The sequence below is a fragment of the Delftia sp. Cs1-4 genome, from assembly GCF_000214395.1.
Taxonomy (GTDB): Bacteria; Pseudomonadota; Gammaproteobacteria; order Burkholderiales; family Burkholderiaceae_C; genus Comamonas; species Comamonas acidovorans.
Map to the genome: position 1 here is coordinate 6,096,148 of NC_015563.1, position 56,472 is coordinate 6,152,619.

General features: G+C 69.9%; 46 protein-coding genes (2 of these 46 cut by a window edge). 26 read left to right on the forward strand and 20 right to left on the reverse strand.

What is annotated here, in order from left to right:
- The 3 genes in view from DELCS14_RS26740 to DELCS14_RS26750 are tightly spaced (at most 26 nt apart) and all read left to right on the forward strand, a layout consistent with a single transcriptional unit that may run on beyond the window.
- Window positions 1–1,989, forward strand: partial view of a TonB-dependent receptor gene (locus DELCS14_RS26740; RefSeq protein WP_013804391.1) — the 3' portion only. 6 nt of this gene lie to the left of the window's left edge; only the last 1,989 of its 1,995 coding nucleotides appear in the window; its start codon lies off the left edge, out of view; its stop codon occupies window positions 1,987–1,989.
- Window positions 1,990–2,015: 26 nt separating this feature from the next.
- Complete coding sequence (locus DELCS14_RS26745) at window positions 2,016–3,107, forward strand: methyltransferase domain-containing protein (protein ID WP_013804392.1); 1,092 nt, start codon at window positions 2,016–2,018, stop codon at window positions 3,105–3,107.
- Window positions 3,104–4,345, forward strand: a complete 1,242-nt coding sequence (locus DELCS14_RS26750; RefSeq protein WP_013804393.1) for an MFS transporter — start codon at window positions 3,104–3,106, stop codon at window positions 4,343–4,345. The genes DELCS14_RS26745 and DELCS14_RS26750 overlap by 4 nt, the downstream gene beginning before the upstream one ends.
- A 4-nt stretch (window positions 4,346–4,349) precedes the next feature.
- Here DELCS14_RS26750 and DELCS14_RS26755 read toward each other — a convergent pair whose 3' ends face one another.
- Window positions 4,350–5,021, reverse strand: coding sequence for a response regulator (locus DELCS14_RS26755; protein WP_012203037.1), 672 nt, complete (start codon window positions 5,019–5,021; stop codon window positions 4,350–4,352).
- Window positions 5,022–5,049: 28 nt separating this feature from the next.
- Window positions 5,050–6,948: a type IV pili methyl-accepting chemotaxis transducer N-terminal domain-containing protein gene (locus DELCS14_RS26760; RefSeq protein WP_013804394.1), complete on the reverse strand. Its 1,899-nt coding sequence runs from the start codon at window positions 6,946–6,948 to the stop codon at window positions 5,050–5,052.
- A 161-nt stretch (window positions 6,949–7,109) separates the two neighbouring features.
- On the opposite strand from DELCS14_RS26760, the gene DELCS14_RS26765 reads away from it, so the two are divergent.
- Window positions 7,110–7,985, forward strand: a complete 876-nt coding sequence (locus DELCS14_RS26765) for a ChaN family lipoprotein (RefSeq protein WP_013804395.1) — start codon at window positions 7,110–7,112, stop codon at window positions 7,983–7,985.
- Window positions 7,986–8,036: 51 nt separating this feature from the next.
- Here DELCS14_RS26765 and DELCS14_RS26770 read toward each other — a convergent pair whose 3' ends face one another.
- Window positions 8,037–8,294 (reverse strand): DUF3297 family protein, encoded by a 258-nt coding sequence (locus DELCS14_RS26770; protein WP_013804396.1) that lies wholly within the window; start codon window positions 8,292–8,294, stop codon window positions 8,037–8,039.
- Between the two features lie 121 nt (window positions 8,295–8,415).
- Here DELCS14_RS26770 and DELCS14_RS26775 point away from each other — a divergent pair, with 121 nt between their 5' ends.
- Window positions 8,416–9,720: a DUF445 domain-containing protein gene (locus DELCS14_RS26775; RefSeq protein WP_013804397.1), complete on the forward strand. Its 1,305-nt coding sequence runs from the start codon at window positions 8,416–8,418 to the stop codon at window positions 9,718–9,720.
- A gap of 166 nt (window positions 9,721–9,886) precedes the next feature.
- Here DELCS14_RS26775 and DELCS14_RS30915 read toward each other — a convergent pair whose 3' ends face one another.
- Window positions 9,887–10,054: a hypothetical protein gene (locus DELCS14_RS30915; protein WP_156517036.1), complete on the reverse strand. Its 168-nt coding sequence runs from the start codon at window positions 10,052–10,054 to the stop codon at window positions 9,887–9,889.
- Between DELCS14_RS30915 and DELCS14_RS26780 the strand changes: the two genes are divergently transcribed.
- Together DELCS14_RS26780 and DELCS14_RS26785 are read left to right on the forward strand one after the other, a co-directional pair.
- On the forward strand, window positions 10,053–12,080 hold the full coding sequence (locus DELCS14_RS26780; protein WP_013804398.1) for a ligand-gated channel protein: 2,028 nt from the start codon (window positions 10,053–10,055) through the stop codon (window positions 12,078–12,080). The two genes, DELCS14_RS30915 and DELCS14_RS26780, sit on opposite strands and share 2 nt — an antisense overlap.
- Window positions 12,081–12,201: 121 nt before the next feature.
- Complete coding sequence (locus DELCS14_RS26785) at window positions 12,202–13,146, forward strand: ABC transporter substrate-binding protein (RefSeq protein ID WP_013804399.1); 945 nt, start codon at window positions 12,202–12,204, stop codon at window positions 13,144–13,146.
- Here the strand turns inward: DELCS14_RS26785 and DELCS14_RS26790 are convergent.
- Both DELCS14_RS26790 and DELCS14_RS26795 read right to left on the reverse strand, forming a co-directional pair.
- Window positions 13,122–14,123, reverse strand: coding sequence for an arsenic resistance protein (locus DELCS14_RS26790; protein WP_013804400.1), 1,002 nt, complete (start codon window positions 14,121–14,123; stop codon window positions 13,122–13,124). The genes DELCS14_RS26785 and DELCS14_RS26790 overlap by 25 nt on opposite strands.
- A 114-nt stretch (window positions 14,124–14,237) precedes the next feature.
- On the reverse strand, window positions 14,238–15,920 hold the full coding sequence (locus DELCS14_RS26795) for a sigma-54-dependent Fis family transcriptional regulator (RefSeq protein ID WP_043796938.1): 1,683 nt from the start codon (window positions 15,918–15,920) through the stop codon (window positions 14,238–14,240).
- Between the two features lie 222 nt (window positions 15,921–16,142).
- On the opposite strand from DELCS14_RS26795, the gene DELCS14_RS26800 reads away from it, so the two are divergent.
- From DELCS14_RS26800 to DELCS14_RS26825, 6 genes are read left to right on the forward strand one after another with little or no spacing between them, the layout of a single operon-like run.
- A complete protein-coding gene (locus tag DELCS14_RS26800; protein WP_013804402.1) occupies window positions 16,143–17,690 on the forward strand; it encodes a carboxyl transferase domain-containing protein in 1,548 nt (515 codons plus the stop codon).
- Between the two features lie 28 nt (window positions 17,691–17,718).
- Complete coding sequence (locus DELCS14_RS26805) at window positions 17,719–18,738, forward strand: tripartite tricarboxylate transporter substrate binding protein (RefSeq protein ID WP_013804403.1); 1,020 nt, start codon at window positions 17,719–17,721, stop codon at window positions 18,736–18,738.
- A 10-nt stretch (window positions 18,739–18,748) separates the two neighbouring features.
- Window positions 18,749–20,866 (forward strand): acetate--CoA ligase family protein, encoded by a 2,118-nt coding sequence (locus DELCS14_RS26810; protein ID WP_013804404.1) that lies wholly within the window; start codon window positions 18,749–18,751, stop codon window positions 20,864–20,866.
- Window positions 20,863–22,224, forward strand: a complete 1,362-nt coding sequence (locus tag DELCS14_RS26815; RefSeq protein WP_013804405.1) for a biotin carboxylase N-terminal domain-containing protein — start codon at window positions 20,863–20,865, stop codon at window positions 22,222–22,224. Before DELCS14_RS26810 ends, DELCS14_RS26815 begins: the two co-directional genes overlap by 4 nt.
- Before the next feature lie 11 nt (window positions 22,225–22,235).
- Window positions 22,236–22,460, forward strand: coding sequence for an acetyl-CoA carboxylase biotin carboxyl carrier protein subunit (locus DELCS14_RS26820; protein WP_012203026.1), 225 nt, complete (start codon window positions 22,236–22,238; stop codon window positions 22,458–22,460).
- Window positions 22,457–22,894, forward strand: coding sequence for a PaaI family thioesterase (locus tag DELCS14_RS26825; RefSeq protein WP_013804406.1), 438 nt, complete (start codon window positions 22,457–22,459; stop codon window positions 22,892–22,894). Before DELCS14_RS26820 ends, DELCS14_RS26825 begins: the two co-directional genes overlap by 4 nt.
- A 6-nt stretch (window positions 22,895–22,900) precedes the next feature.
- On the opposite strand, the gene DELCS14_RS26830 is transcribed toward DELCS14_RS26825, so the two are convergent.
- Genes DELCS14_RS26830 through DELCS14_RS26840 form a run of 3 tightly spaced genes read right to left on the reverse strand, consistent with a single transcriptional unit; the run spans window position 22,901 to window position 25,445 of the window.
- Window positions 22,901–23,329 (reverse strand): hypothetical protein, encoded by a 429-nt coding sequence (locus DELCS14_RS26830; RefSeq protein ID WP_013804407.1) that lies wholly within the window; start codon window positions 23,327–23,329, stop codon window positions 22,901–22,903.
- A 35-nt stretch (window positions 23,330–23,364) separates the two neighbouring features.
- Entirely contained in the window at window positions 23,365–24,759 is a 1,395-nt protein-coding gene (locus tag DELCS14_RS26835) for a heavy metal sensor histidine kinase (protein ID WP_013804408.1), read from the reverse strand.
- A complete protein-coding gene (locus DELCS14_RS26840) occupies window positions 24,756–25,445 on the reverse strand; it encodes a heavy metal response regulator transcription factor (protein WP_169807217.1) in 690 nt (229 codons plus the stop codon). Before DELCS14_RS26840 ends, DELCS14_RS26835 begins: the two co-directional genes overlap by 4 nt.
- A gap of 164 nt (window positions 25,446–25,609) precedes the next feature.
- On the opposite strand from DELCS14_RS26840, the gene DELCS14_RS26845 reads away from it, so the two are divergent.
- The 7 genes from DELCS14_RS26845 (at window position 25,610) to DELCS14_RS26875 (ending at window position 35,176) form a co-directional block, all read left to right on the forward strand.
- Window positions 25,610–26,014 carry a hypothetical protein gene (locus DELCS14_RS26845; protein WP_043780713.1) on the forward strand — a complete coding sequence of 135 codons (405 nt, stop codon included), beginning with the start codon at window positions 25,610–25,612 and terminating at the stop codon, window positions 26,012–26,014.
- A 167-nt stretch (window positions 26,015–26,181) separates the two neighbouring features.
- Window positions 26,182–27,516 carry a TolC family protein gene (locus tag DELCS14_RS26850; RefSeq protein ID WP_013804410.1) on the forward strand — a complete coding sequence of 445 codons (1,335 nt, stop codon included), beginning with the start codon at window positions 26,182–26,184 and terminating at the stop codon, window positions 27,514–27,516.
- 30 nt (window positions 27,517–27,546) lie between these two features.
- Entirely contained in the window at window positions 27,547–28,932 is a 1,386-nt protein-coding gene (locus DELCS14_RS26855; protein ID WP_013804411.1) for an efflux RND transporter periplasmic adaptor subunit, read from the forward strand.
- A gap of 23 nt (window positions 28,933–28,955) precedes the next feature.
- Entirely contained in the window at window positions 28,956–32,129 is a 3,174-nt protein-coding gene (locus DELCS14_RS26860) for a CusA/CzcA family heavy metal efflux RND transporter (RefSeq protein ID WP_013804412.1), read from the forward strand.
- Window positions 32,130–32,357: 228 nt separating this feature from the next.
- Window positions 32,358–33,890, forward strand: a complete 1,533-nt coding sequence (locus DELCS14_RS26865) for a cytosine permease (RefSeq protein ID WP_013804413.1) — start codon at window positions 32,358–32,360, stop codon at window positions 33,888–33,890.
- Window positions 33,887–34,639 (forward strand): carbon-nitrogen hydrolase family protein, encoded by a 753-nt coding sequence (locus DELCS14_RS26870; RefSeq protein ID WP_013804414.1) that lies wholly within the window; start codon window positions 33,887–33,889, stop codon window positions 34,637–34,639. Before DELCS14_RS26865 ends, DELCS14_RS26870 begins: the two co-directional genes overlap by 4 nt.
- A 186-nt stretch (window positions 34,640–34,825) precedes the next feature.
- The gene (locus DELCS14_RS26875) at window positions 34,826–35,176 is read left to right on the forward strand and encodes a DUF4148 domain-containing protein (protein ID WP_012203017.1); all 351 of its coding nucleotides are present in this window, start codon (window positions 34,826–34,828) and stop codon (window positions 35,174–35,176) included.
- A 62-nt stretch (window positions 35,177–35,238) separates the two neighbouring features.
- Here DELCS14_RS26875 and DELCS14_RS26880 read toward each other — a convergent pair whose 3' ends face one another.
- Complete coding sequence (locus DELCS14_RS26880; RefSeq protein WP_013804415.1) at window positions 35,239–35,661, reverse strand: hypothetical protein; 423 nt, start codon at window positions 35,659–35,661, stop codon at window positions 35,239–35,241.
- Between the two features lie 118 nt (window positions 35,662–35,779).
- Between DELCS14_RS26880 and DELCS14_RS26885 the strand changes: the two genes are divergently transcribed.
- Complete coding sequence (locus tag DELCS14_RS26885) at window positions 35,780–36,802, forward strand: hypothetical protein (RefSeq protein ID WP_013804416.1); 1,023 nt, start codon at window positions 35,780–35,782, stop codon at window positions 36,800–36,802.
- A 90-nt stretch (window positions 36,803–36,892) separates the two neighbouring features.
- On the opposite strand, the gene DELCS14_RS26890 is transcribed toward DELCS14_RS26885, so the two are convergent.
- From DELCS14_RS26890 to purU, 3 genes are all read right to left on the reverse strand, one after another.
- The gene (locus DELCS14_RS26890; protein WP_013804417.1) at window positions 36,893–38,404 is read right to left on the reverse strand and encodes an FAD-linked oxidase C-terminal domain-containing protein; all 1,512 of its coding nucleotides are present in this window, start codon (window positions 38,402–38,404) and stop codon (window positions 36,893–36,895) included.
- Between the two features lie 142 nt (window positions 38,405–38,546).
- Window positions 38,547–39,470, reverse strand: coding sequence for a LysR substrate-binding domain-containing protein (locus tag DELCS14_RS26895; RefSeq protein ID WP_012203013.1), 924 nt, complete (start codon window positions 39,468–39,470; stop codon window positions 38,547–38,549).
- 19 nt (window positions 39,471–39,489) lie between these two features.
- Entirely contained in the window at window positions 39,490–40,338 is an 849-nt protein-coding gene (purU, locus tag DELCS14_RS26900; protein ID WP_013804418.1) for a formyltetrahydrofolate deformylase, read from the reverse strand.
- 73 nt (window positions 40,339–40,411) lie between these two features.
- On the opposite strand from purU, the gene DELCS14_RS26905 reads away from it, so the two are divergent.
- Entirely contained in the window at window positions 40,412–42,367 is a 1,956-nt protein-coding gene (locus DELCS14_RS26905) for an EAL domain-containing protein (protein ID WP_013804419.1), read from the forward strand.
- 79 nt (window positions 42,368–42,446) lie between these two features.
- Here DELCS14_RS26905 and hmpA read toward each other — a convergent pair whose 3' ends face one another.
- A complete protein-coding gene (hmpA, locus tag DELCS14_RS26910) occupies window positions 42,447–43,673 on the reverse strand; it encodes an NO-inducible flavohemoprotein (protein ID WP_013804420.1) in 1,227 nt (408 codons plus the stop codon).
- A gap of 120 nt (window positions 43,674–43,793) precedes the next feature.
- Between hmpA and norR the strand changes: the two genes are divergently transcribed.
- Window positions 43,794–45,377, forward strand: a complete 1,584-nt coding sequence (norR, locus tag DELCS14_RS26915) for a nitric oxide reductase transcriptional regulator NorR (RefSeq protein ID WP_013804421.1) — start codon at window positions 43,794–43,796, stop codon at window positions 45,375–45,377.
- On the opposite strand, the gene DELCS14_RS26920 is transcribed toward norR, so the two are convergent.
- From DELCS14_RS26920 to DELCS14_RS26940, 5 genes are all read right to left on the reverse strand, one after another.
- Window positions 45,361–46,281, reverse strand: a complete 921-nt coding sequence (locus DELCS14_RS26920) for a DMT family transporter (protein WP_013804422.1) — start codon at window positions 46,279–46,281, stop codon at window positions 45,361–45,363. The two genes, norR and DELCS14_RS26920, sit on opposite strands and share 17 nt — an antisense overlap.
- 88 nt (window positions 46,282–46,369) lie before the next feature.
- Window positions 46,370–46,789 (reverse strand): FKBP-type peptidyl-prolyl cis-trans isomerase, encoded by a 420-nt coding sequence (locus DELCS14_RS26925; protein ID WP_013804423.1) that lies wholly within the window; start codon window positions 46,787–46,789, stop codon window positions 46,370–46,372.
- Between the two features lie 33 nt (window positions 46,790–46,822).
- Window positions 46,823–47,965: an aminotransferase class V-fold PLP-dependent enzyme gene (locus tag DELCS14_RS26930; RefSeq protein ID WP_013804424.1), complete on the reverse strand. Its 1,143-nt coding sequence runs from the start codon at window positions 47,963–47,965 to the stop codon at window positions 46,823–46,825.
- A gap of 100 nt (window positions 47,966–48,065) precedes the next feature.
- A complete protein-coding gene (locus DELCS14_RS26935; protein ID WP_013804425.1) occupies window positions 48,066–51,359 on the reverse strand; it encodes a carboxyl transferase domain-containing protein in 3,294 nt (1,097 codons plus the stop codon).
- A gap of 146 nt (window positions 51,360–51,505) precedes the next feature.
- Window positions 51,506–53,104 carry an AMP-binding protein gene (locus tag DELCS14_RS26940; protein WP_013804426.1) on the reverse strand — a complete coding sequence of 533 codons (1,599 nt, stop codon included), beginning with the start codon at window positions 53,102–53,104 and terminating at the stop codon, window positions 51,506–51,508.
- Between the two features lie 159 nt (window positions 53,105–53,263).
- Here DELCS14_RS26940 and DELCS14_RS26945 point away from each other — a divergent pair, with 159 nt between their 5' ends.
- Both DELCS14_RS26945 and DELCS14_RS26950 read left to right on the forward strand, forming a co-directional pair.
- The gene (locus tag DELCS14_RS26945) at window positions 53,264–53,986 is read left to right on the forward strand and encodes a TetR/AcrR family transcriptional regulator (RefSeq protein ID WP_013804427.1); all 723 of its coding nucleotides are present in this window, start codon (window positions 53,264–53,266) and stop codon (window positions 53,984–53,986) included.
- Between the two features lie 26 nt (window positions 53,987–54,012).
- The gene (locus tag DELCS14_RS26950; protein WP_013804428.1) at window positions 54,013–55,281 is read left to right on the forward strand and encodes a branched-chain amino acid ABC transporter substrate-binding protein; all 1,269 of its coding nucleotides are present in this window, start codon (window positions 54,013–54,015) and stop codon (window positions 55,279–55,281) included.
- A 38-nt stretch (window positions 55,282–55,319) separates the two neighbouring features.
- Here the strand turns inward: DELCS14_RS26950 and DELCS14_RS26955 are convergent, their stop codons facing one another.
- Window positions 55,320–56,045, reverse strand: coding sequence for a YggS family pyridoxal phosphate-dependent enzyme (locus DELCS14_RS26955; RefSeq protein ID WP_013804429.1), 726 nt, complete (start codon window positions 56,043–56,045; stop codon window positions 55,320–55,322).
- Between the two features lie 37 nt (window positions 56,046–56,082).
- On the opposite strand from DELCS14_RS26955, the gene DELCS14_RS26960 reads away from it, so the two are divergent.
- Window positions 56,083–56,472: the beginning of a type IV pilus twitching motility protein PilT gene (locus DELCS14_RS26960; protein WP_012202999.1), read on the forward strand. It continues 654 nt past the right edge of the window; 390 of the gene's 1,044 nt are visible here — the first part of the coding sequence; it begins with the start codon at window positions 56,083–56,085; its stop codon lies beyond the right edge, outside the window.

The following is a 56,472-nucleotide window of genomic DNA, read 5'->3' on the forward strand; positions in this document are numbered from 1 at the left end:
TTCCCCCTTCGCTGGCCGGCCGCGCTGGCCCTGGCCCCCTTCACGGTGGCGGCCCAGGGCCAGGCGCCCGAAGCCACCCTGCCCGAGATCACGGTCACGGTGAACAAGCAGGCCGAGAGCCTGGACGCCGTGCCCGCCAGCGTCTCCGTCTTCGACGGCGCGGCGCTGGAGGCGGCCGGCGTGCGCGGGCTGGACGCGCTGTCCGCCCAGGTGCCGGGCTTTGTGTTCCAGGCCTTCGGCCAGTCGGGCGTGCAGCCGCCCGTGATGCGCGGGCTGACGGCCAACTTCGTGTCGTTCTCCTCGTCCACGCTGCTGCTGGTCGATGGCGTGCCCACGCTGATGGCCCAGGGCTTCGAGCACAACCTGCAGGGCGTGGACCGCGTGGAGGTGCTGCGCGGCCCGCAATCGACCTTGTACGGCCGCAATGCCGAAGCGGGCGTGGTCAGCATCGTCACGCGCCAGCCCGGCGACACGCCCTATGCATCGATCAGCGCCGAGGCCGGCAACCACGGCCAGCGCGCGGGCAGCTTCGAGCTGGGCCGCGCCCTGGTGCCGGGCCAGCTCCACATCGGCCTGTCGGGCGAGTGGCGCGCGCAGGACGGTTTCATACGCCAGCAGGCGACGGGAGCGCGCGTGGACGACCGCGAGCGCGCCAGCGGCCGCCTGGCCCTGCGCTGGACGCCCACGGCCGAGACCGAGGCCACGCTGCGCTACGCCCAGCAGCGCTGGGAGGACGGCGCCGCGCAATGGGGCAGCATTGCCGCGCCGCGCGCCACGGTGAACTCGGGCACGGACAGCTGGAACCGCTCGCGCGGGCAGACACTGTCGCTCGATGTCTCGCACCGCTTTGCCTCGGGGCTGCGGCTGCGCTCCATCACCGCGCGCAACGTCTTCGACGACCGCGTGCTGCAGGACACGGACTTCCAGAGCGCCGACCTGCTCCATGTACGGCGCGACTACCGCCTGGCCACGACCTCGCAGGAACTGCGCCTGGAGGGCGAGGCCGCAGGCCTGTGGAACGCGCGCTGGCTGGCCGGCCTGTACCTGGACCGCGACGACCATGACCTGCGTTACGAGCAAAAGCTGCCCGCCGCGCTGATGCGGCCCACGGCCGGACTCAAGGGCAGCACGGCGGCGCTGTTCACGCACTGGACCGTCCCGCTGTCCGAGCGCTGGACGCTGGCGGCCGGCGCGCGCGTGGAGCGCAACCGCGTGGAACTGGCCCCCGTGGGCGCGGCGGCGCGCAGCGACGACTGGTCGCGCTTGAGCCCCAAGCTCTCGCTGCAATACCAGTGGTCGCCCCAGGACCAGATCTACACCAGCCTCAGCGAGGGTTACCGCGCGGGTGGCTTCAACGTGTTCTCTCCGGCCATGGGCTATGCGGCCTACGAGCCAGAGACCGTGCGCGCCTGGGAGATCGGCGCCAAGGGCCGGCTGCTGGGGCAGCGCCTGCGCTATGCGGCCTCGGTCTACACCCAGCAGGTGCGCGACATGCAAGTGCAGCAGATGGGCCTGCCGGGCGTGGTCTACATCACCAATGCGGCGCGGGCGCGCTCCACGGGTGCGGACTTCGAGCTGGACTATGTGTTCGGCGGCGGCTGGCAGCTGCAGACCGCCCTGGGCCTGAACCGCACGCGCTTCGGCAGCTTCCGCGACGGCGCCGCCGTCTACGACGGCCACCGCAACCCGTTTGCGCCCGACATGACGGCCCATGTGGCGCTGCGGTACGACGCGCCCGGCCGCTGGTGGGCGCAGGCCGCCGTGCAGGGCACGGGCAAGGTCTACCTGGACGCCGCCAACGCCTACCGCCGCCCCGGCTACGGGCTGCTCAACCTGTCGGCCGGCTATGCCCAGGGGTCCTGGGAAATCGCCGCCTACCTGCGCAATGCCGCCAACCGCCGCTACGACGCCGTGGGCTACCTGAATGGTCAGGTCGTGGTCTACAGCCCGCCGCGCGAGTTCGGCGTGCGGCTGACCTGGCGCATGTGACTCCCTTTCGTGAAAAGGACCTTCCGATGAATACACCCCGCTGTGAATCCCCTACCCACGCCCCCTCTCACGCCCTGCAACCGCTGTGGGATCTGGCCGCCGCCCAGGTGCAGGCCGAGGCCCTGGTGCTGGCCCTCGAATCGGGGGCGCTGGACCGGCTGGCCACGCCCCAGACGCCGGCCGAGCTGGCCCAGGCCCAGGGCTGGAACGAGGCCAATACCTCCCATTGGCTGGAATTGCTGTGGAGCATGGGCCTCCTGCGGCGCGGCCAGCACGAGCCCGTGAGCTATCTGTTGGCCACCGATGCGCTGCGCTACCTGCACAGCGCATCGCCCGAGTCCTGCGGCGCGGCCTGGCTGTTCCGCCTGCGCTCGCTGCGCCACTCCGCCACGCTGCTGCGCGGCCTGGTCGAGCACGGCCCTGCCGGGGACGGCTCGGCCTGCAGCGCCCCCTTGACCACGGGCAATGCCGAAGGCTGGGCCGCCGCCGCACGCGCCCAGATCGGCCAGGAGCAGCGCGCCGTCAGCGTGCCTGCCGCGCTGCAGGTGCTGGACCAGGTGCCCGAGGTCGCTGCCGGTGCGGGTGCGGGTGCAGGTGCCCCGCGCCGCATGCTGGACCTGGGCGGCGGCCCCGGCTGGATCGCGCTGGCCCTGCTGCGCCAGCAGCCCGCGCTGCAGGCCAGCGTCTTCGACTGGCCCGAGGCCGTGGCCGTGGCGGCGGACAATGCTCGCCAGTCCCGCCTGTCCGACCGCTTCACCGCCCTGGGCGGCAACCTGGCCACGGACGGCATAGGCAGCGGCTACGACCTGGTCTGGTGCTCGTCCGTGCTGCACTTCGTGCCCGATGCGGCAGCCGTGGTGGCCAAGGTGTTCGACGCGCTGGCGCCCGGCGGCGTCTTCGTCTGCGCCCATGCCGAGGTGGATGAGACGCCCGAAGCCGCCCTGCGCACCCTGCCCTACTACCTGCCCATGCGCCTGCTGGGCCGCAGCCTGACCCGGCGCGGCGAGCTGCAGACGCTGCTGGCGCAGGCGGGTTTCGAGCGCATCGAACGCATCGAGTCGCGCGAGTTTCCGATGGCGCCGCTGGCCGTGCTCGTGGCGCGCAAGGCAGCACAATGAGCACCGCCCGCCCTCGCCCGGTCTGGCTGCTCCAGGCGCTTTTTGGCTGGCTGCACCTGGCGCTCACCGCCCCCAGCGTCTACCTCTGGCTGGGCCTGCCCCTGGTCATGCGCCAGCATGGCTGGTCGGGCACGGCCATCGGCCTGTTCCAGCTGGCGGGGCTGCCCGCGCTCATCAAGTTCGCGCTGGCCGCGCCCGTGGAAGCGCGCAGCGCGAACGGCCAGCCGCGCTACCGCGCCTGGGCGCTGGCCCTGTGCCTGGCTTATGCGGCCGTGCTGCTGGCCCTGGGCTGGCAGCAGTTGCTGGCCGAGCGCCTGTGGCTGTTCGGCCTGGCCTTCGCGGCCGCGCTGGCCGCCACCTGGGCCGACATTCCCGTCAGCGCCCTGGCCATCCGCCTGCTGCCCGCGTCCGAGCGCATGCGCGCCGGGGGCGTGCGCGCAGCGGCGCTGTCGCTGGGCGCCATCGTGGGCGGCGGGATGATGCTGCTCATGCAGGCGAAATGGGGCTGGCGCGCGCCCTTCCTCTGCCTGGCCGGCGCGCTGGCGCTGGGCGCCCTGCTGCTGGCCTGGGTGGTGCGCCATGAGCCCGGGGATGCGCCCTCGCCTGTGCTGCTGCCTGCGCCCAAAGCTGGACTGGCCGCCATGGTCCGCGGCTATGGCGCCCAGCCCGGCGCCTGGCGCTGGACCCTGGTGCTGGTCAGCTACTTCCCCTTCATCGGCGCGGCCTGGTTCTACCTCAAGCCGCTGATGCTGGACCACGGCTTCGCGCCCGCCCAGGCCGCCCTGCTGGCCGGCATGGGCGGCGGCGTGGTGGCTGCGCTGGCGGGCGCGGCCTCGCCCCTGCTCACGCGCCGCCTGGGCACCCGGCGCGCCCTGCCCCTGTATGCGGGCTGCAACGTGGCGGCGCTGGCACTGCTGGCGGCCGTCATCGCAGCCGGCGCCCCGCCCCCGGGCCTGGTCGCGGCCGTGGCCTGCGTGGCAGCGGCCATGGGCGCCTCCTCGGCCTGCGTCTTCGGACTGATGATGCAATTCGCCCGCCCGCGCTGGCAGGCCTTCGACTACGGCCTGCAGGCCAGCCTGTTCGCCGCCAGCCGCATGCTGGTGCCGCTGGCGGCCGGCGTGGCGCTGGACGCCATGGGCGCGGCAGCCATGCTCACCGGGCTGACCGTGGCGGCCGCGCTGGCGTGGGTGTGGGCGCTGCGGTGTGCGGGGGATGGTTGGGCTTCAGCCACAGCGTAGGCCGCTAATCCCGCTGCCGCTCCGACGCATACACCGCCGCCTGCACGCGCGAGCTCAGGCCGAGCTTGCGCAGGATGTGTTGCACATGGATCTTGACCGTGGTCTCGGCAATGTCCAGCGTGCGGGCGATTTCCTTGTTGCTGGCGCCCCGGGCGATCTGGACCAGCACCTCTTCCTCGCGCGGGGACAGCGGCGAGGCCGGGGCCTCGTCCGGCTCGGGCGCCTGGGGCTCGGGCGCGCCCTGGGACTGGAAGGCGGCCACCAGCTTGCCCATCATCTCGGGGCTGACCACGGGCTCGCCGCGCGCGGCGCGGCGCAGGGCCTCGGACAGCAGGTCGCCGTCGATGGTCTTGAGCAGATAGCCCTGGGCACCGTTGCGCAGCGCGGCCGCCAGGTCCTGGCCGTCCTCGCTCACGGTGAGCATGACGACGCGGCTGCCGGGCGATGCGGCCCGCAGGCCCGCGATGGCATCGACGCCCAGCACGCCGGGCAGGTGGTTGTCCAGCAGGATGACCTGGGGCGCCAGCGCGGGCACCAGGCGCAGGGCCTCGCCCGCGTCGCCGGCCTCGCCGACCACGCGCAGGCCCGCATCCTGGGCGATGAGGGCGATCAGGCCGCGGCGGAACAGCGTGTGGTCGTCGATGACGAAGACGGAGATGGGGCTGGAGAAGGACATGGGGCGGTCTTTTTCTTGCGGGAGCGTGTCACGCGTTCGAGGGGAGGGCCTGCGCTGGCGCGCCGGCCGAGGCCGACGGCGGCAGCTCGATGAGCACGCGCGTGCCCTCGCCGGGGCGGGAGTGGACATGGACCAGCGCCTGCGCCAGCAGGGCGCGCTCGCGCATGATGCCCAGGCCCACATGCAGCGAGTCCGGCGCAACGTCGGCGGGGACGAAGCCGCAGCCGTCGTCGCAGACTTCGAAGCGCCAGGGGTGGCGCCCCACGCGCAGCTCCACATGCCTGGCACCCGCGTGCTTGCGCACGTTGGACAGCGCCTCCTGCACCATGTGCAGCACCTGGATCTGCACGTCGGGCGCCAGCGGCAGGCCCTGGCCCGACATGCTCAGCGAGGTGGCAATGCCCGTCTGGTGCTCGAACTTGGACAGCGTGGCGCGCAGCGCGGCCTCGATGTCCTCGGCGCTGGTGCGCGTGCGGAAATGCACCAGCAGCTCGCGCACGTCGGCATAGCATTCGCGCACGCCCACTTCCAGCTCGCCCAGGCTGCGGTCGCGCGCCTCGTCGCGGCCCTTGGCCACGGCGTCGCGCAGCAGCTGGGTCTGTATCTTGAGAAAGGCCAGCGACTGGGCAATGGAGTCATGCAGCTCGCGCGCGATCAGGCCGCGCTCCTCGGCCACGGCGGCCTCACGCTCCAGCGCCGTGGCGCGCAGGCTTTCCATGGCGCTGGCCAGGTGGCGCGCCATGGCGGACAGCAGGTCGCGCATGTCGTCCGTGAGCACCACGGTGGAGCGAAAGAACAGGTTGACCTCGCCCAGCAGGCGCTGCTGCAGTTGCACGGGGATGCTGACCACGGTCTGGAAGCCGGCCTCGCGGCAGTGGGGCAGCTGCAGGTCGCTGGCCGGCGTGATGGGGATCACGCGCAGCCGCGCCTGCTCGCGCGGCTGGCCGCACAGGCAGGCGCCCGTGTGCAGGCAGTGCTCCTGCACCGACATGGACTGGGGGAGGCCGTCGCCGGCCAGCAGCACGTAGCGCTCGTTGGCCTCGTCGGACCAGCGCACCGTGGCCGCATCGGCCTGGGCCGCCAGGCGGACCTGGCGCACAAAGCCTTCGGCCAGGGACTGCAGGCTGGCGGCCTCCGACGCCTGCACGCTGACCGCGTACAGCGCCTGCAGCTGCTGGTGCTGCACGTTGAGGCTGGCGGTCTTCTCGCGCACCTTGTCCTCCAGCTCGGCGTGAGAGCTTTGCAGCGACTGGGCCATCAGGTTGAAGCCGGCCGCCAGCTGGCCGAACTCGTCGTCCACCTCCACGCTCATGCGCGTGTCCAGGTGTCCGCGGCGCATGCGCTCCAGCGCCGAGCGCAGCTGGCCCACGGGATGCAGCACCAGCCAGTAGCTGGTGGCCATGAAACTCACGGCCGCGATGATGGCCAGCGCCATCAGACACATCTGAAACAGGTGCAGGATGGCCGTCCAGCGCGAGAGCCGGTCCTCGATGGCTTCGACGAATCCGTCCACCTCGCGCACGAAGGCGTCGGCGCTGCCCATGATGGCCTGCGCATCGACATGGTCCTCGGCCTGCCACTGCGTGCGCAGCGCACTCCAGTCGCCGCGTATGCGCTCGTAGCGCGCGCTGACCGCATCGCTCCAGGGCACGAACAGCGGCCGCGACATGTCGCCGCTGCGCAGCAGGTCCAGGCTGGCGTCGAACTGCCGTGCGCGCTCCTGCCACTGCGCTGGCGCCTCGTTCTGGCGCGCCATGGCCATGCGCACCATGCTCATGCGCAGCCGCCCGGCCTCGTTCACCGCCGCCGCACCGCCTTCCAGCTGCCAGGCCACCCACAGCGTGAAACCGATCGATGCCACAGCCGCGAGCAGGCAGGCTGCGCCCATGAGCAGCAGCTTGGTCGAAAGCGAGGGCTTGCCATGCATGGTTGCACTGTAGTCACGGCGCATTTGCGCGTCTTGACCTGAATCAAGCGCCACCCGTTTGCGCCGTGCCCCCGCCCCGATTCCTAGGATCCTTTCAACTGCCCCCAATGCCCACAGGGCCTATGGCGTCCCCGGGCGAGGCCAGTGTTTAGCATGGGGCCATGCAAGCCCGCTCCATCCCCCGCCCCTTCATCCGCACCCCGCGCCTTGCCGGCCTGGCTGCGGCCGCATTGCTGGCGGCAGCCCTTGCCGGCTGCGCCAGCTCCTCCGCCCCGGCGCGGGACTGGACGCAGCAGCTGCAGCGCTGGTCAGACGCGCCCATCGTGCTGCTGGGCGAGCAGCACGATGCGGTCGCCCACCAGGCCTGGCAGCAGGCCACGGTGGAGCAGTTGGCAAAACAGGAGCGCCTGGCCGCGCTGGTGATCGAGATGGCGCCGCGCACGGGCTCCACGGCCAGCCTGGCACGCGATGCCTCCGAGGACGCGGTGCAGCAGGCCCTGCAATGGCAGGACGCGGCCTGGCCCTGGCCGCGCTACCGCGGCGTGGTCATGGCCGCCGTGCGCGCGGGCGCGCCCGTGCTCGGGGGCAACCTGCCGCGCGCCGACATGAAGCAGGCCATGCGCAACGAGAACCTGGACACCCACCTGCCGCCCGAGGGCTGGCAGCGCCAGCTCGACGCCATCCGCGAAGGCCACTGCGGCCTGCTGCCCGACACCCAGCTGGCGCCCATGGCCCGCATCCAGCTGGCCCGCGATGCCAGCATGGCCGAGGTGGCCAGGGCCGCAGTCAAGCCCGGCAAGACCGTGCTGCTGGTGGCCGGGCGCGGCCACGTGCTGCGCGGCGTGGGCATTCCCACCTGGCTGCCCGAGGCCGCAGGCGCCAAGGTGGCCGTGGCGCAGGCGGGGGAGACATCGGTGGCGCAGGCCTCGGATGTGGATTGGCTGCAGAAGACGGATGCCCTGCCCGCCAAGGACCACTGCGCCGAGCTGCGGGAGAAGTTCAGGAATCCGCCGGCGCCGCGGGCCGATGCGGGCTGAAGCCCGCTGATTCCTGAAGAGGTTGCGGCCGGCCTTGCGACCGGCCGGAAATCAGCGGTAGAAAGCTTCCACGGCGCCCTTGAGCTTGATCAGCAGGGGCTTTCCCTTGCGGTCCACCGTCTTGCCGGCCGGCACCTTGATCCATCCCTCGCTCACGCAGTATTCCTCCACATCGAAGCGCTCGTTGCCGTTGAAGCGGATGCCGATGTCGTGCTCGAACACGGCGGCCACATGGTGCGGGCTGCGCGGGTCGATGGACAGGTGGTCGGGCAGTGCGGGGCGATCGGCGGGTGCGTTGGCGTCGGTCATGGTCTTGTTCTCGCAAGAGGGTTCTGAAGAAAGCCGGTATTGTCCGCGCAATTCGCAGGCAGGCGCTGGCTGACAGGCTTTGGCGGCAGGCATCGTCATGCGGATGGCGGACGGGCGTCGTATGCTGCGCTCCATGCTGTCGCCAGAGCAACGTCAAACACTGAAGTCGGCCAAGCGCCTGCCGCTGGCGCTGCTGCTGTTCGTGGCGCTGGGCTTCGTGGCCTCGTCCGTGGCGGCGGGGCACTGGCAGCAGGTGCCGCTGTGGCTGGCCTGCATCAAGGCCGTGACCGAGGCCTCGCTGGTCGGCGCGCTGGCCGACTGGTTTGCGGTGTCGGCGCTGTTCCGGCGCATTCCCCTGCCCCTGGTCGGGCGCCATACGGCCATCATCCCGCGCAACAAGGACCGCATCGGCGAGAACCTGGCGAACTTCGTGCGCGACAAGTTCCTGGACGGCCCTTCGCTGGTGGCGCTGATCGAGCGCCATGATCCCGCCCGCGTGCTGGCCGGCTGGCTGACCACGCCGGCCAACAGCACCCTGCTGGGGCGGCAGGTGGCGCGGCTGGCGCTGGCGGCGCTGGAGATGGTGCAGGACCGGCAGGTGGAGCGCTTTCTGACACAGGCGTTCAAGGCCTTGCTGGCCCAGGTGGACCTGCCCCGCGCGGCGGCGGATCTGTTGTCGGGCCTGACCAAGGACGGCCGCCACCAGGCCGTGCTGGACGATGTGCTGGCCCGCGTCAGCGGCGTGCTGCGCGAGGCCGAGACCCATGTGCTGATCGCCCAGACCATCGTGCTGTGGCTCAAGCGCGAGCATCCGCTCAAGGAAAAGATGCTGCCCACGGACTGGCTCAGCGACAAGGGCGCCAGCGCCATTGCGGGCGCACTCGACAGCCTGCTGCAGGACATTGCCAGCAACCCCGAGCACCACATGCGCAAGGCCTTCGACGCCTCCGTGGACCGGCTGGTCACGCGGCTGCAGTCCGACCCCGCCATGTCAGAGCGCGCCGAGCGGCTGCGCCACTACCTGCTGCACGACGAAAAGCTGGCCGGCTACCTGCGAGCGCTGTGGCTGGGCCTGCGCGCCAAGCTGCAGGCGGACCTGGCCAACGAGCATTCGCAGGTGGCGCGCAAGACCGCTGCCATGGGCCGCTGGCTGGGCCAGTCGCTGGCGCACGACGAGGCGCTGCGCAGCTCCATGAACGAGCGCCTCAAGCGCTGGGCCCAGGCGCTGGCGCCCGATGTCTCGCAGTTCCTGGCCCAGCACATCGCCGATACCGTGCGGCGCTGGGATGCGCGCGAGCTGTCCGAGCTGATCGAGCTGCACATCGGCAAGGATCTGCAGTACATCCGCATCAACGGCACCGTGGTCGGCGGTGCCGTGGGGCTGGTGCTGTTCCTGGTCTCCAATGCGGGGCGGATGTGGTCCTGATCTTCGTATCAGGATGTTGCCTGCGGGCCACATCGGGCCAACTTTACAAAGCTGCCGTGTTCGCCGGAACGCCCTGAATCGGGCCGGGCGCTGCACGCGCCCGGGCGCTGGCGGCCCTGCATGTCATTGATGAACAAGGCAACATTCAGCATCCTGAATGAGTTGCTCACAGATCGGCCCGCTTGTAAAGAAAAACAGCAGCTGCGCTGCCGTCGGCCAGGCCGTTGTCGACGGGAAAATAAAATAAGAACGATTCGCACTCATCAAAAACAACAGAGCGGATGCGCACCCCGGTCGTTCGACCGTCCGTGATTCTTCTTGCGAGCTTTCCCATGCACAACTGCACAGCCCCCGCGGCGGGCCGTGGCTTTGCCCTGTCCGCCCTTTGCACCTCCCTGCGTGCTTCGTTTCCCTCCACCGTCGTTCCCCTGCGCCGCACCGCGCTGGGCGCCTGCCTGGGCCTGCTGGCCTCGGGCAGCGCGCTGGCCCAGGCAGCAGGCGGGGCCACGCTGGAAACCCTGGTCGTGACGGCCAGCGGCTTCGAGCAGGAGATCAGCCAGGCGCCGGCCTCGATCTCGGTGATCACGCGCCAGGAACTGGAGCAGGGCGCCTACCGCAACCTGCACGATGCCCTGCGCGATGTGCCCGGCGTGATCCTCACGCCCTCGGACAATAACTCCAACGACATCTCGTTGCGCGGCATGGGCGCCAACTACACCCTGATCCTGGTGGACGGCAAGCGCATGAGCACGCGCGAGACCCAGACCAACGGCAGCACCGGCACGGACCAGAGCTGGATTCCGCCGCTGGAGGCCATCGAGCGCATCGAGGTGGTGCGCGGCCCCATGTCCTCGCTGTACGGCTCGGACGCCATGGGCGGCGTGATCAACGTCATCACGCGCAAGGTGGCGAAGAACTGGCATGGCTCGGTGCGCGCCGACGCCACGCTGCAGGAGCGCTCCACCTCGGGCGATGCCTACCAGACCAACTTCTACCTGTCAGGTCCGATCAAGACCGACCTGCTGGGCCTGAGCCTGTACGGCAACTACGGCAAGCGCGACCAGGACCGCATCTACCAGGGCTACAACAAGAGCGACAACCGTTCGCTGAACCTGCGCCTGGCGCTGACCCCCAGCAAGGACCACGACCTGATCGCCGAGATCGGCACTTCGCGCCAGCACTTCGTTTCGTCGCCTGGCATGACCCTGCTGCCCACCGATGCGCCCAGCGACCGCAAGTTCGAGCGCGAGAACTACTCGCTGCAGCACAAGGGCCGCTGGGGCTGGGCTTCCTCCGACACCTATCTGCAGCGCGAGGAAACGCGCAACCTGTCGCGCGACATGACCATCAGGAACACGGTGTTCAACAGCAGCTGGGTAGCGCCGCTGGGCCGCCAGCACCTGCTGACCACGGGCGTGTACTACAACCAGCAGGACCTGCGCGACACGACGACCAATACGCTGCCGGGCTCGGCGCGCACCACGGCCGATCGCACGCAGTACGCCTGGTTCGCCGAGGACGAGTGGCGCCTGCGCGAGAACTTCGCCCTGACCGGCGGCCTGCGCTACGACCACGACAGCAAGGGCGGATCGCAATGGAGCCCGCGCCTGTATGGCGTGTGGAACCTCGACGCGCAATGGACCGTCAAGGGCGGCGTGTCCACCGGCTTTCGCGCGCCCTCGTTGCGCCAGACCCTGGGCGACTGGGGCCAGTCCAGCCGCGGCGGCAACATCTACGGCAACCCCGACCTGAAGCCCGAAACCTCGCTGAGCAAGGAACTGGGCGTGCTCTACAACAACGGCGCCGGCCTGTCGGCAGGCCTGACGGTGTTCGACAACGAGTTCAACGACAAGATCACGCGCATCGCCTGTCCCGAGTGCGGGCCGGCCAATTCCTCGGGCAACACGCCCACCACCAACGTCAATATCGACAAGGCCATCACGCGCGGCATCGAAGCCACGTTCAAGGCCCCGCTGGCGCGCACGCTGGACCTGAGCAGCAGCTACACCTTCACCAAGTCCGAGCAAAAGAGCGGCGAGTTCGCGGGGCAGCCGCTGAGCCAGCTGCCGCGCCACATGCTCAACCTGGCGCTGAACTGGAAGCCTTCGCAGCAATGGGCGGGCTGGGCCAAGCTGTCCTACCGGGGCAAGGAAAGCCAGCCCACGGGCGGCCGTTCGGCGCGCACCTGGGTGGCTGGCAGCTATGCCATGTTCGACATGGGCGGCTCCTACAACTACAGCAAGGACGTGACCTTCTACGCAGGCATCTACAACCTGTTCGACAAGGACGTGTACTACGAGGACTACGCCACGGTGCAGGACGGCCGGCGCTACTGGATCGGCATGAACGTGAAGTTCTAGGCATCCCGGCCGCAAGGGCGGCCGCTGCCCGTGGCCTGCGAATCGGGCCGCGCCGCTTCCCGGCGCGGCACCCGCCTCCGGAGGCCGGAACTCCTTTCATTTTTTCCTGGGATTCTTTGCCATGACCTTCGATATCACGCGCCGCGCGGCGGCGCTGGCCTTGCCGGCCTTGTTCCTGGGGACTGCGGTGGCGGCCCCGCTGTCCGTGCGGCATGCCGGGGGAATGACCAGCCTGCCCGGCGCACCCCGGCGCGCGGTGGTTTATGACCTGGGGGCGCTGGATGCACTGCATGCGCTGGGCGTGCCCGCGTCGGCGGTCGCAGGCGTGCCCCGGGCGCAGCTGCCCCGGTATCTGGACAGCTTCGCGCAGCGGCCTGCGGCGGGCGGGCTGTTCGAGCCCGACTACGAGGCGCTGAGCCGGCTGGCGCCCGACCTGATCATCGTGGGCGGGCGCTCGGCCGGCAAGGCCGAGGTGCTGGGACGCATCGCGCCCACGCTGGACCTGAGCGTCAGCGGCAAGCACATGCTGGCCGATATCGAACGCAACATCGCCACGCTGGCGCTGCTGTTCGGCCGCCAGGCGCAGGGCCGTGCGCTGGTGCAGCGCATCCAGGCCGAGCTGCAGGGCCTGCGTGCCCAGGCCTCGCAGGCCGCGCCGGGCCTGCTGCTGATGGCCGTGAACGACAAGCTCCTGCCGCAGGCGCCGGGATCGCGCTTCGGCTTTCTGTTCGATGTGTTCGGCGCGCGCTCGGCGCTATCGGCTGCGCAACTGCCAGCCCGCGGCACCGCCTACGGCTTCGATGATGTGGCGCGGCTGGACCCCGAGTGGATCTACGTCATCGACCGCAACACGGCCACGGGCCAAGCGGCAGACGGCGGCGAGATCATGGCTTCGCGCAAGGTGTTCGACAACGCGCGGATCCACGCCACGGCGGCCGGCCGCAAGGGGCAGGTCGTCTTCCTCGATCCCAAGGGCTGGTACCTGATGGGCAGCGCCGGGCCGACGGCGCTGCTGGACAACATGGCGCAGCTGCGCCAGGCCTATGGCGCGGCGTCATCGCGTTGACCGCGGGCCAGGGCCGGCTCCCGGTCCCGGCCCCACAGCGCAATCACGCGCACATAGGCCAGTTCGGCCAGCAGCTCCACCAGCGTCTGCGTGACGATGACGGCCGGCAGCACGGGAATGGCGCCGGGCACGGCCAGGGCCAGCGGCAACACGACCAGCGAATTGCGCGTGCCCGCGCTGAACGCGACGGCGCGGCCCGAGGCTGCCGGTAGCCGGAAGGCGCGCGCCACCAGCCAGCCCAGTGCGGGCGCCGCCACCGCAAAGGCCGCGTAGACGGGCACCATGCTCCAGGCCGCGTGCGTGGCCGGGCCCAGCTGGGGCAGCACGGAGGCGATCACCACGAACAGCACCAGCGCCGTGGCCGGCACGGGCAGCAGGCCCAGCCATGCCGAGACGCTGGCGCCGCGCCGGCTGCGGGCCGCCCACAGCTGCGTGGCAGCGGCCAGGGCCAGCGGCACGGCGATCAGCCACACGAACGCATGCAGGAAAGGCCCCGCCTGCACCAGCCGTGCCGCATCGTCTCCCAGGAACAGGCCCAGGTAGCCGGGCAGGGCCAGCATCTGCGCGATCAGCAGGGCCGGCGTGGCTGCCAGCAGCAGGCGCGCGTCGGCACGTCCCAGGTGGGAGAAGGTGACCACGTAGTCGATGCAGGGCGCCAGCAGCACCAGCAGCGCGCCCAGGCGCAGCAGGGGGTCGGCGGGCAGGAACTGCAGCAGGGCCCAGACCAGCATCGGCACCACGATGAAGTTGGCCACCATCAGCGCCGCCAGGAAGCGCACCTGGCCGAAGGCGCGCCGCAGCTCGGCCACGGGCACCTGCAAGAAGGTCACATAGAGCATCAGCGCCAGCGCGGGGTTGATGGCACGCTCCAGCACGCCCGTGCCGGGCAGCGCCCAGGCGGCGGCCGCGGCCAGGGCCACGGCGGCGAAGTAGATGGGGATCTGGCGCTGTTCGAGCGCGTCTCGGGTGTCTTGCATTCGGGGCGCCGGGTGCGGCAGGTGCGGCAGGGGCGGCAATGGGTACGGGGTGCCTAGTATGGCAACGGTGCGGCCAGCCGCTGTCTCGAATTCCCTGCCCTCGGCCCGACAGGCTCAGCCGGGCGATGCCGCGCCCAGCACCTTGTAGAGGTAGGAGCGCGAGATGCCCAGCTCCTGCGCGGCCAGCTTCTTGTTGCCGCCGCAGCGTGCGATGGCGTCGAGGATGGCGTTGCGCTCCTGGTCCTTGAGCGGGGCCACGGCGCCGGTGGAGGGCATGTCTGCCTCGGCAACGGGCGAAGGTCGTGCGCCGGCCAGCGGGTCCTCGTGGCGCGCGAAGTTGTCCACGCCCAGCAGGTGGCCGTCGCAGAATACCAGGGCCTCTTCCACGCGCTGGCGCAGCTGGCGCACATTGCCGGGCCAGGCCTGGCGGGCCAGGTAGGGCATGACACCGGGCGCGATGCGCGGCAGCGCAATGCCGTTGCGCTCGCAGAACGACTGGGCAAAGCGCTGAACCAGGGCCGGGATGTCCTCCAGGCGCTGGCGCAGGGCGGGCACATGCAGCACCACGCCGCTGAGGCGGTAGAACAGGTCCAGCCGGAAGCGGCCGCTGTCGATGAGGCCGCGCAGGTCGCGGTGCGTGGCGGCCACGATGCGGAAGTTCACCTGCCGGCCGCTGTGCGCGCCCAGGCGCTGCACCTGGCGGTCCTCCAGCACGCGCAGCAGCTTGACCTGGATCTCCATGGGAATGTCGGCCACTTCGTCGAGGAAGAGCGTGCCGCCCTCGGCCTGCTCCAGCTTGCCGGGCTGGCCCTGCCTGCGCCCGCCCGTGAAGGCGCCGGCCTCGTAGCCGAACAGCTCGGACTCGATCAGCGTGGCCGGCAGGGCCGCGAGGTTGAGGCTGACCAGGGGCGCGTCGGCATCGCGCCCGCGCGCATGCAGGGCCTGGGCCACCAGCTCCTTGCCGCTGCCGCTCTCGCCCAGGATGAGCACGGGCACGTCCAGCCGCGCCACGGCGTCGATCTCGCGTGCCAGCCTTTGCATGGGGGCGCTGGCGCCCACCATCTGCGCCGTGGGCGTGCCGCCGCGCAGCTGGCTCAGTTCGCGCTTGTAGTGCTGCACCTCGTCATGCAGCTGGTTCAGGCGCTGCTGCATGCGGTTGAGTGCCTCCACGCCGCTGAAGCTGACCTGGCCCACGGCGCCCACCACGGCGCCGCCCTCGTAGACCGGCATGCGGTTGACGATGCGGCTCACGCCCGGCCCCAGCTGCTGCAGGTCGCCGATCTCGGCCCGGCCGCTGCGCACCACGTGGGGCAGGCGCGAGTTGGGGATCACGTCCTCGGCGCGCCGGCCTGCGGCCGTGCCGGGCGCCAGGCCGAAGAACTTCTCGTGCACGGGGCTGATGTAGCGCATCAGCCCTTCATGGTCGGCCACCGTGATCGCCTGGTACGGGTTGGTCAGGAACATGTTGAGGATGGCGAAGGCGAAGGGCACGCTGGCCACCATGTCGAACAGCGCCGCCGCCTCGTCGGCCGGGCGCAGCAGGGCGACCTCGCCCTCGGCATCGGCCAGCACCACGGCCACATGGCGGGCCACCGTGCCGCGCGGGCCCGGTGTTTCCACGTGCAGCAACTGGCCATGGCCGATGGGGTTGTGCCCGTCGCCGTGCGCGCGGGCCAGGGCCTCGGTGACGGCTGCATGCAGCAGCGGCTCCTGCGCCAGGCCCAGCCGCGCCACGGGCTCGGGCGAGTCGCGTCGCCACACGAGAACGCCGAATCGGTGGTCGGGGGAGCTGGGCATGGGCATGGCGGGCAGTGGCTGGGGTGAACGCACTCTAGCGGCGCGCAGGCCACGGGTCTGTCCCCGTGGTGTCTCCATTAAAGACAGTGCCCAACCCGTGTCTTCGAGGTTGTCCTTGATGTGGACACGTGAAGGTCGGCTGTGGAAAAAATCCTTTGAATTCAACGCACTGCGTTTTGGCACGCCTTGTGCATCTGTGCTGGCACAAGGAGACACGACGACATGAGCTGGCAACCCGAAGTGGACGAGATCGCATACCGCCGCGCACTGGCGGCCAAACTGGGCGGAGAGGACAAGGTGGCGCGGCACAAGGCCGCGGGCAAGCTCACGGTGCGCGAGCGCATCGATGCCTGCACGGACGCGCAGTCCTTCGTGGAGGTGGGCTCGCTCACCGGCTCGGGCCAGTACGACGGCCTGGGCAGGCTGACGGACTTCACGCCCTCCAACCTCATCATGGGCCGGGCGCGCGTGGGCGGGCGGCCCGTGGTCGTGGTGGGCGACGATTTCACGGTGCGCGGCGGCGCCAACGACGGCGCCGTGGGCGACAAGCTGATCTTTGCCGAGAAGATGGCGCACGACCTGCGCCTGCCCATGGTGCGCCTGGTGGACGGCACGGGCGGCGGCGGCTCGGTGCGCAACATCGAGACCAAGGGCTACACCAGCGTGCCCACCATGAAGGTCTGGAGCCAGGTGGTGCAGAACCTGTCCACCGTGCCCGTGGTCTCGCTGGCCCTGGGCTCGGTGGCCGGCATGGGCGCGGCGCGCGTGGCCTCCAGCCACTACTCGGTGATGGTCAAGGAGACCGCCCAGCTGTTCAATGCCGGCCCGCCCGTGGTGGCGCGCATCGGCCAGAACGTGACCAAGAACGAGCTGGGCGGCAGCCAGGTGCACACGCGCAACGGCGTGGTCGATGACGAGGTAGCCACCGAGCAGGAGGCCTTCGAGCGCGTGCGCCGCTTCCTGTCCTACCTGCCATCGTCGGTGTACGAGCTGCCTGCGCGCACCGCGCCGCAGGACGATCCGCGGCGGCGCGACGAATGGCTGCTGTCGGCCATTCCGCGTGATGGCCGCAAGGTCTACAAGATCCGGCCCATCGTCGAATGCCTGGTCGATGAGGGCTCCTTCCTGGAGACGGGCCGCCACTGGGGCCGGGCCATCGTCACGGGGCTGGCGCGCATCGATGGCTGGCCCGTGGCCGTGGTGGCCAGCGACCCGTACTTCTACGGCGGCGGCTGGGATGGCCCTTCGGCCGAGAAGTTCACGCGCTTCGTGGACATGGCCCAGACCTTCCACCTGCCCGTGGTCAACCTGGTGGACATCGCGGGCTTCCAGATCGGCGTGGAGGCCGAGAAGGCCGGCGTCATGCGCTACGGCGTGCGCGCCCTGGCCGCCGTCTACCAGGCCACCGTGCCCTGGTGCAGCATCATCATCCGCCGCGCCTACGGCGTGGCGGCGGCCGGCCACCAGCACATGGGCCGCTTCAACTTCCGCTATGCCTGGCCCTCGGCCAACTGGGGCTCGCTGCCCATCGAGGGCGGGCTGGAGGTGGCCTACAAGGCCGAGATCGAAGGCGCCGACGACCCCGTGCAAAAGCGCGCCGAGATCGAGCAGCGCGTGCGCAGCCTGACCTCGCCCTTCCGCACGGCCGAGGCCTTCGGCATCGACGAGGTGATCGATCCGCGCGACACGCGCGCCCTGCTCAGCGAATTCGTGGAACTGGCCGCGCCGCTGCGCGAGGCCGGAGCGCCGCAGTTCGGCCTGCGGCCCTGAACGCATAAAAACCCAAGGAGACAAAGCAATGGCAACCAGACAACCGCGCGCGCCCTCGCGCCGCACCGCCCTGGCCCTGTGCCTGGCGCCGTGCCTGACCATCTGCGCCGCGACGGCGGCCCAGGCCCAGACCCCCCAGGAGGACAAGTGGCCCACGCGCCCCGTGCGCATCGTGGTCGGCTTTCCTGCAGGCTCGTTCACCGACACCATTGCACGTGCGCTGTCCGAGCCGCTGAGCAAGTCGCTGGGCCAGCCCGTGGTGGTGGAGAACAAGCCCGGCGCCAACGGCGCCATCGGCGTGGGCGAGGTGGCGCGCGCCGCGCCCGACGGCTACACCCTGCTGGTCACCAACTCCAGCAGCATCACCATCAACCCCCAGATCTACAAGAAGATCACCTACCGCGCCAAGGACTTCGCGCCCATCACCATGGTGCTGGATGCGCCCTTCATCCTCACCGTCAACCCCGAGTGGGCGCAGAAGCACCAGATACGCTCGGCCAAGGATGTGATCGCCTTCGCCAAGGGCCATCCCGACAAGCTCAGCTACGGCTCTGCCGGCCCCGGCAACATCGCCCACCTGGCCTATGCGGCCTGGAGCAACCGCACGGGCGTGAAGACCACGCATGTGCCCTACAAGAGCGCATCGCAGGCGCAGATGGCCGTGCTCAGCGGCGAGCTGGACACGCAGTTCGACACCTGGAGCGCGCTGCCACACATCGCCAGCGGCAAGCTCGTGGCGCTGGCCGTCACCGCGCCCCGGCGCATGCAGCAGCTGCCCGAGGTGCCCACCATGGCCGAGGCCGGCTATGCCGATTTCGACGTCACCTTCTGGGCCGGCCTGCTGGCGCCTGCGGGCACGCCGCCGGCCATCGTCAACCGGCTCTATGAGGCCTCCAGGGGCGTGCTGCAGGACGCACGCATCCGCGCCGTGCTCAGCAGCCAGGGCGAGCCCGTGATGATGCCGCCCGCGCCGTTCGGCCAGCGCATCGCCAAGGAGGTCTCGGATTGGGGGCAAGTGATCCAGCGCGAAGCCTTGTCTTTGGATTGATGAGGTACGCATGTCTCTGTTGCAAGCACTGAACCCCCGCTCCGTCGCCATCCTTGGCGCCTCCGACAACCCCATCAAGGCCGGTGGCCGGCCCATCGACTACCTGCGGCGCCATGGTTTCGCAGGCCGCATCCTGCCCGTCAATCCCAAGCGCGCCGAGGTCCAGGGCCTGGCAGCCTACCCCTCGCTGCGCGCGCTGCCCGCGGCGCCCGACTCCGTGGTCATCAGCCTGCCCGGCGAGGACGTGGCCGCCGCCATCGACGACTGCGTGGCCGTGGGCGCGCGCCTGGCTGTGATCTATTCGTCCGGCTTTGCCGAACTGGGCGAGGAGGGTCGCCGGCAGCAGGCCGACCTGGTGGCGCGGGCGCGCAGGGCGCCAGGCGGCGGGCTGCGCCTGTTCGGCCCCAATTGCCAGGGCGTGGCCAACTTCGCCACGGGCGCCATCCTCAACTTCTCGACCATGATCAACGAGAACGCGCCGGCCGACGGCCCCGTGGCCATCGTCAGCCAGAGCGGTGCGGGCGCGGCCATTCTCTACGGCGGCCTGCGCCGCGCGGGCATCGGCGTGCGCTACATGCTGTCCACGGGCAACGAGGCCGATGTCTGCGCAGCCGAGGCCGTGCGCGCCGTGGTCGAGGACGAAGGCATCCGCCTGGTCGTGCTCTACATCGAGACGCTGCGGCAAAGCGCCTGGCTGGCCGAGGCCGCGCGCCTGGCCCATGCGCGCGGCGTCACCATCCTGGCCGTGAAGGCCGGCCGCACGCGCGCAGGCCAGGCCACGGCCAGCTCGCACACGGGCGCGCTGGCGGCCGAGGACGCGCTGGCCGATGCCTTCCTGCGCCAGCACGGCATACCGCGCCTGGCCGACTTCCGCGAGCTGATCGACTACGCGCCGCTGTTCCTGTCCCAGCCTGCGCCGCGCGGTCGCCGCGTGGTCAGCATCAGCAATTCGGGCGCCACCTGCGTGCTGTCGGCCGACGCGGCCGAAGAATACGGACTGGCCCTGGAGCCGTTCGATGCCGCCACGCTGGACGGCCTGTCCCAGGCCCTGCCGTCCTATGTCACGGCGCGCAATCCCATCGACATGACCACGGCCCTGCTGGGCAGGCCGCAGACCTTTGGCGACACGCTGCGGGCCTTGTCGGGCAGCGGTGCGGCGGACCTCGTTCACGTGGGCTTCCCTATCGGCGGCGAGGGCTATGACTTTGCCGACTTCGCGGGCCAGGCCAGCCGCTTTGCGCGCGACACCGGCGTGCCCATTGCGGTCAGCGTCAACCAGGACTGGGTGGCCCAGGCCTTCCAGGGCCAGGGCGTGCCCACCTTCTGGAGCGAACGCGCCGCCATGCGCGGCCTGGCGCTGCTGGCCGAGCAGGCCGGTGGCAGGCAGGCACAGGTGCCGTCTGCCGAGGCATCGGTGCCGGTGCCGGCCTCCCGCTCCATCACGCTGGTTACGCTGGACGAGCCTTCCAGCCTGTCCGAACTCGCCCGCGCCGGCCTGCCGGTGATGCGCCATCTGGTCTGCAGGAACGAGGACGAGGTGCGCGCCGCCATCGAGTCCCTGCCACGGCCCCTGGTGGCCAAGGGCGTGTCCGCCGATCTCTCGCACAAGTCCGAGCATGGCCTGGTGCGGCTGAACATCCGCGAGGCGGAGCAGGCGCTGCAGGCCTTTGGCGACTTCGCCGCCACGCTGGCCCGCCTGGGCGCGGCCGATGGCGGCCTGCTGCTGGGAGCCCAGCACAAGGCCGACTTCGAGCTGGCGCTGGGTGCCCATGTCGATGCCGAGTTCGGCGTGGTGGTCATGGTCGGCCAGGGCGGCGTGCTGGTGGAGGCGCTCAGGGACGTGCAGTTCCTCGTGGCCCCCTTCAGTGCGCGGCAGGCGCAGGATGCCCTTGCGCGCCTGTCCATCGCCCCGGCCTTTGCGGCCGTGCGCGGCATGCCGGCCGTGGAGCTGGACGCCGTGGCCGCCATGATGGTGCGGCTGGGCGACTGGATGCTGGCCCAGGGCGGGCGCGTGCAGTCGGTCGATGCCAATCCCGTGCTCGTGGCGCGCGGCGCGCAGGCGCCGGTCATCGTCGATGCGGTGGTGGCCGTGGCCGCCGCGCCAGCGGTCTCCTCGGAGGCGGCATGAGCGGCGCCCCGCACCCCATCCGCCGCGTGCTGGTCGCCAACCGGGGCGCCGTGGCCGCGCGCGTGATCCGCACGCTGCGGCGCATGGGCCTTGAATCCGTGGCCGTGTACTCCGAGGCCGATGCCGGCCTGCCCTATGTGCGCGCTGCCGACCAGTCCGTGTGCATAGGCCCTGCGCCCGCCGCGCAAAGCTATCTGGACCAGGCGCGGCTGCTGCAAGTGGCGCGCGAGACGGGGGCCGATGCCGTGCACCCGGGCTACGGTTTTCTCTCCGAGAACGCGGACTTCGCCGAGGCCGTGCAGCGCCAGGGCCTGTGCTTCATCGGCCCCTCGCCGCACTGGATACGCACGCTGGGCCACAAGACCCAGGCGCGGGCCTTCATGGCCGCCCAGGGCATGCCGCAGGCGGCCAGCTCGGCCGTGCTGCACAGCCTGCAGGAGGCGCAGGCGGAGGCGGCGCGCATCGGCTTTCCCGTGCTGGTCAAGCCCGCAGGCGGGGGAGGCGGCATCGGCATGCTGCCCGCGCACGATGCACCGCAGCTGGAGGCCGCCTGGTCCAAGGCCAGCGGCATTGCCGCCAAGTACTTCGGCACGGCCGAGCTGTACCTGGAAAAGCTGATCGAGGCGCCGCGCCACATCGAGTTCCAGGTGCTGGCCGACCGCCATGGCGAGGTGCGCGTGCTGTTCGAGCGCGACTGCTCGGTGCAGCGCCGCCACCAGAAGGTGGTGGAGGAGGCCCGCCCCGCAGGCATTCCCGCGCAGGCCCTGGCCGACATGCGGCAACTGCTGGCCGGCCTGCTGGCGCGCACGGGCTATGACGTGATCGGCACCGTGGAGATGCTCTACACGCCGCAGCACGGCTTTGTCTTCCTGGAGATGAACACGCGGCTGCAGGTCGAGCATGCGGTGACCGAGGGGATCACGGGCATCGACATCGTCGAGGCCCAGATCCGCCTGGCCGCCGGCGAGCGCATGCGGGAGGTGCTGCCCGCCGAACCCGTGGCCCGCGGCCATGCCATCGAGGCGCGCATCTATGCCGAAGACCCCGTGCGCTTCCTGCCCTCGCCGGGGCGCCTGGACCGCTTCGAGATGCCCCAGGGCGAAGGCCTGCGCGTGGAGACCGGCTATGCCCAGGGCTGCAGCGTCACGCCCTTCTACGACCCCATGGTCGCCAAGCTCGTGGCCCATGGCAGCGACCGCGCCCAGGCCATCGCACGGCTGCGCCAGGCACTGGCGCAGACCCGCATCGAGGGCGTGAAGACCAATATCCCCTTCATCGAACGCATCCTGGGCCACGCCGATTTCCTGGACCTGCGCATCGACACCGGCATCGCCCAGCGCGTGCTGGCCCACCTTTGAAAGCCCTACCCATGACCACCACCCCGAACATGATCACAAGCCCCATCGCCGGCCTAGTGGCCGCTGTGGAAGCCGCCGAAGGCGGCACCGTCGCCCTGGGCGACACCCTCATCATCGTGGAGTCCATGAAGATGGAGATTCCCGTGGAAAGCGAGGTGGCAGGCGTCGTGCGCCGCATGCTCGTGGCCGTGGGCGAGCCGGTGGCCGAAGGCCAGGCGATTGCGGAGATCGGATGAACGCCGTTGGAATCTCCACCGCCCCGGACCTGGAGGCCGCCGCGCTGGCGCGCGGCTACTTCGGCATCGACGTGCCCTTCATGTCCCATATCGGCCTGGAGCCCGTGAGCCTGGCGCCCGGCCTGGCGCGCACGCGGCTGCCCATGCATCCGCACCTGGCCAACAGCCGGGGGCATGGCCATGGCGGCGCGCTGATGAGCGCGCTGGACTTCACGCTGAGCGCGGCCGCGCGCTCGTCCAACCCGCTGGGGCTGGGCGTGGTGACCATCGAGATGAGCACGCACTTCCTCGCCTCGGCCACCACCGACCTGCTGATTGAGGCCCGCGTGCTGCGCGCAGGCGCGCGCACCGTGTTCTGCGAGGGCAATGTGCTGGACAGCGCGGGCCAGGCCGTGTGCACGGCGCGGGCCGTGTTCAAGCTGATCGCGCTGTAGCCTGGTTCAGGCGCCGTCGCCTTCGGGCGCCGGCGGCAGCAGGTGCTGGCCGATCTGCTGCCAGGCCTTGGCCGCGTCATGCTGGCCGCCGAACATGTGGCAGCTGGCGGCCGTCATGGCCAGGCGGCCGTTTTCGGGTTCCAGGTCGAACGCCAGCTCGCATTGCGCGGCGGCGTTGCGCCACATCACCACGGCGTCTGGCGATTCTTCCTTTTGCAGCGCATGGGCTTCTGCCATCCAGGCCTGGGCCAGGCGAAACGCGCCCTCGGCCTGGTCGGGGTCGGCCTTGTGGGCCAGGTAGAACTGCTTGCCGGCCTGCTGCCACAGCGCCCTGGCCTGGGCGAAATCCTGGGTGGCGGCCCGCTGTGCCTGGGCCACCAGGGCATTGCCTTCGGCCAGCAGCGTTGCGTAGGAGGAGGGGGCGTCTTGCGTCATGGGGCGCCATTGTGCCGCCGCTCCGGTGCCTGTGTTCAGGCCGGGGAATCGCGTGGCGGGCTCGGGCTGTCGGGCAGTTCCAGGCCGATGCGCGTGAAGCCGCCTTCGGACTCGGCAAAGCAGCGCCCGCCGTGCATGCGCGCGATGGCGGCCACGATGGCCAGGCCCAGGCCATGGTTGCGGTCGGCCTGGCTGCGCGCGGCGTCGGCCCGGTAGAAGCGGTCGAACAGGCGCGGCAGGTCGGCGGGGGCTATGGTCGGGCCCCGGTTGAGCACCGCCAGCGCCACGTCACCGGCGCCACCGTGGTGGGCACAGGGCCGTGCGCCTATCTGCACGGTGATGGTGGAGCCGCGCTGTGCATAGCGTGTGGCATTGCCCAGCAGGTTGGACAGCGCCCGGCGCAGCAGCCGCGCATCGACCTCGGCGGCCGCGTCGCCCTGGACGACGACCTGCAGTTCGGCCTCCTGCAGCGCGGCCTCGTGAAAGTCGATGACCTCATGGGCCAACGCGGCCAGGCTGGCCCAGGGCGCCAGGCGCGCGCCCTGGCCCCGGTCGGCCTGCGAGAGAAACAGCATGTCGGCCACGATGCCGGCCATGCGTCGCAGGTCCTCCAGGTTGGAAGCCAGCACCTCGCGCAGCTCGGCCTCGCTGCGCGGCTTGCGCAGGGCCAGCTCGCAGCTGCTGATCAGCGTGGTCAGCGGCGTGTTCAGTTCATGGGCCACGTCGGCGTTGAAGGCCTCCATCTGCCGGTAGGCCACGGCCAGCCGTTCCAGCAGGGCGTTGAATTGCGCGATCAGCGGGCGCAACTCCTGCGGCTGTCCGCTGTCGTCCAGGCGCCGCTGCAGGTCCTGGGCCGACAGCTGGCGCGTCTGCTCGGTCAGTTCGCGCAGCGGCGCCAGGCCCAGGCGCACCAGCCAGATGCCGGTCAGCGACACCAGGAGCGCGCCGCCCACGGCGGCCAGGGCCAGCGTCCAGGCCAGCAGGGACAGTTGCCGGTCATCGTCGGCGCGGTCCAGGGTGAGCTGGGCCTGTGCATGCTGGCCACTGTCGGCCAGCACCACCTCGAAGCTGCGCTGCAGCGTGCGGCCCGGCGTCTTGGGAATGCGCAGGCGCTCGTAGATCACGCGGCCCTGCAGGTCGGTGATGCGCAGCGACATCTCGTCCAGGCCCGTGAGAAAGTCGTCCAGCATGTGGGCCAGACCGGCCTCGTTGTGGGCGCTGCGGCTTTCCGTCATCAGGTGCAGCACGGCCTGCTGCTTGAGGTCCAGCGTCTCGTGCTGGTGCTGCTCCAGCGTCATCGATGCCACCCCGTAGACGGCCGCGCACACCAGGCCCAGGCCCAGCATGGTCTGCAGCGCCAGCCAGCGCGACAGGCGCCGGCCCAGGTGGGGAATGTCGGCGGGGGGAGGTGCGGCAGGGGCGGCGCTCACGGTGCGCGCGACTCCAGCACATAGCCCATGCCGCGCACCGTGTGCAGCAGCGGCTGTTCGAAGGGCTGGTCCAGCTTCAGGCGCAGGCGGCGCACGGCCACCTCGACCACGTTGGTCTCGCTGTCGAAGTTCATGTCCCAGACCTGGGAGGCCAGCTCGGTGCGCGACAGCACCTCGCCCTGGCGGCGCAGCAGCAGGCTCAGCAGGTTGAATTCCTTGGCCGTGAGGTCCAGGCGCTGGCCGGCGCGCGTGGCGCGTCGGCGGATCAGGTCCAGCTCCAGGTCGGCCATGCGCAGCATGGTGGCCTCGGCCGCCGGATGCGCCGTGCCGACACTGCGGCGCAGCAGCACATGCATGCGCGCCACCAGTTCGGAGAAGGCAAAGGGCTTGACCAGGTAGTCGTCGGCGCCGCCCTGCAGGCCGCGCACGCGGTCTTCCACCTGGCCGCGCGCCGTCAGCATCAGCACCGGTGTCTGGCGCGACTGGCGCAGCGCCGCCAGCACGGCCAGGCCGTCGATGCCGGGCAGCATGCCGTCGAGCACGATGAGGTCGTAGGCCAGCTCGGTGGCCAGGTGCAGGCCGTCGATGCCGTCGTGCGCGACATCGACCACGAACCCCTCCTCGGTCAGGCCCTTGCGGAGGTAGTCGGCCAGCTTGATTTCGTCTTCGATGACCAGGACTTTCATGCCGAGCATTGTCGGGGAAGGGCATGGTTTGCCAAGATGACAAATTTGTCATGTGCCCGACAGCCACAGGTCGCCGCACGGCCCTAGACTCGCCGGCTTGGGGGAGTCGTGGTTGTGGGCAAACGCCATGCACGACAATCCCCACCTGCCCCATGCCCTCCTCCATGACCCGGCCCCGTCTCGCCGCCCTCGCCGTTCTCGTGATCGCGCTGCTGTTCCAGTGGAGCTGGATGGCGGCCGCTGCGCTGTGCCGGCACGACGGGCATGAGACCCGGCACTTCGGCCACCATGTCCACGGCGTGAGCCTGCATGGCATGGGCGCCGAGCGCCATGCCAACGCAGATCCGGGCGCTGGCGCCGAACCGGGGCAACCGGCAAAGAAGTCGGACCAGGGCCAGCCGTCGTCGCTCAGCGTCGATTGCTCCATGTGCCATGCCTGGGTGGCCGTCGCCACCCACTACGCCAAGGCCGCGCCGGTGGCGCCTCCCCCCATGCCATTCGCCGAGCCGCTGCGCCGCCATGCCTCGGCCGTGCTGCTGCGCCCCGATCGGCCCCGCTGGCAGGGCTGACGCCCCCTGCAGCCGCCGGCCGGGCATGGCCCTGTTTCTGCCCCGGACCGGCATTCCCCTGAAATCCCCTCGCGCGCAGCGGCCATGGGCCGTGCGCGCCCGCCGCAGCGGCCTGACCGGCTGATGAACGGTCAGGCCTGACCTGCGCGCGGGCAAGGAGTCCGTGTATGTCTTTCCCTTCGTCCTTTCCGTCGAGGACGGCTTCCCACGCACCATGGAGCGCCTGGCCCGGGCCGCGCGCCCTGCTGGTGATGGCCGTGCTGACCGCTTGCGCCGCCGTGCAGGCGGGCGAGCCTGCCGATGCGGCTGCGCCATCTGCAGCCGCTGTTTCCGAGTCCACACCGGCCGGCCCGCCGCTGGACCTGCAGCAGGCCCTGGCCCTGGCGCTGGACGGCAACCCCGGCCTGCGTGCGGCCCGCCGTGCGCTGGAGGCCAGCGATGGCGCCGTGCTGCAAAGCCAGGCCCGGCCCAATCCCGAGCTGGCCTGGTCGCAGGAGGACACGCGCCGCAGCACGCGCACGCTGACCGTGCAGCTGAACCAGACCCTGGAAGTGGGCGGCAAGCGCGAGGCCCGCATGCGCGTGGCCGAGCGCGGGCGCGACCTGGCGCAGGCCGAGCTGGCGGGGGCCGAGGCTGCGCTGCGCGCCGACGTGGGCACGGCCTTCTTCGGCGTGCTGGCTGCGCAGCAGCGCGTGGTCCTGGCCGGGCAGACGCTGGAGATCGCCAGCAGCGCGCGCGAGGCCGCAGCCCGCCGCGTGGCCGCCGGCAAGGTGGCGCCGCTGGAGGAAACCCGGGCCCGCGTGGCCGAATCCGGCGCCCGCCTGGAGCAGGCCCAGGCCCGCTCGGGCCTGCGCGTGGCGCGCGGCCAGCTGCAGGCGCTGTGGGGCGAGCGAGTGCGCCCCTTCGGCCAGGCCGAGGGCGCTGTGGACGCCCTGCCCCAGCTGCCTGAGCTGGCCGCCCTGCAGCAGCGCATCGAACAGGCTCCCGCCGTGCTGCGTGCGCGCCAGGCGCTGGAGCAAAGCCGCGCCACGGCCGACCTGGAGCGTGCGCGGCGCCTGCCCGATCCCACCGTCAGCCTGGGCGTCAAGCGCGCCACCGAGGTCGGGCGCAACCAGCTCGTGGTCGGCGTCTCCGTGCCCCTGCCCGTGCTCGACAGCAACCGGGGCAACCAGCTGCAGGCCCTGCGCCTGGCCGACCAGGCCGAAGAGCAGTTGCTGGCCACGCGCGTGCAACTGCAGGCCCAGCTGTTCGAGGCGCGCGAGCTGCTGCAGGCCAGCCGCGAGCAGGCGCGCCAGCTGGCCGAGGAGGTGCTGCCCACGGCGCGCACGGCCTACGAGCTGGCCTCGCGCGGGTTTGCGCTGGGCAAGTTCGGCTACCTCGACGTGCTGGACGCACAACGCACCTGGTCCGAGGCGCGCAGCCAGTACCTGGACCAGCTGCTGGCCACCCACCGCGCCGCCGCCGACATCGACCGCCTGCTGGGCACCGAATCCGGCCTCTGATTCCGATAGCAACCTGATTGCATCCAGACCATGAACACCAAGCCCTCCTCCTCCCCCCTCGGACCGCGCCGCACCCTCGTGGCCATTGCCGTCATCCTGGCCCTGGGCGCGCTGGCCGCCACGCTGATCCTGCGCAGCGGCACGCCGGGCGCTGCCAAGGCCGACAGCCATGGCCATGGCCACAGCGAGGCCGCAGGCCATGCCGATGGCGAGCACCACGGCGCCGCAGCCGCAGCCGATGGCCACAAGCACGACGAAGGCCATGCCGACGATGAACACCATGAAGACTCCAAGGCGGAAAAAGCCGATGCCAAGCCTGCCGCCCAACCTGCGGCCCAACCTGCCGCAAAACCGGCTGCAGAAGCCGGCCATGGCGACGACGAAGGCCTGATCGCCATGGACGCCCAGCGCATGCAGGCGGCCGGCGTGCGCCTGGCCGAGGCCGGTCCGGCCACCGTGCGTTCCGTGCTGCAGCTGCCCGGGGAGATCCGCTTCAACGAAGACCGCACGGCCCACGTCGTGCCGCGCGTGGCCGGCATTGCCGAGAGCGTTCCCGCCAACCTGGGCCAGAACGTGAAGAAGGGCCAGCTGCTGGCCGTGCTCAGCAGCGCCGCCGTGTCCGAGCAGCGCAGCGAACTGCTGGCCGCCAGCAAGCGCCTGGAGCTGGCCCGCACCACCTACGCACGTGAAAAGCAGCTGTGGGAGGAAAAGGTCTCGGCCGAGCAGGACTACCTGCAGGCGCGCCAGGCGCTGCGCGAGGCCGAGATCGCCGTCTCCAACGCCCAGCAGAAGCTGGCCGCCACGGGCGCCGGTGCCGGCGGTGGTGCGGGCGGGCTCAACCGCTTCGAGCTGCGCGCGCCGTTTGACGGCGTGATCGTGGAAAAGCACCTGTCCGTGGGCGAGGCCGTGCAGGACACCACCCAGGTCTTCACCATCTCCGACCTGCGCAGCGTCTGGGCCGAGATGCGCGTGGCCGCGCCCGACCTGCCCGCCGTGCGCGTGGGCGAGAAGGCCACGGTGCGCGCCACGGCCTTCGACTCCTCGGCCACGGGCGAGGTGGCCTATGTGGGCGCCCTGATCGGCCAGGACACGCGCACGGCCCCCGCGCGCATCACCCTGCCCAACCCCGACGGCGTGTGGCGCCCGGGCCTGTTCGTGAACGTGGAGCTGACGGCATCATCCCGGCAGGCGCCGCTGGCCGTGGCCACGCAGGCACTGCAGAAGATGGAGCAGCAGACCGTGGTCTTCGTGCCCGTGCAGGGGGGCTTTCGCGCCCAGCCGGTGCGCGTGGGCCGCGCCGACGGCAAGACCACCGAGGTGCTGGAAGGCCTGAAACCCGGCCAATCCTACGTGGCCGAGGGCAGCTTCATGCTCAAGGCCGAGCTGGGCAAGGCCACGGCCGAGCACTCCCATTGATGCGGGCATGAACGGAGAACTCCATGTTTGAACGCATCATCCGATTTGCCATAGAGCAGCGCTGGCTGGTCCTGCTGGCCGTGCTGGCCATGGCAGGGCTGGGCATCTACAACTACCAGCGCCTGCCCATCGACGCCGTGCCCGACATCACCAATGTCCAGGTGCAGATCAACACCCAGGCCAGCGGCTACTCGCCGCTGGAGACCGAGCAGCGCGTCACCTATCCCATAGAGACGGTGATGGCCGGCCTGCCCCATCTGGAGCAGACGCGCTCGCTGTCGCGCTACGGCCTGTCCCAGGTCACCGTGGTGTTCAAGGACGGCACGGACATCTACTTCGCACGGCAGCTGGTGGGCGAGCGCATACAGCAGGCGCGCGACAGCCTGCCTGCCGGCATCACGCCCACGCTGGGCCCCATCTCCACGGGCCTGGGCGAGATCTACCTGTGGACCGTGGAGGCCGAGGACGATGCGAAAAAGCCCGACGGCACGCCCTACACGCCCATGGACCTGCGCGAGATCCAGGACTGGGTCATCAAGCCGCAGCTGCGCAACGTGCCCGGCGTCACCGAGATCAACTCCATCGGCGGCTACGCCAAGGAGTACCTGGTGGCGCCCGCGCCCGAGAAGCTGGCGGCCTACGGCTTCACGCTGGCCGACATCGTCACCGCCCTGCAGCGCAACAACAGCAACGTGGGTGCGGGCTATATCGAGCGCCAGGGCGAGCAGTACCTGATCCGCGCGCCGGGCCAGGTCGGCGGCATCGCCGACATCCGCGAGGTCATCGTGGGCTCGGCCCAGGGCCAGCCCATCCGCATCCGCGACCTGGCCGAGGTCGGCCTGGGCCAGGAGCTGCGCACGGGCGCGGCCACCGACAACGGCCGCGAGGTGGTGCTGGGCACGGTGTTCATGCTGATCGGCGAGAACAGCCGCACCGTCTCGCGCGCCGTGGACCAGCGCATGGCCGAGATCAACCGGGGCCTGCCCCCGGGCGTCAAGGCCATCACCGTCTACGACCGCACGAACCTGGTGGACAAGGCCATCGCCACGGTCAAGAAGAACCTGGTGGAGGGCGCGGCCCTGGTGGTGGTCATCCTCTTCCTGTTCCTGGGCAACCTGCGCGCGGCGCTGATCACGGCACTGATCATCCCGCTGTCCATGCTGTTCACCTTCACGGGCATGGTGCACTACAAGGTCAGCGCCAACCTCATGAGCCTGGGGGCGCTGGACTTCGGCATCATCATCGACGGGGCCGTGGTCATCGTGGAGAACTGCGTGCGCCGCCTGGCCCATGCGCAGGAGGCGCGCGGACGGTCGCTGACGCGCAGCGAACGCTTCCATGAAGTCTTCGCCGCCGCGAAGGAAGCGCGCCGCCCGCTGCTGTTCGGCCAGCTCATCATCATGGTGGTCTACCTGCCCATCTTCGCGCTCACGGGTGTGGAGGGGAAGATGTTCCATCCCATGGCGCTGACGGTGGTCATCGCGCTGGCCGGCGCCATGCTGCTGTCCATCACCTTCATCCCGGCGGCGATTGCGCTGTTCATGGGCGACAAGGTGGCCGAGAAGGAAAACCGCCTCATGGGCTGGGCACGCCGCGGCTATGCGCCCGTGCTGGCGCGCGTCATGGCCGCGCCCGCCGTGGTGCTCACGGCCGCCGCCGTGGCCGTGGCGCTGAGCCTGCTGCTGGCCACGCGCCTGGGCAGCGAGTTCGCGCCCAACCTCAACGAGGGGGACTTCGCCATCCAGGCGCTGCGCATCCCGGGCACCAGCCTTACGCAGTCGCTGGAAATGCAGATGCAGATCGAGAAGGCGCTCAAGAAGGAGTTCCCCGAGATCGACCGCGTGTTCGCGCGCACCGGCACGGCCGAGATCGCCTCCGACCCCATGCCGCCCAACATCTCCGACGGCTACATCATGCTGAAAGCCCGCAGCGAGTGGCCCGACCCGGCGCGCCCGCGCGATGAGCTGCTGGCCGCCGTGCAGGCGTCGGTGGACCGCATCCCGGGCAACAACTACGAGTTCTCCCAGCCCATCCAGCTGCGCTTCAACGAGCTGATCTCGGGCGTGCGCAGCGACGTGGCCGTGAAGATCTTCGGCGACGACATGGCCGTGCTGGAGAAAAGCGCCCAGACCGTGGCCGGCATGCTGCAGCAGATCGCGGGCGCCTCCGAGGTCAAGGTCGAGCAGACCACGGGCCTGCCCATGCTCACCGTGCAGATCGACCGCGAAAAGGCCTCGCGCTACGGCCTGAACATGGGCGATGTGCAGGACGCCATCAGCACCGCCATGGGCGGCACCGAGGCCGGCACGGTATTCCAGGGCGACCGGCGCTTCGACATCCAGGTGCGCCTGCCGGACGCCGTGCGCAACGACCTGCAGGCCCTGAGCCGCCTGCCCATCGCCCTGCCGCGCGGGGCGGACGGGCGCATCGGCTTCGTGCCGCTGTCGGCCGTGGCCACGTTCGAGACCGCGCCCGGCCCCAACCAGGTCAGCCGCGAAGACGGCAAGCGCCGCATCGTGGTCAGCGCCAATGTGCGCGGGCGCGACATGGGCTCCTTCGTGGGCGAGGCACAGCAGAAGCTGCAGGGCCTGTCGCTGCCGCCCGGCTACTGGACGCGCTGGGGCGGCACCTTCGAGAACCTGGAGTCGGCCACGCGCCGCCTGCAGATCGTCGTGCCCGTGGCGCTGCTGATGGTCTTCGTGCTGCTGTTCGCCATGTTCGGCAATGTGCGCGACGGGCTGGTGGTCTTCACGGGCATTCCGTTCGCGCTCACGGGCGGCATCCTGGCGCTGTGGCTGCGCGACATACCGCTGTCCATCTCGGCGGCGGTGGGCTTCATCGCGCTGTCGGGCGTGGCCGTGCTCAACGGCCTGGTCATGATCTCCTGGATCAGAACCTTGCGCGAACAGGGCGCCAGCGTGCCCGACGCCGTGACCGAGGGCGCGCTCACCCGGCTGCGCCCCGTGCTGATGACGGCCCTTGTCGCCTCGCTGGGCTTCGTTCCCATGGCCATTGCCACGGGCACGGGCGCCGAGGTGCAGCGGCCGCTGGCCACGGTGGTGATCGGCGGCATCCTGTCGTCCACGCTGCTGACCTTGCTGGTGCTGCCGCTGCTGTACCGGCTGGTACACCGCAACGACCCGTCGGAAGCGGACGCGGCAGGCGCCGTGCCCACGGCATCGGCACCAGCCGCGTAGCACGCCACCCACGCCACCCACGCCCCCATGCCGCCTGGCAGGCCCTGTGGCAGCCAGGCGGCGCGGGGCTTTTTTCCATGCCCGGCCGCCTCGGCACCAGGGGCTGGCCGGCTGGCCAAACATCTTTTCCAGTCGATGTGAACGTCGCGCATCAGGCATGGAGCGGCGGCAGGCTCCTGCCTAGAATTTGTCCCACAACAGCAAGGACAACGGGAGGGAGACAAGGCCATGAACAGCCCCGCCAGCGGACAACACGGTCGTGCCCGCATCGCCGTGGAGAGCCGGTCCATCGACTGCATTCCCGACAGCGAGCGCCATGCGCGGCTCGCCGACCAGGGGCCGTTCTGGTTCCTGGGCAACTTCCACTTCTTCACGCTTTCCATCGGCTTCGTCGGCCCGTCGCTGGGGCTCTCGGCGCCCTGGAGCGCCCTGGCCGGCACGCTAGGCATCATATTCGGCACGCTGTTCATGGCGCTGCACGGCGCGCAGGGGCCGCAGCTGGGGCTGCCGCAGATGATCCAGTCGCGCGCGCAGTTCGGCTTTCGCGGCGTCACCCTGCCGCTGTGCGCCACGCTGCTCGTGTTCACGGGGTTCAACGTCGTCAACGTCTCGCTCATCATGCAGGGCATGCAGGCCGTGTTCGGCCTGCCGCCAGCGCCCACGGCCTGCGTGGCCGTGGCGGTAGGCGCCTTGCTGGCGGTCTGCGGCCACGATGTGATGCACAGGGCCTTCCGCTGCGCGCTGATGCTGGCACTGCCGCTGTATGCGCTGGCCACGCTGGCGTTGCTGGCAGGCATGGGCGAGCCCGCCTTGCACGTTCGGCCGGAGCCATTGCCAGGATTCGCATGGAGCGCCTTTGCCGCGCAGTTCACCATCGCGGCCAGCTACAACATCTCCTATGCGCCCTATGTGTCCGACTATTCGCGCTACCTGCCGCGCCATACCGAGCCCCGGCGCCTGATCGCGGCCATCTTCCTGGGCGCCTCGCTGTCCGGGGCCTGGATGATCGGGCTGGGCGCGTGGATGGCGCAGCGGCTGCAGGCCGGCGACGCGCTGGCGGCGCTGGGACGGATCGGCACCGGCCTGTTCCCGGGCGCGGACCGGCTGCTGCCTGTCCTGGCCGTCGTGGCCTTCGTGCCCATCATCGCCCTCAACACCTACAGCGCGGCGCTGACCGTGCTCACGGCGGCGGATTCGCTGGGCGGCCTGCGCCCCACACGCAGTGCACGCGGTGCATGCGGTGCACGCGAAGCACTCGGCACACTCGGCGCACGCATCGGTGCCATCGCCGCCATCAGCGCCACCATCCTCGCGTGCGTGCTGTCCATCCAGGGCAGCGGCGTGGCATTGCTGCATTCCTTCCTGGCGCTGCTGCTGTACTTCCTGGTGCCGTGGACGGCGGTCAACCTCGTGGACTACTTCCTGGTGCGCAAGGGCCGCTACGCCATCGCCGATTTCTTCACGCCACAAGGCATCTACGGCGCCTGGGGCTGGCGCGGCATCTGCGCCTATCTGGGCGGCTTTGCGGCCATGGTGCCCTTCTTCCACATCCACGACGCCACGGACGGCCATGCGGTCTTCATCGGCCGGGCTGCGCAGCGGCTGGGCGGCGTGGACTTCGCCTGGCTGCCGGGCATTCTCGTGGCCGGCAGCCTTTACTGGGTGCTGGCCCGCAACCTGGATCTGCAGGCCGAGGAGGCCGCCAGTTGCCAGCCGCGGCAGGACAGCCACCCTTTGCATCTCAAGGAGCGCACACCATGACGGAGTACCGCATCCGCATCATCCAGCCCCGTCTGCGCGACGGCGACATTGCCGGCAACCTGGCGATGACGCTGAAGACGATCAGGGCCAGCGCGGGTCAGGCCGACCTGCTGGTCTTTCCCGAAACCTGCATCAGCGGATTTCCCCGGCCGGACAACGTGGCGCAGCTGGCAGAGCCGCTGGATGGCCCCTCGGCCACTGCGCTGCGCGAGGCCGCGCGGCAAGCCGGCGTGGCCGTCGCCATCGGCCTGGCCGAAGCGGACCGGGGCCGCCACTTCAATGCCGGCCTGCTGATTGATGCCGACGGGCAGGTGCTGCTGCACTACCGCAAGTCCATGCTCTACGACTCGGACCACGGGGTCTTCGAGGCCGGGGATCGCCAGCCCGTCTGCACATGGCGCGGCCTGCGAGTGGGACTGCTGATCTGCTTCGACATCGAGTTTCCGGTACCGGCCCGCGCCCTGGGCGTGCAGGGCGTGGACCTGATCGTGCTGATGGACGGGATGATGCACCCCCACGGCCACATCCATCGCCACGCCGTGCCCGTGCGCGCCATGGACAACCAGTGCTACATCGCCATGGCCAACCGCGCCGGTCCCGGCGACAGCTACGCCTTCTGCGGCGAAAGCCAGTTCGCCGATCCCTTCGGCCAGACGCTGGCGCGCATCGCGGGCGATGCCGAGGGCCTGCTGGACGTGCGCCTGGACCCTCTGGCGCCCGGCCGAGCGCGTGCGCAGTACCGGGGCTGACGAGCGCCGAGGCGCTGCAGTGTCTCGGTCATCGCGGTCATCTGTGTCGGTTGTATGACAGCAATGTCACCATCCTGTGGGGCTGGTGTGGGCACGTGATTTCTACATTGGAGTCCTCTCCTCGGCGTTCCGCATCGCGGGGCGTGGGGAGAACGAATTACCAACGTGCCTGAAAGGAATCACATCATGTCGCAACGCCGCTTCACCCCCGCCACCCTCATCGCCGGCCTGGCCGCATCGGCAGCGCTGCTGCTGCCCGGCATGGCATCGGCGGCCGGATATATCCACCCGGCCAACAACGAGGCGGGCGCCGTCGTCCACCCCGAGCATTTCAAGAGCAGCAAGACACGCGCCCAGGTGATTGCCGACGCCGAGGCAGCCGTGCGCCAGGGCGGCACCTCGCGCTTCAATGCCAGCGTCTATCCGGCTCCCGCACCGCAGACCGGCGCGGGCAAGACACGCCAGGAAGTGATCAATGAACTGATCAACGAAACGCCTGCCCAGCGCGATGCACGCCAGCGTGCCATGGGTGGCTGATGCGCAGGCGGGGCCCGTGCCCCGCAGGTGCCGGATCAATGCAAACCCGACGCGCCGCCTGGCTACGAGCCTGCGGCGCGTTCCGCTTCCTCGGCATCATGGGCGCGCGCAATGGCCAGGATCACGTCGCGCGCCAGCCGGCGCTTGGGCACGGGAAGGCGCAGGTAGATCTTGAACAGCTCGTTGTCCTCGTAGCCCAGGCCTGCGGACCAGGCGCTCTTGGGTTCGCGCACCTCGCGAACCTGCTGCGGCGAGCGCAGGAACTCCTCCAGCGGCACCTGCAGCCAGTCGGCCAGCGCAGCGAGTTTCTTGGCGTTGGGCATGGTCTTGCCGACCAGCCAAAGGCGCACGCCGTGCTGGGACATGGGCTTGCCCCAGAAACGGGAATTGAACTCGTGCTCCAGCACGGCAGGCCTGGCTTCATAGCCCTGGGCCTGCATTGAATCACGTAATTTTTGAGCAAACCGCTGCTTTGCATCCTGCATGCGCGAACGCTATGGGATTGGTCTGATTGAGATGTGAGTATTGATAAAAATCACATCTCTTTTTGATTGATAGTTAATATCAACCATCGATCTGGAAATCACATGCACGGGGGAGCAAATGCGTTGGCAACGAGTGTGGCTGCTGCCCTCGAGCCTTGTACTGGTGCTGGGCGGTTGCGGCGGCGACGACGGTGATGTCCTGGCGGTCCAGGCCGCATCCTGGGGCGGTGCATCGGGGGTCTCGATAGGCCAAGTGCTCCAGGAGAGGAACGCATGCGCGCGCAGTGCATGGCGCAGCGTGGGCGATGGAAGCGGCGGGCGCATCGTCGAGTACACCTGCGAGAGATCAGGCACGCATGGATATCTGCAGCTGCGTCTGCGCCAGGATGCCGAGCAGCTGCAGCAAGCGGCCGATGGCGAGCAGGCGCGGTTCGAGGCCCGGCTGCGTGGCGGCTGGCGCGAATTGCTGATGCTGGAGCGCCAGCGCCAGGAGATGCTGGGTCGCCATCGGCTTGAGGCGCAGAAGGACGCGGAACGCATGCGCCTGCACCTGGAAGACCTGCGCATGCTGGAGGAAATGACAGACTGCCGCAGCTTCCGTCCGCAAGGGCTGGGCGCCGAAGCAGCTCCGCAGCGGCTGGTGCTGGCCGCCGACGCTTGCGTGCGTTCCGGGCGCCCCGCCGAGCCGGTCTACGCACGCGAACGCAAGCAGACGCTGGAGCGCATGCGTGCAGCCCTGCCGCGCTACGACGAGGCCCGGCTGGGGCGCGAGGCGGCTCTGCGGGCACTGGAGCGCACGCTAGAGCAGCAGGAGGCGGCGCTGCGCAGACTGGAGGAGGACCGGCCCGAGACAGGGGAGCGCATCCGCAGATCCCTGGCCGAGCGGCTGGAGGCAATGCGCCTGCGGCTGAACCAGGTCGGCCGTGTGCGCGAACTCACGCGCTGGAGCGTGGCCGGCGCGCGCGTGGCCTACCTGGACACCGCCTTGGCGATGGAATGCGGCTTGCGCACCCTGTCCCATGCCGTACCACTGGAGGCCATGATCGAAGACCTGGCGGAGGACCTGGCCGTGCCCCGGCAGGAGGCTGCGCTGGCCCGCGCGCTCGATGGGCTGTGGCTGCGCTGCCTGCAGCAGCCGTGACCAGCGGGTTGCATGGTGCTCGTTGCAGGGCGCCGGTTGCACCGCGCCCGTTGCACGTCGCCGGTTGCACCGCGCCCGTTGCACTGCGCCTCAGAATCTCGGCAGGTCCGGGTGGGAGATCTGGCCGCCGCGCACCAGCATCTTTCCGTACTCGGCGCAGCGGTTGAGCGTGGGAATCACCTTGCCGGGGTTGAGCAGGGCCTGCGGGTCGAAGGCGGCCTTGAGCGCGAACATCTGGTCGTTCTCGGCTGTGGTGAACTGGGTGCACATGGAGTTGAGCTTTTCCACGCCCACGCCATGCTCGCCCGTGACCGTGCCGCCCATGGCCACGCTGGTCTCCAGGATGTCGGCGCCGAACAGCTCGCAGCGGTGCAGCTCGTCGGGGTCGTTGGCATCGAACAGGATCAGCGGGTGCAGGTTGCCGTCGCCCGCGTGGAAGACGTTGGCGCAGCGCAGGCCGTATTTCTTTTCCATCTCCTGGATGGCCAGCAGGATGTCGGCCAGGCGCTTGCGCGGGATGGTGGAGTCCATGCACATGTAGTCGGGGCTGATGCGCCCGCTGGCGGGAAAGGCGTTCTTGCGCCCGCTCCAGAAGCGCAGGCGCTCGGCCTCGCTTTCGCTGACGGTGATGGCCGTGGCCCCGGCGCCGCGCAGCACTTCGCTCATGTGGGCGATCTCTTCCTCGACTTCCTCGGGCGTGCCGTCGCTCTCGCACAGCAGGATGGCCTCGGCCGTGAGGTCGTAGCCGGCCTTGACGAAGTCCTCGACGGCGGCCGTCATGGGCTTGTCCATCATCTCCAGCCCGGCCGGGATGATGCCGGCCGCGATCACGGCGGCCACGGCGTCGCCGGCCTTGCGCACGTCGTCGAAGCTGGCCATGATGCAGCGCGCCAGCTGGGGCTTGGGGATCAGGCGCACGGTGACTTCGGTGGTCACGGCCAGCATGCCCTCGCTGCCGACCAGGATGGCCAGCAGGTCGAAGCCCGGCGTGTCCAGTGCCGTGGAGCCGAACTCCACCGGCTCGCCCTCCACGGTGAAGCCGCGCACCTTGAGCACGTTGTGCACCGTCAGCCCGTACTTGAGGCAGTGCACGCCGCCCGAGTTCTCGGCCACGTTGCCGCCGATGGTGCAGGCGATCTGGCTGCTGGGATCGGGCGCGTAGTACAGGCCGAAGGGCGCGGCGGCCTCGCTGATGGCCAGGTTGCGCACGCCGCACTGCACCACGGCCGTGCGGCTGGCCGCATCGACCTGCAGGATCTTGTTGAACTTGGCCAGCGACAGCGTCACGCCCATGGGATGGGGCAAGGCACCGCCCGACAGCCCGGTGCCCGCGCCGCGCGCGATCACGGGCACCTGGATAGCGTGGCAGGCTCGCAGCACGGCCTGGACCTGGGCCTCGGTCTCGGGCAGGCAGACCACCAGCGGGCGCTGGCGGTAGGCCGTGAGGCCGTCGCATTCATAGGGCGTGGTGTCCTCGGCATTCCACAGCAGGGCGTGGGCGGGCACATGGCGGGCCAGCGCGGCCACGACCTCGGCCTGGCGCCGTGCGCGCTCGGAGACTGTGGGCTGCTGGTGGGCCGCATCGGCGGCGGCCGACGCCATGGCGCCGGGAGCGAGGCTGGCTGGGGAGCTGGCGGAAGTCATGGAGCCTGACTTTAGGCGATGCCGCCGTCTTTGTGCAGCGGGGCTGCGCTGATGTTTATTGCAACGGCGCGTGAAATCCGTGAAATCAGTTATGGGCGCCTCAGCAGGCCATCGCCCTCTTCAACCATTCAGCAAAGGCCGCGCATTCCCAGCGGTCCATCGTGCCGGTGCGCCAGCACAGGTAGTGGGCATGGGGGCTGGCCGTGTCCACGTCGAACAGGCGCACCAGGGTGCCGTTGTCCAGCCAGGGCGCGCCCAGCTTGTGGCGCACCAGGGCGATGCCCATGCCGGCCGAGGCCGCGTCGCACATCAGGCCGATGTCGTTGAACTGCGAGCCCTCGTGCGGCTCGGGCCAGTCCAGGCCGGTGGCGCCGAACCAGGTGCGCCAGGGCTCCAGCGGGCTGCGCAGCAGGGGCATGCCTTCCAGGTCCTGGGGCTGCTCGAAGGGGCCGTGCTCGCGGATGAAGGCCGGCGAGGCCAGCGGCGTGACCACGTCGCGCGCCAGCTCGATGTGCTCCACATCGGCATAGTGGCCGGGGCCGAAGCGCACCATCAGGTCGGCATCCTCGGCCACCACGTCCAGCAGCGGGATGGAGACCTGCAGGGCGATGTCGATCTCGGGGTAGGTTTCCGTGAACTGGCGCAGGCGCGGGATCAGGATCACGCGCGCAAAGGTGGGCGTGACGGCGAGCTTGAGCCTGCGGCGGCCCGGCGCCGTCACCTCGCCCGGAAAGCGCTGCAGCGCGCCCAGGCCCTCGCGCACGTGGGACAGGTAGGCGCTGCCTTCGGTGGTGAGCGAAAAGTCCGAGCGGCCAAACAGCCGCGTGCCCAGGATCTGCTCGAGCTGGCGCACGCGGTGGCTGACGGCGCTGGGCGTGACGCACAGCTCCTCGGCCGTCTGCGTCACGCTGCGCAGCCGCGCCAGCGCCTCGAAAGTGAGCAGGCACTGTATGGGCGGAATGCGGCGGGCGCCGCTGCCGGGCGGGGCAAAGCCGCTGCCGGCGGCAAGGGTCACGTTCGCCATGGGCGGCCGGGAGCCGGCTTCAGCGGAAGACCACGGTCTTGTGGCCGTTGAGGATGACGCGGTGCTCGCTGTGCCACTTGACGGCGCGGGCCAGCACCTGGCTCTCGGTGTCGCGGCCGCGGGCCGTGAGGTCCTCCACGGTGTCGGTGTGGTCGGCGCGGGCCACGTCCTGCTCGATGATCGGGCCTTCGTCCAGGTCGGCCGTCACATAGTGGGCCGTGGCGCCGATCAGCTTCACGCCGCGGTCATGGGCCTGGTAGTAGGGCTTGGCACCCTTGAAGCTGGGCAGGAAGCTGTGGTGGATATTGATCGCGCGGCCCGCCAGCTTGGTGCACAGGTCGTTGGACAGCACCTGCATGTAGCGCGCCAGCACCACGAGTTCGGCGCCTTCGGCCTCGATGATCTCGAACTGCTTTGCCTCGGCCTGGGCCTTGGTGGCAGCCGTGACGGGGATGTGGTGGAAGGGGATGTTGTAGCTGGCCGCCAGCTGGTAGAACTCGCGGTGGTTGCTGATGATGGCGCGGATGTCCACCGGCAGCAGGCCGCTCTTCCAGCGAAACAGCAGGTCGTTGAGGCAGTGGCCTTCCTTGCTGACCATGAGCACGGTCTTCATGGCTTCGGCCTTGGTGTGCAGGCGCCACTTCATCTGGTACTGGCCGCCCAGGTCGGCCAGGGCCGCCCTCAGAGCCGCGGGATCGCAGCCGTTGCAGGCAAATTGCACGCGCATGAAGAACAGTCCGGTGGCCGGGTCGTTATACTGCGCGGCCTCTTCGATGTTGCCGCCTTGCTCGAGCAGAAAGCCCGAGACGGCATGTACCAGACCGAGCCGGTCGGGGCACGAAAGGGTAAGAATATAGGCTTGGGTCATAGCGGCGCAATTGTCGCAGCATGGACACGACCCTGCGCAAGTCACACGTTCTGGGAACGTTCTGAGGAACCACATGCAAGATCAGGGAGAGCAGCCCCGAATACCGCTCTGGGGCGCAATGACCCTGTACGTGTGCGCAGGTCTGCTGTGGCTCTGGGGCGTGGAATGGCTGCTGGCGCACCTGCAGATTCCGCCCGAGGCGGCGGCGCAGCGGCGCATGCTGTCCTCGGTGACCCTGGTGCTGGTCACGGCCGTGGGCGGCGGCTGGCTGCTGTGGCGCATGCGCCGTGGAGAGCGCACTGCCCATGCCGCGATGGCCGCCGGGCGGGAGGCCGACGAACGCCAGCGCCTGGCCGCCGCCGTGGTGGACAACACCATGGAGGGCGTGGTCGTCACCGACGCGCGCAGCCGCATCCTCTCGGTCAACAGCGCCTTCACGCGGCTGCTGGGCTATACCGAGCAGGAGATGCTGGGCAAGACACCGCGCATGTTCAAGTCCGGCCGCCACGACAAGGCCTTCTACGAGGCCATGTGGGACAGCATGCAGGCCACGGGCCACTGGCAGGGCGAGATCTGGAACCGCCGCAAGAACGGCGAGGTCTTCCCCGAGCGCATGTCGCTCAGCGCCGTCAAGGACGCACAGGGCAAGGTCACGCACTACGTGTGCATGTTCACCGACATCTCGGCCGAGAAGGCGCGCGAGGCCCAGCTCGAATTCCTGGCCCACCGCGACATGCTCACCGGCCTGCCCAACAGCGTGCGCTTCACAGCGCTGCTGGAAGACGCCGTGGCCGAGGCGGCCGCCGAGCAGGGCACGCTGGCCGTGATGCTGCTGAACATCGATCGCTTCAAGGACGTCAACGACAGCTACGGCCACGCCATTGGCGACCAGGTGCTGCGCCACATCGCCGCCCGTGTGCACGACTCCCTGGGTCCCCAGGACCTCATAGGTCGCATGGCCGGTGACGAACTGGCCGTGCTGTGCAAGGGCATGAGCGAGCGCGGCGACGCCATCGCCCGCGCACGGCAACTGATCGCGGCGGCCGGCCAGCCCTGGAGCTCGCCGGACGGCCTGTCAGTCATGGCCGGCGTCAGCGTGGGCATCTGCATGTATCCCTCCCACGCCGGCAATGCCCAGGACCTGCTGCAGGGCGCGCACGCCGCCGTCTACGGCGCCAAGTCGCGCAGCGGCCGTGCCTGGTGCTTCTTCGAGGAAGACATGACCTCGGCCGCACGCGAGCGCCTGGCCATGGAGGCACGGCTGCGGCAGGCCATAGACCTGGGCCACCTGCGTCTGTACTTCCAGCCCCAGATCGACCTGGCCACGGGCCGCCTGGTGGGCGCCGAGGCCCTGGTGCGCTGGCTGGACCCGGACGAGGGCCTCATCTCCCCGGCCCGCTTCATTCCCGTGGCCGAAAGCTCGGGCGTCATCGGCGCGCTGGGCCTGTGGGTGCTGCGCGAGGCCTGCGCCCAGGGCCAGCGCTGGCGCGATCAGGGCCTGCCCGAGATGACCATCGCGGTCAATGTCTCGCTGCACCAGTTCCTGCTGACCGACATTGCTGGTGCCACCGCCGACGCGCTGGCCGCCACGGGCTTCGCCCCGCACTGCCTGGAACTGGAGATCACCGAAAGCGCCCTGGCCGAGCGCCCCGAGGAGGCCCTGGCCGTCATGCGCCGCCTGCGCGCCCAGGGCCTGCGGCTGGCCATCGACGACTTCGGCACCGGCTATTCCTCGCTGGCCCACCTCAAGCGCTTTCCGCTGGACCTGCTCAAGATCGACCAGGGCTTCATCCGCGATATCCCGCACAGCGCGGACGACATGGCCATCAGCGGATCGGTGATCGCGCTGGGGCATGCCATGGGGCTCAAGGTTCTGGCCGAGGGCGTGGAGACGGCCGAGCAACTGGCATTCCTGCGCGGCAAGGGGTGCGACTTCTTCCAGGGCTATCTGTGCAGCAAGCCCCTGCCCGCACAGGCGTTTGGGGAGTGGGTGTCGGACAACCAGGGCATGTGGGCCGTGCAGGGCTGATCGCCCGATGCACGGCGGGCCGAGGCCCGGCCCCTGCTCCACCACTCAGGCCAGGGGACCCGAGCGAATCGACGGCAAATCAGGCCAACGCCTCCGCCGGCCCAAAGAATTCATAGCGGACCTGCCCTTCCGGCACTCCCAACACCCGCAATGATTCCTTCACCGACCGCATGAACGGCCGGGGCCCCAGGAAATACACATCGGCATCCACTGAAGGCAGCCACTCACCCAACTGCCGGGCGGTCAGCAGTCCCTGCGCATCGGCCTCATCGCCCTCCTCCACCCGGTCATAGCAGTAGTACCGGCTGAGCTGCGGATGCACTGCGACCAGCGCATCCACACGTTCACGGAAGGCATGAACACCGCGCTCACGCGCGCAGTGGATGAAGACCACGGGACGCTTGCTGGGCAAGGCCGCATCCAGCATGGGCAGGGTCGGCGTGATGCCCACGCCGCCGCTGATCAGCACCAGCGGACGCTCGCCGGGCTGCAGCGTGAAGTGGCCTGCGGGCGGGAACAGCTGCAGCGTGTCGCCGACCTGGACCCGGTCGTGCAGGAAGTTGGAGACCTTGCCACCTGCCTCGCGCTTGACGCTGATGCGCAGGCTGCGGCCATCGGCGGGCGCGGACAGCGAGTAGTTGCGCCGCTGCTCCTGGCCGTCCACCACCAGGCGCAGGCCGATGTACTGGCCGGGCTGGTGGGCGATCACGGGGCCGCCATCGGCCGGCACCAGGTAGAACGAGGTGATCTCGGCGCTTTCCGCCACCTTGTCCTCGACCACGAAGGCACGCTCGCCGCGCCAGCCGCCCTCGGCCGCCGCCGTGCGGTCATAGGCCTGGCGTTCGGCGCCGATCAGGATGTCGGCCAGTTGCTGGTAGGCGGCGCCCCAGGCATCGATGACCTCGTCGGTGGCGATCTCGGCGCCCAGCACTTCGCGGATGGCGCGTAGCAGGCAGGTGCCGACGATGGGGTAGTGCTCGGGCTGCACCTGCAGCGCAACGTGCTTGTTGATGATCTGCGCGGGCAGATCGCCCAGGGCTTCGAGCCGGTCGATGTGCTTGGCGTACATGAGCACGCTATAGGCCAGGGCACGCGGCTGGGCACCGCTTTGCTGGTGGGCCATGTTGAACAGGGCGCGCACCTCGGGGTACTCGCCCAGCATGGTCTGGTAGAAGTGGGTGATCAAAGCCTCGCCGCCGGTTTCAAGCAGCGGGACGGTGGATTGGACGATGGCACGTTGGCGGTCGGTCAGCACGGGAAACTCCTTGGGTACGGGGATGGGCATGCCCGGTGCGATGCCGGGCATGCCTTGACAAAGGCAAGTGCCGTGCCAGGACTGCAGCCCTTGCAGAACAAGGGTTTGGCGTTTCATGCGTCAATATGACCTTCGTCAAAACGAGTCTTTTTGACAGCGATCGCAGTCTTTATGACCACATCCACCGCCCTGCATGCCCTGACCCCTCTGGTGGCCGACCTGGCCCAGGACCTGCCCGAGCGCGAGCGCTTTCGCCGCCTGCTGGCAGCCCTGCGCGCCGTGCTGCCGGCCGATGCCGCCGCCCTGCTGCGGCTGGAGGGCGAGTGGCTGCGGCCCGTGGCCATCGATGGCCTGGTGCCCGATGCGCTGGGCCGGCGCTTTCGCATTGCCGAGCACCCGCGCTTCGCCCAGCTGCTGGCGGCGGGTCAGGCCATGCGCTTTGCGCCCGACAGCCCGCTGCCCGATCCCTATGACGGTCTGGTGGCCCAGGGCCACGGACCGCTGGAGGTGCACGACTGCATGGGCTGCGTGCTGCAGACGGGCGGCCTGCCCTGGGGCCTTCTCACGCTGGACGCGCTGGACCCCGGGCGCTTTGCCGACCCGGCCGCGCTGGCGGCGCTGCAGGCCTTTAGCAACCTGGCGGCGGCCACCGTGACCACGGCCGAGCGGCTGCGCCGGTTGGCGCGCAGTGCGCGCGCCCTGCCCGCGCCCGGCGCCGCCCCGGGGGGCGAGTCATCGCGTCCGCTGATCGGCCAGAGCCCGGCCATGCGCGCGCTGCAAAAGGACATCGCCCTGGTCGCGGCCAGCGACCTCAACGTGCTGATCACGGGCGAGACCGGCACGGGCAAGGAACTGGTGGCCCAGGCCGTGCATGCGCAGTCGGCGCGTGCAGGCCGGGCGCTGGTCAGCATCAACTGCGCGGCCCTGCCCGACAACCTGGTCGAAAGCGAGCTGTTCGGCCATGTGCGCGGCGCCTTCACGGGTGCGCTGTCCGAGCGCAGCGGCAAGTTCGAGCAGGCCGACCAGGGCACGCTGTTCCTGGACGAGGTGGGCGAGCTGTCCCTGCCCGTGCAGGCCAAGCTGCTGCGCGTGCTGCAAAGCGGCCAGCTGCAGCGCCTGGGCTCGGACCGAGAACACCATGTGGACGTGCGCGTGATCGCCGCCACCAACCGCGACCTGGCCGCCGAGGTGGCGGCGGGCCGCATGCGCGCCGATTTCTTCCACCGCCTGAGCGTCTACCCGCTGCGCGTGCCCGCGCTGCGCGAGCGCGACAGCGACGTGCTGATGCTGGCCGGCTTCTTCCTCGAGGAAAACCGTTCGCGCCTGGGCCTGGGCGGACTGCGCCTGCACCCCGCTGCGCAATCGGCCTTGCTGGCCCAGGACTGGCCCGGCAATGTCCGGGAGCTGGAGCACCTCATCAGCCGCGGCGTGCTGCGGGCGCTGAGCCGTGCGCCCTCCACCGCTCCAGCCGGTGGCCGGGCTCGCATGGTCACGCTGGGCCAGGCCGATCTCCGGGATGACGCGCAGCCCCCGGCGACGGCCTCCCCGTCCCTGCCCGTCCCACAGGCCGCATCGCCCGGCGCCAGCCCCCAAGGCCTTCGCGAAGCCGTGGAGAGCTACGAGCGCCACCTGATCGACGCCAGCCTGCAGCGCCACCACGGCAGCTGGGCCGCCGCCGCACGCGAGCTGCAGATGGACCGCGCCAACCTGCAGCGGCTGGCGCGGCGGCTGGGACTGGTCAGGCAGGACGCCTGAGCGACATCAGCCACCCATACCCGCTCACCAGCAGCACCCCCGCCAGCACCATCAGTGCCCCGGCCAGGAAGTTGGGCTCGATGGGCTCGCTGAGCAGCCAGGCACCGAAGACCACGCCGAAGATGGGCGTCATGAAAGAGAACACGCCCAGGCGCGAGGCCAGGTATTGCGTGAGCAGCCAGAACCAGACCAGGAAGCTCACGAAGCAGACCAGCACGGACTGGAAGGCCAGGCCGGCCCAGGCCAGCGGCGTGGGCTCGAAGCGGGTCTGGCCCAGCAGGAAGGCGGCGGGCAGGAGCAGCGCAAAGCCGGTGGCCAGCTGGTAGAGCAGGGTCTGCGCGGCGGGCAGCGATGCCAGCCGCGTGGTGCGGATGGCCACCGTGGTGGCGCCCCAGGCCACACCGGCGGCCAGTGCCAGCAGATCGCCCAGCAGCATGGCGGCGCCGGCTGCCTTCGAAGGCTTGCCGCCGCCCAGGAAGGCCAGCGCTATGCCGGCAAAGGCCAGTGCGATGCCCAGCCATTGCAGCGGCGCCAGGCGCTCCGAGGGCAGCTTCCAGTGCAGGCCCAGCGCCGCGAACACGGGGGCGGAATACAGGAAGACCACCACATGGGCGGCCGAGGTGTGGTTGATGCTCTCGCCCACCAGCAGGAATTCCAGCGCAAACAACGTGCCCACGGCCAGGCCCGGGCGCCAGCTGCCGTCGCCCCACTGCACGCGCATGCCGCGCCAGCGCATGAACAGCCACACCAGCACGGCGCCCACGCCCGAGCGCAGCGCGATCTGCAGCGTGGGCGCAATGGCATCGGCCGTGGCCTTGAGCAGGATCTGCTGCAGGCTCCAGATCAGGCACAGCATGAGCATCAGCGCGGCGGCGCGCGCGTCCAGCGGTTTGCGTGAATCCACGGCATATCCCTTTCAACGACCGTAAAAAAGCCGGCCCGCAGGCCGGCTTTGCATCAAGCGGGGGCTGGCCCGGCCAGCGGGCCGGCCATCACTTGATGCCCAGCAGTTCCACCTCGAAGTTCAGCGTAGCGTTGGGCGGGATCACGCTGCCCGCGCCACGGCTGCCGTAGGCGATGGAGGGCGGGCAGGTCAGCTTGGCCTTGCCACCGACCTTCATCTTCTGCACGCCTTCGGTCCAGCAGGGAATCACGCCGGTCAAGGGGAACTCGATGGGCTGGCCACGCGTGATGGAGCTGTCGAAGTCCTTGCCCGTGTCGGGGAAGTAGCCGCGGTAGTGCACGCGCACCGTGTCGCTGGCCTTGGGGCTGGCGCCCGTGCCTTCCTTGAGGCTTTCATAGACCAGGCCGCTGGCCGTGGTGACGGGCTGGGCCGCATGGGCCGCCACGCCGGTGAATGCGGCGAGCATCAGGCCGCAGGAGGCGGCCAGGGTGGTGAGGGTCTTGTTCATGAGGGTTCTTTCAATGCAATGTTTGCAGCGGGTTCACGCCTTGGCGGGGACACCGATATCGTCCAGCGCTTTGGCGATGTGGCCGACGGTGCGGTCCACGTTGTGCCATTTTTCCAGGCCGAACAGGCCGATGCGGAAGGTCTTGAAGTCCGGGCCTTCGTCGCACTGCAGGGGCACGCCCGAGGCGGTCTGCAGGCCGGCTTCCATGAACTTCTTGCCGCTCTGGATGCCGGGGTCGGTGGTGTAGCTGACCACGACGCCGGGGGCCTTCCAGCCTTCGGCCGCCACGCTGGGAAAGCCGCGCGATTCCAGCAGGGCGCGCACCTTGGCGCCCAGGGCGATCTGCTCGTCGCGCACCTTGGCGAAGCCGTAGGCACGCGTCTCCAGCATCACGTCGCGCAGGCGGACCAGGGCGTCGGTGGGCATGGTGGTGTGGTAGGCGTGCTGGCCTTTTTCGTAGCCCTCGGCGATCTGCATCCACTTCTTGAGGTCGCAGGAGAAGCTGGAGCTTTGCGTGTGCTCGATGGCTTCGCGCGCACGCTGCGAGAGCATGACCATGGCGCAGCACGGCGAGCTGCTCCAGCCCTTTTGCGGCGCGCTGATCAGCACGTCCACGCCGGTCTTTTCCATGTCCACCCACATGGCGCCCGAGGCCACGCAGTCCAGCACGAAGAGCGCGCCCACCTCGTGCGCGGCATCGGCCACGGTGCGCAGGTAGCTGTCGCTCAGCAGGATGCCGCTGGCCGTCTCCACATGGGGGGCGAACACGACCTTGGGTTTTTCAGTGCGGATGGCGGCGGCCACGTCCTCGGCCGCGCAGGGCGCCCAGGGGTCCTGGCTGCCCGGTCCCTGGCGACGCGCCTTGCAGACCACGGCGCCACCGCCCAGGCCGCCTTCCTCGAAGATCTGGGTCCAGCGGTAGCTGAACCAGCCGTTGCGCACGATGAGCACCTTTTCGCGGTTGGCGAACTGGCGCGCCACGGCCTCCATGCCGAAGGTGCCGCTGCCCGGCACCAGCACGGCCGTGTGGGCGTGGTAGACCTCCTGCAGCGTGGTGAGGATGTCCTGCATCACGCCCGCGAAGCGCTTGGACATGTGGTTGAGCGCGCGGTCGGTGTAGACCACCGAGAATTCGAGCAGGCCGTCGGGATCGATATCGGGCAGAAGTCCGGGCATGGGGAGTCTCCAGAGGCAGCGGGGCCTGCACCGCAGGCCCGCCATCATGTTCGTCGGAAAGGCGGCCAGCTTAGCATGCCGTCCGTGGCGTTTTCAGGGCCTACCAGGTGTCCACGAAGCCGGCTTGGGCAGGCGCAACGCGCGCCCCTGCCAGGCCGCGCGACAGCCAGGCGCGCGTGTCGGCGGGGTCGATGACGGCGTCGATCTCCAGCGTGCCGGCCATGTGCATGGCCTCGCCGTGGGCGTACTGCTGGGCCAGCAGCCGGTCGAACAGGGCGTTGCGTTCGGCGCCCTCGGGCAGGGCCTCCAGTTCCTTGCGGAAGCCCAGGCGCACGGCGCCTTCCAGACCCATGGCACCGAACTCGCCCGTGGGCCAGGCCACGTTGAACACCGGCGCATGGAAGCTGCCGGCCGTCATGCCCATGGCCCCCAGGCCGTAGCCCTTGCGCAGCACCACGCTGAAATACGGCACGCGCAGCTTGGCCGCCGTGACGAACAGGCGGCTGACATGGCGCACCTGGGCCGTCTTCTCGATCTCGGGGCCAACCATGAAGCCGGGCGTGTCCACCAGGCTCACGATGGGCAGGCCATGGGCATTGCACAGCTGCATGAAGCGCGCGGCCTTGTCGGCCGCATCGGCGTCGATCGCGCCGCCCAGGTGCGAGGGGTTGTTGGCCATCAGCCCCACGGGCCGGCCTTCGATGCGCGCCAGCGCCGTGTGGATGCCTGCACCAAAGCCCGTGCGCAGCATCAGCAGGCTGCCTTCGTCCACCAGATGCGCCATGGCCGCACGCGTGTCATAGGCACGCAGCCGGTTCTCGGGCACCACATGGCGCAGGGCGCGCGTGTCGGGCGCGGTCCACTCCGTGGTGCGGCCCTGGAAGAAGGAAAGGTAGTGGCGCGCGGCGGCCACGGCTTCGGCCTCGTCCTCGACCAGCACGTCGATCACGCCATTGGCATGCTGCACGCTGCTGGGCCCGATCTGCTCGGGCCGGAAGACGCCCAGCCCGCCGCCCTCGATCATGGCCGGCCCGCCCATGCCGATGCAACTGGCGCGCGTGGCGATGATCACGTCGCTGCAGCCCAGCAAGGCCGCGTTGCCCGCAAAGCAGCGGCCATGGGTGATGCCGATCACCGGCACCTGGCCCGACAGGGCCGCATAGGCCGCAAAGGTGTGCACATGCAGGCCCGCGACCACGGGCGTGTCGGTGTCACCGGGCCGCCCGCCGCCGCCTTCGGCGAACAGCACCACGGGCAGCTTCTGGGCCAGCGCAATGCCCAGCATGCGGTCGGTCTTGGCATGGTTGCGCGCGCCCTGGGTGCCCGCCAGCACGGTGGCGTCATAGGACATGACGACGGCGCGCGAGCGCTCCTGGCCGAACTGCGCGCCGTTGATGGAGCCCATGCCCGTGACCATGCCGTCGGCCGGCGTGTTGGCAATCAGGTCGTCCATGCTGCGCCGGCGCGTCTGCGCGGCAATGGCCAGCGCACCGTATTCGATGAAGCTGCCTGCGTCGCAGAGGTCGGCGATGTTCTCGCGCGCGCTGCGGCTGCCCTGGGCATGGCGTTTGGCCATGGCCTCGGGCCGGGCGGCATCGCGCGTGAAGGCATGGCGGTCGATGACGCGCTGCAGGTCGGCGCGGATGTGGTCCGGGTCCTGTGCGGACTGCTGCGCGCGTGCGTCGGCCTGCACGCCTTCGGCGGCGGCCAGCACCAGCAGGGGCTGGTCCTGGGCCACATAGGCACCGGCCTCGGCCAGCAGTCGGGTGATGGTGCCGGCCTGCGGCGCCAGCAGCACATGCTCCATCTTCATGGCTTCGAGCACGCCCAGCTCGGCGCCTGCGGCCACGGCATCGCCCACGGCCACGCTCCACTGCACGATGCGCGCGGGCATGGGGGCCGTGATGGCGCCTTCGGGGACGGGCGCGCCAGCAGCCTCGGCCGCCGCCGGAACCTCGGTGGCCACAGCCGTGCGGCGCGCGCCTTCGGCCAACACCTGGGCGTCCGCCACCAACTCGGGAAGGGCCTCTTCAAGCCAGCGTGTGTGCACGGCCTGCGATGCCATCTCGGGCCGCCGGGCCAGCGCCTGCAGCAGCGGCAGATTGGTGGCCAGCCCGTCGATGTGGCATTCGTCCAGCGCGCGACGTGCGCGGCGAAGCACGTCTTCAAAGCGCGGCGCGCTGCTGTGCACGATGAGCTTGGCCAGCAGCGTGTCGTAGTGCGGCGAGGGGCTGGCGCCCGCCACCGCATGCGTGTCGATGCGGATGCCGGGCCCGGCCGGCCACTGCAGCGCGCCTATGCGCCCGCTGCCGGGGCGCGACTGGCCTGCGGCATCCAGCGTCTCGGCATTGATGCGCCACTGCATGGCATAGCCGCGCGGCGCGGGCGGTGTCCTGGCATCCAGGCCCAGCTCGCCCAGGTGATCGCCGGCCGCAATGCGGATCTGGGCTTGCACCAGGTCGATGCCGAAGACCTCCTCGGTGATGGTGTGCTCGACCTGCAGGCGCGGGTTGGCCTCGATGAAGACATAGGGCAGGGAGTCGGAGGCCGCATCGACCAGGAATTCGAAGGTGCCCAGGCTCTCGTAGCCGATCTCGGCGGCCATGCGCAGCGCGTCGCGCGTGATGCGCTCGCGCAGCGGCTGCGCCAGGCTGGGGCTGGGCGCGATCTCCACCAGCTTCTGGAAGCGCCGCTGCAGCGTGCATTCGCGCTCACCCAGCGCAATGGGGCCTGCGCCGCCGTCGCCCAGGATCTGCACCTCGATATGGCGTGCGCCCGTCATCAGCCGCTCCACATAGACGCCGTCCACGCCGAAGGCGGCGCGCGCCTCGCTGCGGCAGCGCTCATAGGCGGAAGGCAGGTCCTCGGCGCGCGCCACGGCACGCATGCCGCGCCCGCCGCCGCCGCCGATGGCCTTGACCATGATGCCGCTGGCACCCCCGGCCTGCTGCGCCTCGAAGAAGGCCTGGGCCTGTTCCAGCGTGACAGCCTCGCTGCTGCCCGGCATCAGCGGCACGCCGCAGCGGCGCGCCAGATCGCGTGCGCGGGCCTTGTCGCCCAGCAGCGCCAGATGAGCGGGCGTGGGGCCGATGAAGCGCAGACCCGCATCGGCACAGGCCTGGGCAAAGCCCGCGTTCTCGCTGAGAAAGCCGTAGCCCGGATGGATGCCGTCGCAGCCGTGCTCGCGCGCAATGCGCAGCAGGTGGGCGCCGTCCAGGTAGGCCGAGGGGCCGCTGGCGCCCAGGGGCACGGCTGCATCGGCAGCGGATACATGGGGCGCCTGCGCATCGTCTGCGGCATAGACGGCCAGGCTCGGCACACCCAGCTCGCGCAGCGCGCGCACGATACGCAGCGCGATCTCGCCGCGGTTGGCAATCAGGATCTTCTGGAACATGGGTAAAAGGTCCGGTATCAATGGTCAACAGCGTTTGCAACTGGCGCCCTCAAATGCAAGGGGCACCGAGGAAGGGCCGCCCCGCACCGAAGGTGTCGTCCCCCTCCCCCGCGAAGCGGGTAGAGAGGGGGAAGGCGCGAAGCGACTCAGGGGGTGTCTTTCAACATCCTGCGCAGCACCTTGCCCGCGCCGGTGGCGGGCAGCGCCTCGATGAAACGCACCTCGCGCGGCGCCTTGTAGCTGGCCATGTTCTCGCGCGACCACTGCACCAGGTCCTCGGCCGCGATCTGCTGGCCCGGCCGCGTGACGATGAAGGCGCGCACGACCTCGCCCTTTTGCGGGTCGGGCACACCGATCACGGCGGCCTGGGCCACGGCCGGATGCTTGATGAGGATGGCCTCCACCTCCTCGGGGAAGACGCTGTAGCCCGAGACCTTGATCATTTCCTTGAAGCGGCCGATGAAGGTCAGGTAGCCATCGGCGTCGATGCGGCCCATGTCGCCCGTGTGGACCCAGCCGTTCTTCAGGGTCCTGGCCGTGGCCTCGGGCTTGTTCCAGTAGCCCTTGAAGTTGCCGGGGCCGCGGATGGTGATCTCGCCCACTTCGCCGGCCGGCAGCGGCTCGCCGGTCTCGGGGTCGATGATGCGCACCTCGTTGCCGGGCAGCGGCTTGCCGTGCGTGCCCCAGCGGATGGCGTCGCCGGGCATGCTGGTGTCCATGGTGTGGGTCTCGCTGAGGCCATAGGCCGCCTCGCTGGAGATGCAGTTCGGGGTGAAGCGCTTCCACTGCCGCGCCAGCTCCTCGGTGTAGGCAATGCCGAAGCTGGTCACCGTGTTGCGGCGCAGCGCGGAAAAGTCCATGGCCTCCACGCCCGGCAGCTGCATCACGGCCACGTTCATGGGTGCGATGCTGTACCACCAGGTCACGCGGTAGCGCTCCAGCGCCTGGGCCACGGCCAGCGGGTCGAAGCGGTGCAGCAGCACGCAGGTGGCGCCGCTGTGCACGGGCATGTTCACGCCCATGGACATGCCGGCAATGTGATAGAGCGGCGCCACGGCCAGCAGCATGTCCCCGGCGTTCACGCCCGTGGCGCTGGAGGCGCCGGCCGTCTTGCTGGCCGCGTTGCCGTAGCTGAGCATGGCGCCCTTGGGCAGGCCCGTGGTGCCCGAGGTATAGGTCATCAGCGAGACATCGTCCATGGCGACATCGACGGGCACGGGCTTGGCGCCGCTGTGCATGACATCCCAGAACGATTCCACGCCCTCGGGCAGCGGCTGCACGGGGGCCTGCAGTTCGGGCGGCAGCGCCAGCGTGGCCGATTCAGGAAGCCAGTCGCCATAACGCACGGCCAGCACATGCCTGAGCGCCGTGCTGGCGCGCACCTTGTCCACCACGGGCAGCAGCACATCGGCCGCGACGATCACGCGGGCCTTGAGGTCATCGAGCTGGTACTGCAGCTCATGCTCCTTGTTCAGCGGCCCGCAGGGGCAGACGATGGCGCCGACCTTCTGGATGCCGTAGTGCGCCACGATGTACTGCGGGCAGTTGTTCATGAACAGCGCCACGGGCTCGCCCCGGCCCACGCCCAGCGCCTGCAGCCGCGCGGCGAAGGCGTCGCTGGCCGCATCCACCTCGGCCCAGCTGATGTGGCGGCCATACCAGATGTAGGCGTCGCGGCCGGGGTGGTTGCGCGCATTGCGGCGCAGGGCCTCATGCAGGGGAATGAGGGTCTCGGAATCCGCCATGCTTGTCTCCTGGGTGTCTGGCCATCCCGGAACCAGTCCTAAGGGATAGCCTTGATTTGTTTTGGGGTCCAGCGGCTTGCCAATATATACCCGCTGGTAGAACATTGCTACCCATCGGTATAACCATCGCAGCCACCGACGCGACACGAGATTTCCCGCATGCCCAAGCCCCCTGTCACCCCGCGCGGCCGCCAGCGCCTTCCCACGGCCGGCTCCGATGAAAAGCGCGAACGCATCCTCAAGGCAGCCGAGGCCCTGTTCGACCGCAACGGCTACGCCAACACCACGATGGAGCAGATCGTCCAGGCCCTGGGCGTGACCAAGCCCTTCGTCTACTACTACTTCCGCAACAAGCAGGAGATCTTCGAGACCCTGTGCTGGGCGCCCACCGAGGCCTGCTTCACGGTGCTGGACTTCGCGGCCGACGATGCGCGCGCCGCGCACGAGAAGGCCGTGGACGGCCTGCAGCGGCTGATCGCGGCCACCATTGCCCACTATCCGGCGGCCTTCTTTCCGTACCGCGAGCCCCAGGCCTTCAGCCCTGCGTACATGAAGGCCTCGCGCACGCTGGCGCGCCAGTTCTATCGCCAGTTCTGCGCGCTGCTCGAAGAAGGCCGCGCCAGCGGCCACCTGGACTTTCGCGAGACACGCATCACCGCCCAGGCCGCCTGCAGCCTGCCGGGCTTTCTCTACAACTGGTACCGCCCCGGCGGCCGCCTGGGCACGGCCGAGATGGTGGCCGAGCTGACCGAGCTGGCCAGCCGCGTGCTGGGCCTGCGCACGGCGCCAGCCACCGCGCCCGAAGCCATTGCCGCATCCCCCGCGAAAAAGACGCCTGCACGGCGCAGCCGGCCCCGCGCCGAGCCGCCCGGCAAGGACTGACGACCATTCCTTCGAGGAGACAAGACATGCCCGTACGCCGCTTTTCCCGGCCATCCATCGTTCTCGCCGCCGCCCTGCTGTGCAGCACGGCTGCCCACGCCCAGGGCGGCGAGACCTTTAAGATCGCCTTCATCGACCCGCTGTCCGGCCCCTTCGTCAGTACGGGCGAGCTGATGCGCGACCACGTGCAATACGCGGTCGAGGATGTGAACGCCAAGGGCGGGCTGTTCAACGGCGCGAAGCTGCAGCTGCTGCAGTTCGACAGCAAGCTCTCGGCCCAGGAAAGCCAGGCCGCGTTGCAGGCGGCCATTGACCAGGGCGCGCGCGTGGTGGTGACGGGAGGTTCGGGCTCTTCGGTGGTGGCGGCGCTGGTGCAGGCGGCCTCGCGCCACAACCAGCGCAATCCGGGCAAGGAGGTGCTGGTGCTCAACCATTCCTCCATCGACCCCGAGCTGACGGGCAAGGCCTGCAGCTTCTGGCATTTCATGTTCGATGCCAACACCGCCATGCGCATGCAGGCGATTGCCAGCTACATCAAGACCCAGCCGGGCATCCGCAAGGTCTACCTGCTCAACCAGGACTACGCCCACGGCAAGCAGTGGGCGGCCTACGGGCGCCAGATGGTGAGCGCGGCCCGGCCCGACATCCAGTTCACGGGCGAGATGCTCCACCCCATAGGCCGGGTCAAGGACTTCGCGCCCTATGTGGCCAAGATCAAGGAAACGGGTGCGGACTCGGTGATCACGGGCAACTGGGGCCAGGACCTGACCCTGCTGCTCAAGTCGGCCGCCGACTCGGGCTATGACCTGCGCTACTTCAACCACAGCGCGGGCGGCATGCCGGGCACGGTGACATCCTTCGCCCAGACCCGCATCGGCCAGCTGACCTGGGTGGCCGAATGGCACCCGGGCCAGGCCGGCCGCCCGCTGGCCGATGCCCGCGCCGAGGAATACAAGGCCCGCATGGGCAAGGACTTCCTGGCCCCGCGCATGGACCTGGTGCCGCGCATGCTGGCCGCAGCCATGGCCAAGGCACAGTCCACCGAACCCGTGAAGATCGCGCTGGCCATGGAGGATTTGCAGATGGACACCGTGGTCGGCCCCGTGCGCATGCGCGGCAAGGACCACCAGCTGCTGCTGCCCCAGGTGGTCAACACCATCGCGCCCGTGGACGGCAAGCTGGTCAAGGCCGGTTGGGAAGGCACGAACTACGGCTTTCGCACCGATGCCGTCTACACGCCCGAGCAGGTGGAATTGCCCACGGCCTGCCAGATGAAGCGGCCCGGCGGGCGCTGAGGCGGCCTTCCCCGCCAGCTAAGCCAGCTACGCCTCGCTCAGCGCGGGGCGTAGTTGCGTTGGCCAAAGATGCCGCTGCCCACGCGCACCATCGTGCTGCCTGCGGCCACGGCCGCTTCCAGGTCTCCGGTCATTCCCATGGATACCGTGTCGAAGCGCTCCAGCCCCGGCAGGCCGCTGGCGCGGATCTGTTCGAAGACGGCCGTGGCGCGCGCATGCACCTCGCGCTGGGCCTCGAAGCCCGCCACATCGTCGGGAATGCTCATCACGCCGCGCAGCGCCAGGCGCGGCAGCTGCACGATGGCAGCGGCCAGCTCCAGCGCCTGCTGCGGCGCCACGCCGGCCTTGGTCTCGCCACCATCCACGTTCAGCTGGATGCAGACCTGCAGCGGCGCCAGGCCCTCGGGGCGCTGGGCCGACAGGCGCTCGGCGATCTTCAGGCGGTCCACGGTCTGGGCCCAGTCGAAATGCTCGGCCACCAGGCGCGTCTTGTTGCTCTGGATGGGGCCTATGCAATGCCATTGCAGGGCCTCGCCGCCCGGCAGGCCCATGGCGCGCACGGCGGCGATCTTTTCCACGCCCTCCTGGATGTAGTTCTCGCCGAAGCTGCGCTCGCCGGCCAGCACGGCCTCGCGCACGGCGTCGGCACCGAAGGTCTTGGAGACGGACAGCAATTGCACCGAGCCGGACGCCCTGCCCGCCTGCGCGCAGGCCGAGGCAATCCGTTCGTGAATCTGTTGAAGCTTGTTTTCAATCGTCGTCATAATTGCCGCCAGCGTACCAAACGAGGGAGCGAACTCCGTGGACATCACCCAATTGCTGGCATTCAGCGTCAAGAACAAGGCCTCCGACCTGCACCTGTCCGCGGGGCTGCCGCCGATGATCCGTGTGCACGGCGATGTGCGCCGCATCAATGTCGATCCGCTGGACCACAAGACGGTCCACGCCATGGTCTACGACATCATGAGCGACTCCCAGCGCAAAGCCTACGAGGAGTTCCTGGAGGTGGACTTCTCGTTCGAGATCGAGGGGCTGGCGCGCTTTCGTGTCAACGCCTTCAACCAGTACCGGGGCGCGGCCGCCGTCTTCCGGACCATTCCCAGCAAGATCCTGACGCTGGAGCAGCTCAACGCGCCGCGCATCTTCGGCGACCTGGCCCTGAAGCCGCGCGGCCTGGTGCTGGTGACCGGC

Excerpts from the sequence above, each read along its gene's own strand:
- DELCS14_RS26745 (WP_013804392.1), top strand. The coding sequence starts at position 2,016 with ATGAATACACCCCGCTGTGAATCCCCTACCCACGCCCCCTCTCACGCC.
- DELCS14_RS26750 (WP_013804393.1), top strand. The coding sequence starts at position 3,104 with ATGAGCACCGCCCGCCCTCGCCCGGTCTGGCTGCTCCAGGCGCTTTTT.
- DELCS14_RS26755 (WP_012203037.1), bottom strand. The coding sequence starts at position 5,021 with ATGTCCTTCTCCAGCCCCATCTCCGTCTTCGTCATCGACGACCACACG.
- DELCS14_RS26760 (WP_013804394.1), bottom strand. The coding sequence starts at position 6,948 with ATGCATGGCAAGCCCTCGCTTTCGACCAAGCTGCTGCTCATGGGCGCA.
- DELCS14_RS26765 (WP_013804395.1), top strand. The coding sequence starts at position 7,110 with ATGCAAGCCCGCTCCATCCCCCGCCCCTTCATCCGCACCCCGCGCCTT.
- DELCS14_RS26770 (WP_013804396.1), bottom strand. The coding sequence starts at position 8,294 with ATGACCGACGCCAACGCACCCGCCGATCGCCCCGCACTGCCCGACCAC.
- DELCS14_RS26775 (WP_013804397.1), top strand. The coding sequence starts at position 8,416 with ATGCTGCGCTCCATGCTGTCGCCAGAGCAACGTCAAACACTGAAGTCG.
- DELCS14_RS26780 (WP_013804398.1), top strand. The coding sequence starts at position 10,053 with ATGCACAACTGCACAGCCCCCGCGGCGGGCCGTGGCTTTGCCCTGTCC.
- DELCS14_RS30915 (WP_156517036.1), bottom strand. The coding sequence starts at position 10,054 with ATGGGAAAGCTCGCAAGAAGAATCACGGACGGTCGAACGACCGGGGTG.
- DELCS14_RS26785 (WP_013804399.1), top strand. The coding sequence starts at position 12,202 with ATGACCTTCGATATCACGCGCCGCGCGGCGGCGCTGGCCTTGCCGGCC.
- DELCS14_RS26790 (WP_013804400.1), bottom strand. The coding sequence starts at position 14,123 with ATGCAAGACACCCGAGACGCGCTCGAACAGCGCCAGATCCCCATCTAC.
- DELCS14_RS26795 (WP_043796938.1), bottom strand. The coding sequence starts at position 15,920 with ATGCCCAGCTCCCCCGACCACCGATTCGGCGTTCTCGTGTGGCGACGC.
- DELCS14_RS26800 (WP_013804402.1), top strand. The coding sequence starts at position 16,143 with ATGAGCTGGCAACCCGAAGTGGACGAGATCGCATACCGCCGCGCACTG.
- DELCS14_RS26805 (WP_013804403.1), top strand. The coding sequence starts at position 17,719 with ATGGCAACCAGACAACCGCGCGCGCCCTCGCGCCGCACCGCCCTGGCC.
- DELCS14_RS26810 (WP_013804404.1), top strand. The coding sequence starts at position 18,749 with ATGTCTCTGTTGCAAGCACTGAACCCCCGCTCCGTCGCCATCCTTGGC.
- DELCS14_RS26815 (WP_013804405.1), top strand. The coding sequence starts at position 20,863 with ATGAGCGGCGCCCCGCACCCCATCCGCCGCGTGCTGGTCGCCAACCGG.
- DELCS14_RS26820 (WP_012203026.1), top strand. The coding sequence starts at position 22,236 with ATGACCACCACCCCGAACATGATCACAAGCCCCATCGCCGGCCTAGTG.
- DELCS14_RS26825 (WP_013804406.1), top strand. The coding sequence starts at position 22,457 with ATGAACGCCGTTGGAATCTCCACCGCCCCGGACCTGGAGGCCGCCGCG.
- DELCS14_RS26830 (WP_013804407.1), bottom strand. The coding sequence starts at position 23,329 with ATGACGCAAGACGCCCCCTCCTCCTACGCAACGCTGCTGGCCGAAGGC.
- DELCS14_RS26840 (WP_169807217.1), bottom strand. The coding sequence starts at position 25,445 with ATGAAAGTCCTGGTCATCGAAGACGAAATCAAGCTGGCCGACTACCTC.
- DELCS14_RS26845 (WP_043780713.1), top strand. The coding sequence starts at position 25,610 with ATGACCCGGCCCCGTCTCGCCGCCCTCGCCGTTCTCGTGATCGCGCTG.
- DELCS14_RS26850 (WP_013804410.1), top strand. The coding sequence starts at position 26,182 with ATGTCTTTCCCTTCGTCCTTTCCGTCGAGGACGGCTTCCCACGCACCA.
- DELCS14_RS26855 (WP_013804411.1), top strand. The coding sequence starts at position 27,547 with ATGAACACCAAGCCCTCCTCCTCCCCCCTCGGACCGCGCCGCACCCTC.
- DELCS14_RS26860 (WP_013804412.1), top strand. The coding sequence starts at position 28,956 with ATGTTTGAACGCATCATCCGATTTGCCATAGAGCAGCGCTGGCTGGTC.
- DELCS14_RS26865 (WP_013804413.1), top strand. The coding sequence starts at position 32,358 with ATGAACAGCCCCGCCAGCGGACAACACGGTCGTGCCCGCATCGCCGTG.
- DELCS14_RS26870 (WP_013804414.1), top strand. The coding sequence starts at position 33,887 with ATGACGGAGTACCGCATCCGCATCATCCAGCCCCGTCTGCGCGACGGC.
- DELCS14_RS26875 (WP_012203017.1), top strand. The coding sequence starts at position 34,826 with ATGTCGCAACGCCGCTTCACCCCCGCCACCCTCATCGCCGGCCTGGCC.
- DELCS14_RS26880 (WP_013804415.1), bottom strand. The coding sequence starts at position 35,661 with ATGCAGGATGCAAAGCAGCGGTTTGCTCAAAAATTACGTGATTCAATG.
- DELCS14_RS26885 (WP_013804416.1), top strand. The coding sequence starts at position 35,780 with ATGCGTTGGCAACGAGTGTGGCTGCTGCCCTCGAGCCTTGTACTGGTG.
- DELCS14_RS26890 (WP_013804417.1), bottom strand. The coding sequence starts at position 38,404 with ATGGCGTCGGCCGCCGCCGATGCGGCCCACCAGCAGCCCACAGTCTCC.
- DELCS14_RS26895 (WP_012203013.1), bottom strand. The coding sequence starts at position 39,470 with ATGGCGAACGTGACCCTTGCCGCCGGCAGCGGCTTTGCCCCGCCCGGC.
- purU (WP_013804418.1), bottom strand. The coding sequence starts at position 40,338 with ATGACCCAAGCCTATATTCTTACCCTTTCGTGCCCCGACCGGCTCGGT.
- DELCS14_RS26905 (WP_013804419.1), top strand. The coding sequence starts at position 40,412 with ATGCAAGATCAGGGAGAGCAGCCCCGAATACCGCTCTGGGGCGCAATG.
- hmpA (WP_013804420.1), bottom strand. The coding sequence starts at position 43,673 with ATGCCCGGCATCGCACCGGGCATGCCCATCCCCGTACCCAAGGAGTTT.
- norR (WP_013804421.1), top strand. The coding sequence starts at position 43,794 with ATGACCACATCCACCGCCCTGCATGCCCTGACCCCTCTGGTGGCCGAC.
- DELCS14_RS26925 (WP_013804423.1), bottom strand. The coding sequence starts at position 46,789 with ATGAACAAGACCCTCACCACCCTGGCCGCCTCCTGCGGCCTGATGCTC.
- DELCS14_RS26930 (WP_013804424.1), bottom strand. The coding sequence starts at position 47,965 with ATGCCCGGACTTCTGCCCGATATCGATCCCGACGGCCTGCTCGAATTC.
- DELCS14_RS26935 (WP_013804425.1), bottom strand. The coding sequence starts at position 51,359 with ATGTTCCAGAAGATCCTGATTGCCAACCGCGGCGAGATCGCGCTGCGT.
- DELCS14_RS26940 (WP_013804426.1), bottom strand. The coding sequence starts at position 53,104 with ATGGCGGATTCCGAGACCCTCATTCCCCTGCATGAGGCCCTGCGCCGC.
- DELCS14_RS26945 (WP_013804427.1), top strand. The coding sequence starts at position 53,264 with ATGCCCAAGCCCCCTGTCACCCCGCGCGGCCGCCAGCGCCTTCCCACG.
- DELCS14_RS26950 (WP_013804428.1), top strand. The coding sequence starts at position 54,013 with ATGCCCGTACGCCGCTTTTCCCGGCCATCCATCGTTCTCGCCGCCGCC.
- DELCS14_RS26955 (WP_013804429.1), bottom strand. The coding sequence starts at position 56,045 with ATGACGACGATTGAAAACAAGCTTCAACAGATTCACGAACGGATTGCC.